This window comes from Amaricoccus macauensis, assembly GCF_014201905.1.
GTDB classification, from domain to species: Bacteria; Pseudomonadota; Alphaproteobacteria; order Rhodobacterales; family Rhodobacteraceae; genus Amaricoccus; species Amaricoccus macauensis.
Genome location: NZ_JACHFM010000004.1, coordinates 280,852 through 338,053 on the forward strand (window position 1 = coordinate 280,852; position 57,202 = coordinate 338,053).

50 protein-coding genes and 1 pseudogene (2 of these 51 running past the window's edge) are annotated in these 57,202 nt (G+C 69.6%); 20 read left to right on the forward strand and 31 right to left on the reverse strand.

The features are described 5' to 3' along the window. From HNP73_RS18715 to HNP73_RS18790, 16 genes are all read right to left on the reverse strand, one after another. Positions 1–555 carry the 5' portion of a quinone oxidoreductase family protein gene (locus tag HNP73_RS18715; protein WP_184153518.1) on the reverse strand. Its footprint begins 423 nt before the window's first position, so 555 of the gene's 978 nt are visible here — the first part of the coding sequence; its start codon is at positions 553–555; its stop codon lies off the left edge, out of view. A 61-nt stretch (positions 556–616) separates the two neighbouring features. Then, complete coding sequence (locus tag HNP73_RS18720) at positions 617–958, reverse strand: hypothetical protein (protein ID WP_184153521.1); 342 nt, start codon at positions 956–958, stop codon at positions 617–619. Continuing rightward, a complete protein-coding gene (locus tag HNP73_RS18725; protein ID WP_184153524.1) occupies positions 955–1,965 on the reverse strand; it encodes a phosphotransferase in 1,011 nt (336 codons plus the stop codon). The genes HNP73_RS18720 and HNP73_RS18725 overlap by 4 nt, the downstream gene beginning before the upstream one ends. Next, positions 1,962–3,200 carry an acyl-CoA dehydrogenase family protein gene (locus tag HNP73_RS18730; RefSeq protein ID WP_184153527.1) on the reverse strand — a complete coding sequence of 413 codons (1,239 nt, stop codon included), beginning with the start codon at positions 3,198–3,200 and terminating at the stop codon, positions 1,962–1,964. The genes HNP73_RS18725 and HNP73_RS18730 overlap by 4 nt, the downstream gene beginning before the upstream one ends. A 108-nt stretch (positions 3,201–3,308) precedes the next feature. Further along, on the reverse strand, positions 3,309–3,908 hold the full coding sequence (locus HNP73_RS18735) for a UbiX family flavin prenyltransferase (protein WP_184153531.1): 600 nt from the start codon (positions 3,906–3,908) through the stop codon (positions 3,309–3,311). Between the two features lie 11 nt (positions 3,909–3,919). Next, positions 3,920–5,305, reverse strand: coding sequence for a UbiD family decarboxylase (locus HNP73_RS18740; protein ID WP_184153534.1), 1,386 nt, complete (start codon positions 5,303–5,305; stop codon positions 3,920–3,922). 105 nt (positions 5,306–5,410) lie between these two features. Next, on the reverse strand, positions 5,411–6,355 hold the full coding sequence (locus HNP73_RS18745; protein WP_184153537.1) for an amidohydrolase family protein: 945 nt from the start codon (positions 6,353–6,355) through the stop codon (positions 5,411–5,413). A 21-nt stretch (positions 6,356–6,376) separates the two neighbouring features. Next, complete coding sequence (locus tag HNP73_RS18750; protein ID WP_184153540.1) at positions 6,377–7,303, reverse strand: amidohydrolase family protein; 927 nt, start codon at positions 7,301–7,303, stop codon at positions 6,377–6,379. Positions 7,304–7,534: 231 nt separating this feature from the next. Continuing rightward, on the reverse strand, positions 7,535–8,455 hold the full coding sequence (locus HNP73_RS18755; protein WP_184153543.1) for a LysR substrate-binding domain-containing protein: 921 nt from the start codon (positions 8,453–8,455) through the stop codon (positions 7,535–7,537). Between the two features lie 532 nt (positions 8,456–8,987). Further along, the gene (locus HNP73_RS18760) at positions 8,988–10,523 is read right to left on the reverse strand and encodes an ABC transporter ATP-binding protein (RefSeq protein ID WP_184153546.1); all 1,536 of its coding nucleotides are present in this window, start codon (positions 10,521–10,523) and stop codon (positions 8,988–8,990) included. Positions 10,524–10,533: 10 nt separating this feature from the next. Next, a complete protein-coding gene (locus tag HNP73_RS18765) occupies positions 10,534–11,463 on the reverse strand; it encodes an ABC transporter permease (RefSeq protein WP_184153549.1) in 930 nt (309 codons plus the stop codon). Positions 11,464–11,479: 16 nt separating this feature from the next. Continuing rightward, entirely contained in the window at positions 11,480–12,562 is a 1,083-nt protein-coding gene (locus HNP73_RS18770) for an ABC transporter permease (RefSeq protein WP_184153552.1), read from the reverse strand. A gap of 67 nt (positions 12,563–12,629) precedes the next feature. Continuing rightward, on the reverse strand, positions 12,630–13,601 hold the full coding sequence (locus HNP73_RS18775) for a BMP family protein (protein ID WP_184153555.1): 972 nt from the start codon (positions 13,599–13,601) through the stop codon (positions 12,630–12,632). Between the two features lie 152 nt (positions 13,602–13,753). Then, entirely contained in the window at positions 13,754–14,734 is a 981-nt protein-coding gene (locus HNP73_RS18780; RefSeq protein ID WP_221288832.1) for a BMP family protein, read from the reverse strand. Positions 14,735–14,772: 38 nt separating this feature from the next. Beyond that, the gene (locus HNP73_RS18785; RefSeq protein ID WP_184153561.1) at positions 14,773–16,023 is read right to left on the reverse strand and encodes an amidohydrolase family protein; all 1,251 of its coding nucleotides are present in this window, start codon (positions 16,021–16,023) and stop codon (positions 14,773–14,775) included. 96 nt (positions 16,024–16,119) lie between these two features. Then, positions 16,120–17,022: a LysR family transcriptional regulator gene (locus tag HNP73_RS18790; protein WP_184153564.1), complete on the reverse strand. Its 903-nt coding sequence runs from the start codon at positions 17,020–17,022 to the stop codon at positions 16,120–16,122. Between the two features lie 154 nt (positions 17,023–17,176). Here HNP73_RS18790 and HNP73_RS18795 point away from each other — a divergent pair, with 154 nt between their 5' ends. The 12 genes from HNP73_RS18795 (at position 17,177) to HNP73_RS18850 (ending at position 30,324) form a co-directional block, all read left to right on the forward strand. After that, complete coding sequence (locus HNP73_RS18795) at positions 17,177–18,586, forward strand: nucleobase:cation symporter-2 family protein (protein ID WP_184153567.1); 1,410 nt, start codon at positions 17,177–17,179, stop codon at positions 18,584–18,586. Positions 18,587–18,842: 256 nt separating this feature from the next. Continuing rightward, complete coding sequence (locus HNP73_RS18800; protein WP_184153570.1) at positions 18,843–19,454, forward strand: FCD domain-containing protein; 612 nt, start codon at positions 18,843–18,845, stop codon at positions 19,452–19,454. A gap of 98 nt (positions 19,455–19,552) precedes the next feature. Further along, a complete protein-coding gene (locus tag HNP73_RS18805) occupies positions 19,553–20,413 on the forward strand; it encodes an FAD binding domain-containing protein (RefSeq protein ID WP_184153573.1) in 861 nt (286 codons plus the stop codon). After that, complete coding sequence (locus tag HNP73_RS18810) at positions 20,410–20,919, forward strand: (2Fe-2S)-binding protein (RefSeq protein WP_184153576.1); 510 nt, start codon at positions 20,410–20,412, stop codon at positions 20,917–20,919. Before HNP73_RS18805 ends, HNP73_RS18810 begins: the two co-directional genes overlap by 4 nt. After that, positions 20,916–23,219, forward strand: coding sequence for a xanthine dehydrogenase family protein molybdopterin-binding subunit (locus tag HNP73_RS18815; protein ID WP_184153579.1), 2,304 nt, complete (start codon positions 20,916–20,918; stop codon positions 23,217–23,219). The genes HNP73_RS18810 and HNP73_RS18815 overlap by 4 nt, the downstream gene beginning before the upstream one ends. Then, positions 23,206–24,261: a CobW family GTP-binding protein gene (locus HNP73_RS18820; RefSeq protein ID WP_184153582.1), complete on the forward strand. Its 1,056-nt coding sequence runs from the start codon at positions 23,206–23,208 to the stop codon at positions 24,259–24,261. The genes HNP73_RS18815 and HNP73_RS18820 overlap by 14 nt, the downstream gene beginning before the upstream one ends. Positions 24,262–24,422: 161 nt before the next feature. Further along, a complete protein-coding gene (locus HNP73_RS18825) occupies positions 24,423–25,133 on the forward strand; it encodes a GntR family transcriptional regulator (protein WP_184153586.1) in 711 nt (236 codons plus the stop codon). After that, on the forward strand, positions 25,130–26,041 hold the full coding sequence (locus tag HNP73_RS18830) for a dihydrodipicolinate synthase family protein (protein ID WP_184153590.1): 912 nt from the start codon (positions 25,130–25,132) through the stop codon (positions 26,039–26,041). Before HNP73_RS18825 ends, HNP73_RS18830 begins: the two co-directional genes overlap by 4 nt. After that, positions 26,034–27,533 carry an aldehyde dehydrogenase gene (locus HNP73_RS18835; protein ID WP_184153593.1) on the forward strand — a complete coding sequence of 500 codons (1,500 nt, stop codon included), beginning with the start codon at positions 26,034–26,036 and terminating at the stop codon, positions 27,531–27,533. Before HNP73_RS18830 ends, HNP73_RS18835 begins: the two co-directional genes overlap by 8 nt. Next, positions 27,530–28,858, forward strand: coding sequence for an NAD(P)/FAD-dependent oxidoreductase (locus HNP73_RS18840; protein WP_184153596.1), 1,329 nt, complete (start codon positions 27,530–27,532; stop codon positions 28,856–28,858). The genes HNP73_RS18835 and HNP73_RS18840 overlap by 4 nt, the downstream gene beginning before the upstream one ends. A gap of 76 nt (positions 28,859–28,934) precedes the next feature. Next, positions 28,935–29,735 carry a pyrroline-5-carboxylate reductase family protein gene (locus HNP73_RS18845; protein ID WP_184153599.1) on the forward strand — a complete coding sequence of 267 codons (801 nt, stop codon included), beginning with the start codon at positions 28,935–28,937 and terminating at the stop codon, positions 29,733–29,735. Next, on the forward strand, positions 29,725–30,324 hold the full coding sequence (locus HNP73_RS18850; RefSeq protein WP_184153603.1) for a dimethylsulfoniopropionate lyase: 600 nt from the start codon (positions 29,725–29,727) through the stop codon (positions 30,322–30,324). Before HNP73_RS18845 ends, HNP73_RS18850 begins: the two co-directional genes overlap by 11 nt. Before the next feature lie 216 nt (positions 30,325–30,540). Here the strand turns inward: HNP73_RS18850 and HNP73_RS18855 are convergent, their stop codons facing one another. The 6 genes from HNP73_RS18855 to HNP73_RS18880 all read right to left on the reverse strand — a co-directional run bounded on the left by HNP73_RS18855 (position 30,541) and on the right by HNP73_RS18880 (position 38,403). Then, the gene (locus HNP73_RS18855; RefSeq protein ID WP_184153607.1) at positions 30,541–31,779 is read right to left on the reverse strand and encodes an SRPBCC family protein; all 1,239 of its coding nucleotides are present in this window, start codon (positions 31,777–31,779) and stop codon (positions 30,541–30,543) included. Between the two features lie 133 nt (positions 31,780–31,912). Continuing rightward, a complete protein-coding gene (locus HNP73_RS18860; protein WP_184153610.1) occupies positions 31,913–32,818 on the reverse strand; it encodes a LysR substrate-binding domain-containing protein in 906 nt (301 codons plus the stop codon). Between the two features lie 100 nt (positions 32,819–32,918). Beyond that, positions 32,919–34,055, reverse strand: coding sequence for an extracellular solute-binding protein (locus tag HNP73_RS18865; RefSeq protein WP_184153613.1), 1,137 nt, complete (start codon positions 34,053–34,055; stop codon positions 32,919–32,921). Between the two features lie 342 nt (positions 34,056–34,397). Continuing rightward, complete coding sequence (locus HNP73_RS18870; RefSeq protein ID WP_184153615.1) at positions 34,398–35,297, reverse strand: dihydrodipicolinate synthase family protein; 900 nt, start codon at positions 35,295–35,297, stop codon at positions 34,398–34,400. A 41-nt stretch (positions 35,298–35,338) separates the two neighbouring features. Continuing rightward, positions 35,339–36,367, reverse strand: a complete 1,029-nt coding sequence (locus HNP73_RS18875; RefSeq protein WP_184153618.1) for a trans-3-hydroxy-L-proline dehydratase — start codon at positions 36,365–36,367, stop codon at positions 35,339–35,341. After that, positions 36,367–38,403, reverse strand: coding sequence for an NADH:flavin oxidoreductase (locus HNP73_RS18880; protein WP_184153620.1), 2,037 nt, complete (start codon positions 38,401–38,403; stop codon positions 36,367–36,369). Before HNP73_RS18880 ends, HNP73_RS18875 begins: the two co-directional genes overlap by 1 nt. A 116-nt stretch (positions 38,404–38,519) precedes the next feature. Between HNP73_RS18880 and HNP73_RS18885 the strand changes: the two genes are divergently transcribed. Both HNP73_RS18885 and HNP73_RS18890 read left to right on the forward strand, forming a co-directional pair. Beyond that, a complete protein-coding gene (locus tag HNP73_RS18885; protein WP_184153623.1) occupies positions 38,520–39,176 on the forward strand; it encodes a TetR/AcrR family transcriptional regulator in 657 nt (218 codons plus the stop codon). Further along, positions 39,173–40,105, forward strand: coding sequence for an ornithine cyclodeaminase family protein (locus HNP73_RS18890; RefSeq protein ID WP_184153625.1), 933 nt, complete (start codon positions 39,173–39,175; stop codon positions 40,103–40,105). Before HNP73_RS18885 ends, HNP73_RS18890 begins: the two co-directional genes overlap by 4 nt. A 64-nt stretch (positions 40,106–40,169) precedes the next feature. On the opposite strand, the gene trxA is transcribed toward HNP73_RS18890, so the two are convergent. The 6 genes from trxA to tsaE all read right to left on the reverse strand — a co-directional run bounded on the left by trxA (position 40,170) and on the right by tsaE (position 49,052). Then, entirely contained in the window at positions 40,170–40,490 is a 321-nt protein-coding gene (gene trxA, locus HNP73_RS18895; RefSeq protein ID WP_184153628.1) for a thioredoxin, read from the reverse strand. 61 nt (positions 40,491–40,551) lie between these two features. Continuing rightward, complete coding sequence (addA, locus tag HNP73_RS18900; RefSeq protein ID WP_184153630.1) at positions 40,552–43,902, reverse strand: double-strand break repair helicase AddA; 3,351 nt, start codon at positions 43,900–43,902, stop codon at positions 40,552–40,554. Further along, positions 43,899–46,844, reverse strand: coding sequence for a double-strand break repair protein AddB (addB, locus tag HNP73_RS18905; protein WP_184153631.1), 2,946 nt, complete (start codon positions 46,842–46,844; stop codon positions 43,899–43,901). The genes addA and addB overlap by 4 nt, the downstream gene beginning before the upstream one ends. After that, positions 46,841–47,533: a nucleotidyltransferase family protein gene (locus tag HNP73_RS18910; protein WP_184153633.1), complete on the reverse strand. Its 693-nt coding sequence runs from the start codon at positions 47,531–47,533 to the stop codon at positions 46,841–46,843. Before HNP73_RS18910 ends, addB begins: the two co-directional genes overlap by 4 nt. Further along, positions 47,530–48,552 (reverse strand): aminoglycoside phosphotransferase family protein, encoded by a 1,023-nt coding sequence (locus tag HNP73_RS18915; protein ID WP_184153635.1) that lies wholly within the window; start codon positions 48,550–48,552, stop codon positions 47,530–47,532. The genes HNP73_RS18910 and HNP73_RS18915 overlap by 4 nt, the downstream gene beginning before the upstream one ends. Beyond that, on the reverse strand, positions 48,549–49,052 hold the full coding sequence (gene tsaE, locus HNP73_RS18920) for a tRNA (adenosine(37)-N6)-threonylcarbamoyltransferase complex ATPase subunit type 1 TsaE (protein WP_184153650.1): 504 nt from the start codon (positions 49,050–49,052) through the stop codon (positions 48,549–48,551). The genes HNP73_RS18915 and tsaE overlap by 4 nt, the downstream gene beginning before the upstream one ends. Positions 49,053–49,251: 199 nt before the next feature. Between tsaE and HNP73_RS18925 the strand changes: the two are divergent. Both HNP73_RS18925 and HNP73_RS23745 read left to right on the forward strand, forming a co-directional pair. Next, positions 49,252–49,514: pseudogene (locus tag HNP73_RS18925) on the forward strand (HAD-IC family P-type ATPase); the annotation flags it as partial. Beyond that, positions 49,514–49,645 (forward strand): hypothetical protein, encoded by a 132-nt coding sequence (locus tag HNP73_RS23745; RefSeq protein WP_281379289.1) that lies wholly within the window; start codon positions 49,514–49,516, stop codon positions 49,643–49,645. The pseudogene HNP73_RS18925 and the gene HNP73_RS23745, both read left to right, overlap by 1 nt. 4 nt (positions 49,646–49,649) lie before the next feature. Here the strand turns inward: HNP73_RS23745 and HNP73_RS18930 are convergent, their stop codons facing one another. Continuing rightward, positions 49,650–51,842: a PAS-domain containing protein gene (locus tag HNP73_RS18930; RefSeq protein ID WP_184153653.1), complete on the reverse strand. Its 2,193-nt coding sequence runs from the start codon at positions 51,840–51,842 to the stop codon at positions 49,650–49,652. Positions 51,843–51,890: 48 nt separating this feature from the next. Beyond that, a complete protein-coding gene (regB, locus tag HNP73_RS18935) occupies positions 51,891–53,261 on the reverse strand; it encodes a sensor histidine kinase RegB (protein WP_184153657.1) in 1,371 nt (456 codons plus the stop codon). A 122-nt stretch (positions 53,262–53,383) separates the two neighbouring features. Between regB and HNP73_RS18940 the strand changes: the two genes are divergently transcribed. From HNP73_RS18940 to HNP73_RS18950, 3 genes are all read left to right on the forward strand, one after another. Next, the gene (locus HNP73_RS18940) at positions 53,384–54,004 is read left to right on the forward strand and encodes an SCO family protein (RefSeq protein ID WP_184153661.1); all 621 of its coding nucleotides are present in this window, start codon (positions 53,384–53,386) and stop codon (positions 54,002–54,004) included. A 17-nt stretch (positions 54,005–54,021) separates the two neighbouring features. Continuing rightward, positions 54,022–54,603 carry an ActR/PrrA/RegA family redox response regulator transcription factor gene (locus HNP73_RS18945; RefSeq protein ID WP_184153895.1) on the forward strand — a complete coding sequence of 194 codons (582 nt, stop codon included), beginning with the start codon at positions 54,022–54,024 and terminating at the stop codon, positions 54,601–54,603. Between the two features lie 163 nt (positions 54,604–54,766). Further along, a complete protein-coding gene (locus HNP73_RS18950; RefSeq protein WP_184153664.1) occupies positions 54,767–55,513 on the forward strand; it encodes an FkbM family methyltransferase in 747 nt (248 codons plus the stop codon). Positions 55,514–55,574: 61 nt separating this feature from the next. On the opposite strand, the gene HNP73_RS18955 is transcribed toward HNP73_RS18950, so the two are convergent. Next, complete coding sequence (locus HNP73_RS18955) at positions 55,575–56,672, reverse strand: acyltransferase family protein (protein ID WP_184153667.1); 1,098 nt, start codon at positions 56,670–56,672, stop codon at positions 55,575–55,577. A 409-nt stretch (positions 56,673–57,081) separates the two neighbouring features. Between HNP73_RS18955 and rimP the strand changes: the two genes are divergently transcribed. Next, positions 57,082–57,202: the start of a ribosome maturation factor RimP gene (gene rimP, locus HNP73_RS18960; RefSeq protein WP_246399973.1), read on the forward strand. Its footprint extends 446 nt past the window's final position; the window shows 121 of its 567 coding nt (coding positions 1–121); it begins with the start codon at positions 57,082–57,084; its stop codon lies beyond the right edge, outside the window.

Consider the following 57,202-nt stretch of genomic DNA (forward strand, 5'->3'; position numbering starts at 1 on the left):
ATGGGCCTCGGCGAGCGCGACCTTCTCGGGGCCGCCGGCGGTGCCGATGGCGGTAACGCCCTTCGCCGCCAGCCACTGGCCGAGAATGAGCCCGACGCCGCCGGCCGCCGCTTGCACCAGCACCGTCATCCCCGGCTCGACGCGGAAGGTCGAGTGGATGAGGTAGTGCGCGGTCAGCCCCTTCAGCATCAGGCTCGCGGCCGCCTCGTCGGTGACCGCATCCGGCAGCCGGACGAGGCGGTCCGCGGGAATGCTGCGGACGGTGGCATAGGCGTTGAGCGGCAGGGTGTAGGCGACGCGGTCACCGGGAGCGACGGACCGGACTCCCTCCCCGATCGCCTCGACGACACCCGCCGCCTCCGAGCCCGGCACGAGATCGTGCTCGACCGCCCACGGGTAGAGGCCGCTCCGGTGATAGACATCGAGGAAGTTGAGCCCGATGGCTGTGTGGCGGACGATCGCCTCTCCCGGACCGGGCGTCGGTGCGGCGATCTCGCGCTTCGCGAAGTTCTCGGGTCCGCCGGGGGCGGTCACGATCATGGCGTAGTCGGTCATGGCAGGCTCACCGGATGGTTGACGTGGGCGACAGGCATTGCGCTGGCGGGAAGCTCGCAGGTCACTCGGCAACGTCATCGAGCACTGCGCGTTCCCAAGGCGTCAGCGCATCCGGGTCCGCGACCCACGCGCGGAGCGCCGCCCATGCGAGCAGGCGGGCGTGGAGATCGGCGTCCCCGTCATGGGCACCGGCACGGATGGCGTCACGAACGTCGCCCACGGCGGCGCCAAGGCCCTCCGACCGGGCGGCCGTCGCCGCATCGCGGCGGGCGGTCGCGATGGCACTCGCGCAGAGCAGCGTGGCGTAGCGCGCGTCAGGGGCAAGGCCCGGCGCGGTGGCGCGGAGCACCTCGGCGGCGCCGTCGAGCAGCGCGAGGGCTCCCTCGCTCACGGCGCCGCTCAAGCCACTGCTCCCGGCGCGGTCATGCGGAGGAGGTTGAGCTCGACCGGATCGGCGATGCGGGCGGTCAGCGCCAGACTCAGAGCCTCAGCGCCGCTTGCCTGCCGCTTGCCCTGCTGGAGCGCGATCACCGCCCAGCGGATGTGCGCCATGACTTCCCACCAGTGGACACGGGCAGGCTCGATGGTCCGCCCGCTCGCCTCCGCGTAGCCGGCGTAGAACGGAGTCCGATCCGAGATGCCGCCGGCTTCGAGATCCGGCCGCGAGAAGCGCCAGCACCGGGCGCAGAACCAACCGAGATCGGCCATCGGGTCGGACCACCCGGCGAACTCCCAGTCGAGGATGGCGGTCAGTCCGCTGGCGTCAACGAGGAAGTTGCCGGTGCGAAAGTCCTGATGGGACAGCACCACCTCGCCCGGGGCGGGCGCGTTCACCTCCGCCCAGCGGAGACCCCATTCGAGGCCGGGACGCTCGATGCCCATGTCGTCGAGCCGGGCGCGCATCAGCGCGACCTCCGCCCGGGCGGGATCGGCGGGCTTCGGGCCGAGTACCCCTGCGAGGCGAGCGTCCGGCTCGATCGCGTGAATGCGGGCCAGTTGTCGCCCGAGGTCGCGTCCGAGCGCCGCGCGATCACCGCCAAGCGTCACATCGCGAACGATCTTCGGCCCGTAGCCCACCCCCGCCACCCGCTCGACCACCGCGAAGGGGCGCCCCGCGACGGCCGGGTCGCGGCAGAACCCGACCGGTTTCGGCACGGCGACACCCGCGCGCCATGCCGCGGACACCAGTTCGTGCTCCTCCTCGCGGCTCCGGCTCGCCTCGATCGTCCCCTCGGCGTCACGGCGCAGGACCAGCGCCAGCGCGGCGCCGTCGGCCCGGACATCGAGGCCCCAGCTTTCCTGTATCGCGCCGCCCGAGAGCTTTCCCGCGCCCTCGACGCTGACCGCTTCGGCCTTCAGCGCGTCCCCGAGCCATGCCTCGAGCGCGGCGTTCCCGACAAACGAGGTCACGCGCCCCACCGCCAGAAGTCGTCCCGCTCCCGGGCATAGGCGTCGGCCAGCACCATGCCGTGCACTTCGGACGCGCCATCGACGAGGCGGGCCTGCCGGGCATAGCGGTAAATCCACTCGAGGATCGTGTCCTTCGAGTACCCCCTTGCGCCGCAAAGCTGGATCGCGGTGTCCGCGGCCTTGTGCAGGGTGTCCGCGACGTGCAGCTTGGCCATCGACACCTCTTTCCGGGCGAAATCCCCCTGATCGAGCTTCCATGCCGCGTGCATCGTCAGAAGCCGGCCGATCTCGATGTCATGGGCGAGGCCGCCGAGCATGAGCTTCACCGACTCGCGGTCGGCGAGCCGCACGCCGAAACCGGTGCGCGAGTCGATGTAGTCCTGCGCGATGCCCATCGCCCGCTTCGCGAGCCCGAGCCAGCGCATGCAGTGGGTCAGCCGCGCGGTGCCGAGGCGGACCTGCGTGACCTTCAAGCCGTCGCCGATGCCGAGGAGCCGGTTCGCTTCCGGGATCTCCAGACCGTCAAAGCGCAGCTCGCAGTGGCCGCCATGCTCCTCCGGCCCCATGATCGGGATGCGCCGGACGATCTCCCAGCCGGGCTGGTCCTTGTGAAAGAGGAACGCGGTCAGGTGTTTGCGACTCTCGTCCGGGTTCGGATCGGTTCGGGCGATCAGGATGAAGTGCGCCGCCTCCCCTGCCCCGGTGATGAACCACTTGTGGCCGGAGACGCGCCAGACGTCGCCGTGGCGCTCGGCCAGCGTGCGGATCATCCCGGGATCCGAGCCGCCGCCCGGCGCGGGCTCGGTCATGACGAAGGCGGAGCGGACGCGGCCCTCGACGATTGGCGCAAGCCATTCGTCCTGCTGCGCCGGGCTCGCGAGGCGGGCGAGCACGTCCATGTTGCCGTCGTCGGGGGCGGCGCAGTTGAAGACGACCGGCCCGAAGATCGAGCGGTTCGCTTCCTCGTACATCACCGCGCGGGCGACGACGGAGAGACCCATCCCGCCCAGCGCGACGGGGGTTTGCGGCGCCCACAGGCCGTCGGTCCGCGCTTTCGCCCGCAACGGCTCCAGCACGTCGAGCCGGATGTTGTCATGCTCGTCCCAGGTCGTGCGGTCGGCCTCGACCGGCAGGACGTGCGCATCCACGAAGGCCCGCACGCGGCGTCGCAGACCCTCGACCTCCGGTGGGAGGGCGAAGCCGAAGCCTGTCTCGGAGGGTCGGCTGTTCTTCAAGATACCCGCGTCCGCTCTTGTCCCGGACTGCCGCAATCGAAGCAGTCCGGGACGAAACCTAGCGCGGTTTGGCGTGGCCCGCGAGACCGTTGGGCGAAGCGTGCGGGCTCAGGCGCCGGTCTCGGCCCGAACGCCCGCCCAGCGGTGCGAAAGGCCGACGTCGAGGTCGAAAAGATCGAGGACGCGGCCGACCGTGTGGTCGACCATTTCGGCCAGCGTCGTCGGCCGGGCGTAGAAGGCCGGGACCGGCGGATAGACGATCGCGCCCATCTCGGTCACCGCCGCCATCGAGCGGATGTGGCCGAGATGCAGCGGCGTCTCGCGCAGCATCAGGACGAGGCGGCGGCGTTCCTTCAGGGTGACGTCGGCGGCGCGCGTGAGCAGGCTCGCAGTGGTGCCGCAGGCAATTTCCGACAGCGTGCGCACGGAGCACGGGGCGACGACCATGCCGAGGGTGCGGAAGGATCCGCTGGCGCAGGCCGCGCCGATGTCCTTCGGCGCGTAGGTGACGGTCGCGAGCGCCTCGACGTCGCGGGGCGTGAAGTCGGCTTCGGCGGCGATCGCGACGCGGGCCGCCTGCGACAGCATCAGATGGCTGTCTATGCCGACGTCGCGCAGCACTTCGAGGATGCGCTTGCCGTAGATCGCGCCGGAGGCGCCGCTGATGCCGACGATGAGGCAGGGCCGCTCGGGGCGGTGGATCATCATGGCGGCTCCGATCACGCCAGCCCGGCGGCGGTGAGCACCGCCTCGGCCCGGGCGCGGGCGTCGGCTCCGACCTCGGCACGCACTCCGTGGAAGTCCGGGCCGCGGGTGGCGTCGAGACCCATCCGCGAGGTGGTGCCGATGCCCGAGGCCGACGGATCGAGCGCGTTCCCCGGCAGGTTGTCGAGGATCATCACGTCCCGGTGCGGCTGGAAGTGGGTGGAGAGCGCCCAGAGCACTTCGGAGTCGCGGGTCACGTCGACGTCCGCGTCGACCGCGATCACGGTCTTCAGATACTGGTCCCAGCCGAGAAGCCCGAGCATCACCTGACGGGCCTCGCCGACCCGGCTCTGGTTCAGCGCCACGTAGGCGTGGAAGTGCGTGCCCGACGCCGGGTAGTGCACCGCCGTCACCGCCGGGAACCGGGCTTTCAGCTTCTCCACCATCTCCGCCTCGCGCGGCACGCGGCCAAGGTTCAGATGCTCTGCGGAGGCGCCCCCGGTGACGCTGACGAGGATCGGCTGCCGCCGGCGCAGGATCGCCTCGACCTTGAAGAGGTTGTTGGTGGAGCGGTCCGAGGAATAGCCGGTGAACTCGCCGAACGGCCCCTCCTCGACGTGCGCGGAGGGATCGAGGATGCCCTCCAGCACGATCTCGGCGTGGGCGGGCACGCGGATGCCGTGCTTCGGCGTGCGCACGACTTCGAGCGGCGCGCCGAGCAGCCCGCCGGCCACCACGCGCTCGTCCTCGCCGAACGCAAGACGTGCAGACGCGGCGATCATGAAGAGCGGGTGTGCCCCGATCACCATCGCGACCGGCATCGGCCGCCCGGCCTCCTTCGCCATGTTGAGCAGCCGCCACAGATGGCCGCGGGAATGCAGGCTGGTGGCGAGCGTGTCCGGCGAATTGATCATTGCCCGGTGATAGCTGAGGTTGCCGGCACCGGTCTCGGGGTGCTCGCCGATGATGATGCCGCTGGTGATGTACTTCGCCCGATCAGTGGCGAAGTGCTTGATCATCGGCAGGGTCGAGAGGTCGATGTTGTCGGTGATGACCTCTTCCAGCACCGGCGCGTTCGCAACCTCGACCGGCTCGGTCCCGCGCCGGGCGGCGGCCTGGTAGGCGGCGTGCAGGCCGGGCTCGTCCGTGCCGAACATGCGCGCGATGCGCTGCCTTGAGCCGAAGATGTTCGTCACCACCTCGGTACCGATACCGGAGACGGATTTCAGTTCGACGATCGGAGCCCGGCCGCGCTCGGCGAGGGCGAAGACGAGGGCAGTGGCGTCCTGATCGTCGCTCACCGGCCCCGCGACGCTCAGCACGTCCTCGGGATGCGCCGCGCGGTAGGCGGCAAGGTAGCTGCGAACGTCCTGCGGGTGAAACACGGCATCCTGGCGCATCGGTCTGGCTCTCGGATCGGGCTCGGGCTGGGATCGGCCTCGGCGCGGTGAAGAGGAAAACGGGGGTGCGGCGCCGGGGGGGAGGTTCCCGGCGCCGCGGGCTTGTCAGGCGGTCGCGAGATGACGGCCGGTGGCCCGGTCAACGCCTGCGTACGTGTCAGTCAGGCGAGCCTTGGCGTCCTCGAGATTCGCCGGCGGCGGCGTGGGATCGATGCCCACGAGCTTCGCGACGTTGTTGCCGAGATAGCCCTCGAGGTCGTCCTCCGACAGGTTCATGCCCTGCGGTGCGTCGTGACAGAGCACCTCGAGCTCGCGCAGCCACATGCCCGGATCGTTCGGCGGCGAGTCGGTGCCGAAAACGATCTTGTGTTTCTCGAGCTGCTTGGCGAACTCGACGATGCGCGACTGGAAGCACCAGCCGGACTCGCAGTAGACGTTGGGCGTGTCGTGCGCCATCCAGAACGACTCGAACGAGTAGTTGCCGCCGGTCTGGATGCCGAAGTGACCGATGATGAAGTTGACCATCGGGAATTCCCGGATGATCGGATAGAACATCGTCGGGATGGTGTACGGGCCGTCACCGGTGTGGATGAGCACGACGACGTTGTACTTCGCGCACATCTTCATGGCTGGCCGCAGCCACTCCAGCGCCCGGTCAGGCCGGTAGCCGTGCATGTTGGCGTGCAGCTTCAGCATCTTGAAGCCGTACTCCTTGACGTGGAATTCCAGCTCCAGCGCGCCGTTCTCCGGGCCCCAGCGCGGGTTGAACGTGAAGTTGCCGATGAACCGGTCGGGGTAGTTCTGGCAGAGCTCGGCGATGTAGGACATGTAGTCGCGGATGCCGTCGCGGCCCATGCGGTTGCCGTCACGGTAGCCGGTGTTGCCCGGGGGCGGCTGGATGAAGCCCATGTCGATCCGGCGCGGCTTGCCGTTGATCATGTAGGGGCCGTCCATCAGCTTGAGCATCCGCTCGCCGGTGAACGGCGTGCCGGTATGCCGCCAGGCCTCGTCCACCAGGTTCGTGGGGTGGAGGTGGGTGTCGATGATCATTCGTGTCTCCTGTCGGTCGGCTCAGGCGGTCTCGAGAGCGATGCCGTGGTTGCGCAGGTAGGCCTCCGCCTCCTCGACGGAGCGCGGCGGAGCGGTCGGCTCGAGGCCGATCATCCGGGCGACGTTGTTGCCGAGGTAATCCTCGAGCGTGTCCTCATCGAGATTCAGGCCCTGCGGCGGCTCGTGGCAGAGCACCTCAAGCAGGTTGATCCACATGCCGGGCTCGTTCGGCGGCGTGTCGGAGCCGAAGAGGATCTTGTGCTTCGGCAGTTCCTTGGCGAACTCGACGATGCGCGACTGCAGGCACCAGCCGGACTCGGCGTAGACGTTCGGCGCATCGAGAGCCATCTGGAACGGCTCGAAGACATAGACGCCGCCGGTCTGCACGCCGAAGTGCGCGAGGATGAAGTTGACCGAGGGGAACTCCCGGATGATCGGGTAGAACTCGGTCGGGATCGAATACGGCCCGTCGCCGGTGTGGAGCTTCACCATCAGCCCGAGATCGGCGCAGACCCGCATTGCCGGGCGCAGCCAGTCGAGGGCACGGTCCGGCCGGTAGGCGTGCATGTTCGCCTGCAACTGGACCATCTTGAAGTCGAATTCCTTGGCGTAACGGGCGATCTCTTCCGCACCGTTCTGCGTGCCGTAGCGCGGGTTGTAGACAAAGCAGCCGAGGAAGCGGTCCGGGTGCTCGGTGACCATCTTCTCGGTGTAGGCCATGTACTCGCGAATGGCCGCCTTGCCTTCCTTCTCGTGCACGCCATGGGTGTAGATGGTGTTCCCCTGCGGCGGCTGGATGAAGGCCTTGTCGATCCGGCGCGGCTTGCCGCGGATCGTCCAGGGGCCGTCCATCATCTTCAGGAGCCGCTCGCCGGTGAACGGGTCGCCGTCGTGGCGCCAGGCCAGGTCGACGAGATCCGTCGGATAGCAGCTAAGGTCGATGATCATGCGATCCTCCTCTCGGGCTTGGAATCGAATGGGGACCGGCCAGCGGTGGACCGCGGCGCGGGTCGGGCACGCGCCGCGCCGGCCATGGGCCGGGACGGACGGTGCGTTCGAGGAATTCGGCTGGAAGCCATTGCTCACCCAATCGTGGACTGGTGAGCAATTATCGCCGCGTCGGAGCGCGACCTTTTGCTTCTACTCGAAGCTGATCACATCATGCCGGACGGCAGATTGTCAACAATCTTCTGGGCGGCGGGAGGCGATTCTGGTCCGTGGCGCGGCAAGGATCGCGCTCCGCATCGCGGCGGCGGCTGTCGACAGGGTGCGATGCCGGTGGGAGAGGAGCGAGGCGTCGCGGCTGACCACCGGATCGGTGAGGGGAACCGCCGTTACGCGCACTTGCGGGGCCAGTTGGCTGGTATTTTCCGGCAGCACGGCGACGCCGAGGCCAGCACCGACCATGCTGATCGCAGTCGTGGAGAATCGCACCGCGAAGGTCGCCGTCGCGGTGGGGGCCGCGACCGCAAGGGTGCGGTCGACGATGCTGCGAAGCGGATTGCCCTTGGCGAGCCCGATCAGCGGCTCACCCGCCAGTTCGGCCCATCGAATCGACGGTTGGACGGCAAACCGGTGATCGGACCGGCAGATGACGACGAGGCGGTCGGTGAGAAGCGGCGTCGCCGCGATGTCCGGCTCGTCGCCCGAGATGGTGCCAATGGCGAGGTCGACCGCATGGCTGGTGATCGCCGGGCGGATTTCTTCCTCGGGCATGTCACGCACCCGGACTTCGATCGCGGGCCACCGCGCCCGGAACGCGGCCACGACCGGCGGGAGATAGGTCGCCGCAAGCACGATCGACGCCGCCACCGTCACGCTGCCGCGACGAAGCGAGGCCTTGGCGCGCATCCCGGAGACGGCGGCTTCGAGTTCCTCGACGATCCGCTGGGCCTGCGGGAGAAACTCCTGGCCCGCGGCAGTGAGTGTGACCATCCGGTTGTGCCGGTCGAAAAGGCGCTGGCCGACCTCCGCCTCCAGCGTGCTGACCAGCATCGAGACCGCCGACTGGCTGAGAGAGAGCCGGTCGGCAGCGCGGCGGAAATGTCTGAGATCGGCGACCGCGAGGAAGGCCCGAAGCTGTCGGACGGTCACGTTCACGCTCGGCCCCCCTGCTTTGCCCGATCAGCGGACGGTGATCATATGCTCCCGGACACGGGCGCGCATCCCTTGCGGGGGAGAATCGCCGTCATTCGTTCACATATCCGAGCACTCCACGATCCTGCCACCACGCATACCCCTGATCTTGCCCCCGCAGCGGATCAGCCGGAGCCGCCGCCGGGCCCGGATCGCCTTGCCGCGAGCGCCGGCCCGTGGCGCAAGCGACGCATTTCCGGATTTCGAGGCAGGTCACGCCCATCAGCGGCGGTCCGCGGCACACCGGCAGGTGTCGGGGGATTTCGGCCTCGCCTGCATGGAGGCACGGCATCCGCCCGGGCGAGACGCCGTCTCTGCGCTCCGCGCGCGCATCATCACGCCCGCCATCCCGGACGGCTGTGGCGGGCGGCCGGCCGGGCGATCACCGCCTCGCTGCTTGCCGCGTCTGCCGGAGACCGCCCGTGTCGGCGATCTCCCGGGGTCCCCGCCTCGTGGGCAAGGGGCGCTCGACCGGCTGCTCAGCCGGAGGTGGGTGTCACGCCGCTGGCTCGATCGCGTCGAGACGCTTGCCGCCCATCATCAGGCCGATCTCCTCGATCCGCCCGCGCTCCGGAGGCACCTCGCCGATGAGCTCGCCGCCGCACATCACGAGAATCCGGTCGGCGACGGAGAAGAGCTCCTCGAGCTCCGTGGAGACGAGCAGGATCGCGGCCCCGGCATCGCGTGCCTTCAGGACCTCCTGCATGACGATCTCCATGGCGCCGATGTCGATGCCGCGGGTGAGCTGGTTGATCAGCATGAACCCCGGATTGCGCGCCAGTTCGCGCCCGACCACGAGCTTCTGCTGGTTTCCGCCCGAGAGCGAGCCGATCACCGCGTCAGGGTCGAGTGGTTTCACCCGGAACCGGCGGAGGATCTCCGCGGTCGCCTCGGTGATCGCGCCTCGGCGCAGCAGGCCACCGCGACTGAACGCGGGATCGCCGGAGCGTTGCAGGATCACGTTCTCGGCCAGAGTGAAGGGCAGGACGATGCCCATGCGGTGCCGGTCCTCGGGCACGTTGGCAACCCCGAGCCGCGACATCTCGGCCGGCGAGAAGCCGGTCACGTCGCGGCCGTCGAGCACCACCCGCCCCGCGTCGACCGGCAGCAGGCCGGCAAGCGCCAGCGAAAGCTCGGTCTGGCCATTGCCGGAGACGCCCGCCACCCCGACGATTTCTCCGGCACGGACTTCGAAGGAGACGTCGCGGACCGCCGGCAGGCCGCCCTCGTCGCGGCAGGTGAGCCCCTCGACGGCGAGGACCACCCGGCCCTCGTGGCTCGGGCGGCGCGGCAGTTCCATGAGCACGTCGCGGCCGACCATCTTGCGGGCGAGTTCCCGCGGCGTGGTGTCGGCGGCGCGGACGGTGTCGACAACGCGGGCATCGCGCATGACGCTGATCCGGTCGCTGACCGCCATCACCTCGTCGAGCTTGTGCGAGATGAAGACGATGGTCTTTCCGTCCGCCACGAGGCCGCGCATCAGGACGAGCAGGCGCTCGGTCTCCTGCGGCGTCAGGACCGCGGTCGGCTCATCGAGGATCAGAAGCTCGACACCGTGATAGAGCGCCTTCAGGATCTCCACCCGCTGCTGCTGGCCGACGGTCAGCGTCTCGACGATCGCATCAGGGCGCACGTCGAGGCCGTAGCGGGCGCTCAGTGCCTCGATGCGGCGATGGACCTCGCCCATGTCGCGGATCAGGCGGGCCGGCGTGCCCTGGCCGAGGATGTAGTTCTCGGCCACGGTCAGGTTCGGCACCAGCATGAAGTGCTGGTGCACCATGCCGATGCCGTGCCGGATGGCATCGCGTGGCGAGCCGAGCCGGATCGGCTCGCCACGGATCAGGATCCGCCCCTCGCTCGGCGAAAGAACACCGGCAAGGATGTTCATCGCGACACTCTTGCCCGCGCCGTTCTCGCCGAGCAGGGCGTGGATCTCGCCCTGCTCCACGTCGAGGGTGACGCCGGCGTTGGCGACGACCGCGCCAAAGCGCTTGTGGATGTTGTCGAGCCGCAGGAAGGTCGGGCCGGTCATGGGTGTCTCCTCAGCCATCGTAGGCGACGCCAAGCATCTTCGGTGCGCCGCGGCGGCTCCTCACCAGCACGAGCACGATGATCGTCATCACGTAGGGCAGCGCCTGGAAGAGCTGGTAGGGCACACCGAGCTGGGGCTGCGCCTGAAGCTGGAGCTGCACCGCGTAGAAGAGCCCGAAGAGCAGCGCCACGAAGAACGCGCCGACCGGCGACCAGCGGGCGAAGACCACCACCGCGAGCGCGATGAAGCCACGTCCCGAGGTGATGTTCTCCACGAACTGGTTCGAGTGCCCGAGGGTGAGGAAGGCGCCGCCAAGCCCCGCGAAGGCCGCGCCTATCAGGATCGCGCCGTAGCGGTAGGCGGCGACGCTGCGCCCGACCACCGCGACCGACTTCGGATGCTCGCCCACCGCCCGCAGCGTCAGGCCGAACGAGGTACGGAACAGCACCACCCAGACGAGGAACGTGAGCGGGATCGTGGCGTAGACGATGGCATTCTGCCGGAACAGCGCGGCGCCGATCACCGGCAGGTCGGACAGGAACGGGATGGCGATCGGCTGCGCGATCTCCACGCCGAGCCCGGTCGAGACGTAGAAGGTGCGGAAGAGGAACGCGGTCAGCCCCATGCCCAGAAGGTTGATCGCGGCGCCGACGACGATCTGGTTCGCCTTCACCGTGACCGTGAAGACCGCGAAGACAAGCCCGATCGCCATGCCGCCGAGGATGCCCGCGAGCAGGCCGAGCGGCACGCTGCCACTGGCGAAGGCGGCCGCGAAGCCGGTGAAGGCGCCCGTCAGCATCATGCCCTCGATGCCGATGTTGAGCACGCCCGCCCGTTCGGCAAAGACCTCGCCGAGTGCCGCGAAGATCAGCGGCGTGGCGAGACGCCAGCTCGCCCCGAGGGTGGCGGCGACAAGGCCGAGGTTCAGAATATCGTCCATCCGGGTCTCCTTCCCCTCAGCGCCGAAGCCGCAGTCGCGCGCCAAGCACGCCGAAGGCCACGACCAGCAGGATCACGATCCCCTGGATCACCTGGACGAGCACCTGCGGCACCTGTTCGTTGATCTGAAGCAGCTCCGAGCCGGACCGGAGCGCGGCGAAGAGCCCGCCCGAGGCGATGGCGCCGAGCGGGTTGTTGCCCGCGAGCAGCGCGACCGCGATGCCCTCGAAACCGTAGCCCGGCGAGATCGACTGATAGAGCCGCCGGGTGACGCCAGCGACCTCGAAGGCACCGGCAAGCCCGGCCATCGCCCCGCTGATGCAGATCGCGAGCAGCATGTTGCGCCCGACGTTCATGCCGGCATAGCGGGCCGCGTCCGCGCTGGTGCCGACCACGCGCACCCGGTAGCCCGCGCCCATGCGGAAGAGAAAGACATAGAGCAGACCCGCGAGGGCGAGCGCCACGAGGATGCCGAGGTGAAGCCGCGTCTCCGGGATGATCCGCGGCATCCACGCCTCGCGGGCGAGACGGGCGGATTGCGGATAGGCCGCGCCCGCGTCCTTCATCGGCCCGGTGACGAGCCAGCTCGTCAGGAACAGCGCGACGTAGTTCAGCATGATCGTCGTCACGATCTCGCTCGCCCCGAAGGCGACGCGAAGCGCCCCCGCGATGCCGGCCCAGAACGCGCCGGCGAGCGCCCCCGCGATGATCACCAGCGTGATGTGCAGCGCGGGCGGCAGGCCATGCAGGCTGGTGCCGACCAGCGTGGCGGCAATGGCCCCGGCATAGAGCTGGCCCTCCGCGCCGATGTTCCAGATACCACAGCGAAAGGCGACGCAGAGCCCCGCCCCGATCAGGATGAGCGGGATCGCCTTCAGGAGCGTCTCGCCGATCGAGCGGGTGTCGGCGAAGGAATCGACCAGCATCACGCGAAACAGCGCGGCGCCGTCGAAGCCGGTCGCGTAAAGCAGCAGCGCGCCGCACGCGAGCGCGATCACGACCGCGGCGGCGGGAAGGACGATGGCGCGGACGAGGGAGGCGAGCCGTCGCGAATTGCGGGCTGCGAGGCCGTCAGCGCCTGCGAGAGGTACGGCGGTCATGTCGGGATGGCTTCCTACTCGGTGGCGGGAAGGGTGGCGGCCCGTTGCCCCGGGCCGCCGCGGACGCTCAGTTGCCGCGGGTCACGATCTCGCCCGCCGCGATGCGGTCGGAGATGGCCGCAACCTCGGCCCGGACATCCGCCGGCACCGGATGTGCCGCCTCGTCACGGAAGGTGAACTGCATGACGTCCTTGTCCTTCAGGCCGAAGACCACGTTGGTTTCGGGAACGTCGCCGCCCTGGATGGCCCGCACCACCTTGGTGACACCGGCGGCGTAGTCGGTGACGTACATGCCGAGCACGTTCTGCGGCGCCACCTCGGTGTAGTCGCTGAAGATGCTGAACGTGCCGATGCCCGGCCCGGATTCCGCCACCGCCTGATAGCCGCCGACGGTGGCGCCGGATGCGTTCGGGATCAGGAAGTCGACGCCCTGCGAGATCATGCTGAGTGCCGCTTCCTTCGCCGCCGTCGTGTCGGTGAAGTTGCCGATGTAGGTCTCGGAGATCGGGAAGTCGGCGTTCACACTCTTCGCGCCGTTGATGAAGCCCTCGAACGCCTCCTGAATCGGCGGGATCTCCATGCCGCCAACCAGCCCCGCCTTCTTGCCGAGCTTCGCCGCGACGACGCCCATCAGGTAGAAGGCCTGGCTGGTATCGGTGTTGAGACCGATGACGTTGCCCTCGTGGATGTCGCTCGATGAAATCAGGAACACCGTGTCGGGGAAATCATAGGCGACGTCGATCGCGCTGTCCTGAAACTCGAAGCCATGGCCGAGGATGACGTTGTAGCCCTGGGCCGCGTAGTCCCGGAACGCCTTCTCGAACGCCGCAGGATTCTGCTGGAGCTCCACATAGCTCACCTTGGCGCCGAGATCGCTCTCGACCCGCTTCAGGGCGTTGAAGCCGATGCGGTTCCAGCCTTCCTCCGAAACGCTGCCGGGAACGAGGAGCGCCATCTTCAGTTCATCGGCCGTGGCGGCCGTGGCGAAGAGGAGCGTGGCGGCGGTGGTGGCCAGGACTGCTCGTCTGGTGAAAGTCATCTCTTGATCCTCCCGGAAAGTTTTTCTGTTGTGGCTGGCGCCAGCCAGCCGGATCCGAACCCGCTCCGGCGGAGCCGGCTGGTTCCCTTCGAGACTATTGGAATTCCACGATATCTCTTCCGTCGGGCGCTTCCGCCCGATCGGATCTCGGGCTAGTTGTCGCGGCTGCGGGTACGGATGTCCCCGGCGATGATCTGCGTCCGCGCCGCGTCGATCGCCGCCCTGACGTTCTCGGCGACGGCCGGCTCGGCCTCGGGGTTCAGCTCGAAGTGCATGACGTCGGTATCCCTCAGGCCGAACACGATGTTCGAGGCGGGCGCGAAGCTGCCCTTCTTCACCTCCGAGGCGATGCGGACGATCCCCTGGCCGTAGTCGGCGACATAGACGCCGAGGATGTTCTTCCGCGCCACCGCACGGTGATCGCTGTAGACGCTGAAGGTCCCGACGTTCGATTCCTTGGCCGCCTGGATGACGCCGAGGCCGGCTGCGTTCGCATTCGGCACGAGGAAGTCCGCGCCCTGGGCCACGAGACTCAGCGCCGCCTCCTTGGCCGCGGAAATGTCCGTGAAGCTGCCGATGTAGATCTCGGACATCCTGAAGTCCGGGGAGACGCTCGCCGCGCCGAGACGGAAGCCCTCGAATGCGTCATGGATCGGCGGGATCTCCATGCCTCCCACCAGACCGGCAGCGTCGCCGGTCATCGCGGCGAGGATGCCCATCAGGTAGAACGGCTGGCTCGAGTCGGTGTCGAGGCCCACCACGTTGCCGTCGTGAATGTGGCTCGATGAAATGAGGAAGGTGGTGTCCGGGTAGTCCGGCGCGACGGTGAGCGCCGCGTCCTCGAACTGGAAGCCGTGGCCGAGCACGACGTCATAGCCCTGACTGGCGTAGTTGCGGAACGCCGTCTCGAACGTCGCGGGGTTGTCGTGAAGCTCGACATAGCTGACCCCGGCATCGAGCTCTGTCTCGACACGTTTCAGCGCGTCATAGGCGATGCGGTTCCAGCCCTCTTCCGAGACGCTGCCCGGAACGAGCAGTCCCATGCGAAAGCCGTCCTCCGCGTTGGCGGCGCTGACAAAACCCAAGGCTGCTGCGATCGCCATCCCGGCGAGGGCAGCGGTGAAGCGGAACATGATGTGATCCTTCCTCATCGGCGGCCGGAGGCGCGCTGTCAGGTTACGGAATGCTCGGAGACCACCCGGCCGCGCGCCAGGACGCACAGGTTGTCCGGTCCGCCGGCGACCAGCGTGTCAATGTCAGGGCAGTCAGTGATGAGTAAATTTGCCCATGCCCCGGTGCGGAGGCCATAGTCGTCACCAAGCCCCATCAGCTGCGCCGGAACCTCCGTGGCCATGCGGTGGGCGAGTCCGAGTTCGTCGCCGCGCAAGTGGCCGGCGAGAAGCGTCCATCGGGCGATCTCGAGCATGTCGCCGGAGCCCGTCGGGACGAACGGATCCTGAATGTTGTCGGAGGCGGTGGCGACGGGGATCCCGGCGCGCGCCAGATCCGCGACACGGGTCAGACCGCGCGGCGGCAGCATGTCGGCATCGCGACCCTGAAGGTAGAGGTTCGCCGCCGGCAGGGTGATGACGCCGCAGCGCGCGGCGGCGATGCGCTCCCGGATGCGCTCGTACTCGGCGCGCGGCAAGGCGGAGAGGACGGAGCAATGACCGAGGACCGTGCGGCCCTGCATTCCGAAGCGCTCCACCCGGTCGAGCACCGCGTCGAAGAGCGGACGCGCGGGGTTGAGATGTTCGTCGAGGTGCAGGTCGACGGGTTTGCCGTGCCGCACCGCCGCCTCGAAGATCACGTCGAGATAGCGCTCGGGGTCTTCGCTCACTGCGGGAGTTCCGCCCACCGCGTCGGCAAGGCCCACCGCGGCGTCGATGTTCGCTGCAAGCCAGTCGAAGTCCTGCCCCGGGTGCGGCGTCATGAAGGCGACGAGCTGCAAGGTCACGCGGTCCGCCCATTCGGCGCGCAACGCCGCAAGCGCCTCGATGCCGCGGAAGCCTGCGTCCTTGTCGACGTTTATGTGGCTGCGGATCGCCGTCGTCCCGCGCGAAAGGCAACGTCCGAGCGTGCGGCCGGCGCGACGCGTGATGTCATCCGGCGGCGCCGTCCGGGCATACTTCGCGAAGGCATCCCGGGCGCCCTGCAGCGTGCCGGACGGGTTGGGCGTGAAGCGCAGCACTCCGGTCTTGTCGAGATGCTGATGCGCGTCGACAAGGCCCGGCGAGACGAGTTTTCCGCTGATATCAACGCGCTCGACTCCGGGACCTGAAGCGAGCCCGAGGCCCAGCGCCTGGATGCGACCCTCCGGCGAAATCAGAAGATCGCCCTGCACCGTGCCGCCGTCGATGGCGAGCATACCACCGGCGAGCAGCCGTGGTCCGAGCCTCACTGCGCTCTGCTGGTCCAGCATGACGACTTCCCCCCTCGTCGTTTGATTGTTGACAATAGGAGGGTGGAGTTCGATCAGGCAAACTAATTATAATTATTAAATGATCAGATAATCAGATCAATCCCCCTGCGCCGAGCGCAACACGAAATCGCGGAACTGCCTTGCCGCCGGAGACAGCGAGCGATCGCGTTTCAGGATCACTGAAACCGCCCGCGACAGCACCGGCTGGCCGGGCGTCACGGTGACGAGGCCCATGGCCCGCACAAGCCGTTCAACCGCACAGGTCAGCACCGCGATCCCGAGTCCACCCTCCACCATGCCGACGATGGTGAGTGGCAGGGTGACGTCCTGCACGGCACGGTGAAACTTGAGCACGATCCCCTCGCGGGCCAGCTCTGCCTCGAGCCGCTCGCGGATCGGGTTCCCGGTCTGCGGCCCGATCAGCGGAATCCCTTCAAGATCGGCCCAGGAGAGGTTCTTGCGGCGCGCCAGCGGATGTTCGGGACGCAGCACCAGCAGGAAGACGTCGTTCGAAAGGCGGGTGCCGACGATCTCGCTGTCGTCATCGGGCACAGTGCCGATGCCGATGTCCACGGTCCCGCTTTTCACCATGTCGATGACGGCCCGCTCCGAAACGTCGTACATCCGCACCTCGATGGTGGGGAAACGCTCGTTGAAGGCGCCGATGACCCGCGGCAGGGTCAGGGCGGCCTGCAGCGTGCCCGCGGCGACGGCGACCCGGCCGCGGCGCAGCAGCCCGAGTTCCTGCGAGTTCTCGACGATGATGTCGACATCGGAGACCGCGTGCCGCGCCACCGGCAGAATGTCTTCGCCTGCTTCCGTCAGACGCAGCACCCGGGTGTGACGGTCGAAAAGGCGAAGGCCGAGGCTCCGCTCGAGCTGCCGGATCAGCGTGCTGACAGCGGATTGCGAGAGGTCGAGCCGCTCTGCCGCCCGGGTGAACTGGCCCGTGTCGGCGACGACGACGAACGCCCTGAGCTGCTTGAGGGTCGGCTCCATGGCCAATCATAGGCTTACTAGATGAATATAGATAGTTGGGGCCGTTGCTTCATGGAACCCTTCGCCGCAGCATGGCGGCACTCCGGCGAACCCAACGGCGAATCCAAGCCCTGTTCGTGCCGGCAAATCCATGAATATCAGGGGGGAGGGACATATGGCGCTCACTGCGGCCGCACATCCCATTGAAGACCCGATCGAACAAATGTTCCCGCTGCCGAAGCTCCTCGCGCTCGGCCTTCAGCATGTGCTCGTCATGTACGCGGGTGCCGTCGCGGTCCCGCTGATCATTGGCAATGCCATGCACCTCGACAAGCATCAGATTGCGATGCTGGTCAGCGCCGATCTGTTCTGCTGCGGCGTGGTGACGATTATTCAGTGTCTTGGTGTCTGGAAGTTCGGCGCTCGCCTGCCAATCATGATGGGCATCAGCTTCACGGCAATTCCGGTGATCATCGCCACCGGCTCCGACCCGGCATCCGGGATGCAGGGCGTCTTCGGCGCCGTCATCGCATCGGGTGTCTTCACCGTTCTCGCCGCGCCGTTCTTCGGGCGCTGGGTCCGGTTCTTCCCGCACGTCGTCACCGGGTCGGTCATGCTGGTGATCGGCCTGTCGCTGATGCGGGTCGGGGTCAACTGGGCTGCGGGCGGCCAGCCGATGATCCGCGGACCGGAGGGCGCCATGGTGGCGAACCCGGCCTATGGCGAGCCGTTCGCGCTGGCGGTTGCGGCAATCGTCCTGCTGACGATTCTCCTCCTCACCCGGTATCTCAAGGGCTTCCTCGCCAACATCGCCGTGCTCATGGGCATCGGAATCGGCTTTGCGATCGCCATCGCCTTCGGCCGCGTCGACTTTCACGGTGTTGCGGACACGGGCTGGGTCACGATCGTCCGGCCCCTGGCATTCGGTGTGCCGGTCTTCCATCTCTGGGGCACGCTGGCGCTCTGCGCCGTGATGACGGTGATGATGATCGAGGCGACCGGCCAGATCATTGCGATCGGCGACATTGCAGGACAGAAGATCAGCGAGGACCGGCTGGCGCGCGGACTTCGCACCGACGGTATCGGCAACATCATCGGCGGCCTGTTCAACACCTTCACCTACACCACCTACGCCCAGAACGTCGGGCTTCTGCAGGTAACCGGCGTGCTCAGCCGCTGGGTGGTTGCGGCCGGTGGCGCGATGCTGATCCTGCTCGGCTGCCTGCCGAAGGTCGCCTTCGTCAGCGCGTCGATCCCGAGCTACGTCGTCGGCGGCGCCGCGATCCTGATGTTCGGCATGGTGTCGGCGACCGGCGTGAAGATCCTCGCCAAGGTCGACTTCGTCCACAACCGCCGCAACCTCTACATCGTGGCGGTCAGCGTCGGCCTCGCCATGGTGCCGGTGGTCGCTGACGGGGTCTTCGATCAGCTGCCGGAAGCGGTCAGCCGGTTCTTCCACAGCGGTGTTCTGGTCGGCACGTTTACCGCGGTACTCCTGAACCTGCTCTTCAACGGTGTGCCGAAACGGGAGACCACCGGTTCCACCCCGGTGGTCCCGCAGACTCCGGCCGAGGTCAACGCCTGACCTCTGCCGGGCAGAAGGGAGCTGGATGGCGCGGGGGGCGTCGTCCAGCCCCCTTCACTTTCCACGCGGCACGCGCCACCTTCGCACCCGGGGTCTCGCATTTGATTGTTGACAATATTTCGGCTGACTGCCACGCTTTGATTGTCAACAATCTCCGCAGGCGGGCACCGTGGAACGCAGCGCAGCCGAATCGCATCAGCCGGACTCCGAAGAAGATGCGCTCCCAAAGAGCGGGCCGGAGGCGGAAGAGCGTGTCGTGCGCGTTGTCAGCCAGGCACTGCACCGACGCCGGCTTCGCCCCGGGGACCGACTGGTCGAGCGCGAACTCTCGGAAGCCGCGGGGGCCAGCCGTCTCGCGGTCCGAAACGCGCTCCTGCGCCTCGCTCAGGCCGGCCTCGTCGATCTGCACCGCAACAAGGGGGCGAGCGTGATCGAGTGTTCGCCCGATCTCGCGCACCAGATCATGACGGCGCGCATCGTCAATGAACGGGCGGCGCTCACCAGCCTCGCCGGACGGCTCGACGATGCCGGCCGCAGCCGCCTCGAGGCCATCCTGCGCGCCGAGTCCGCCGCCTATGACGACGGCCGGCGCGAGGAGGCGAGCCACCGTGCGCGGGAGTTCCACATCGCCTTCACCGAACTCGCCGGCAACGCGATGATCGCCCGCTTCGTGCGCGAGCTCATCGACTGCCAGCCGCTTCTCGCCGGGCGCTCGGCTCATGTCCCGGTGCTCTCCGGTGTCCCTGCGCACACCAAGACGCTCGCCGCGCTGCTGCGTGGCGATGGCGAGGGCGCCGCGGAAATCAACACCGCGCTGCTGACCGAGATCGAGAAGACCCTGACCAGCGCCGGCGGCCCTCAGGACTAGGCCGCCCGCCCCCGAAGAAGCGACGACCCGGCGTAGCCCCCAACGGATCAGCGGCCAGGCAAGAGAATGCTTGAGACCAGCAACCAGGGGAGGCCGAATTGCGACGATTCGAATACCATGAGCCGGGAACCCTCGCGGAGGCATCAGACCTCCTGACCGGTCTCGGCGAGGGCACGTTCCTGCTCGCCGGTGGCACTGACCTGCTCGTGGAGATCCGCGAGCGGCTGCGCCGGGTGCACCATCTCGTCAACATCAAGCGCATCACCGACCTCGACGCCGTGACGCTCGACGGCGAGGGCCTGCGGTTCGGGGCGCTCGTCACCGCCGGCACGCTGGAGCGGCATCCGGAAGTGGCGCGGCTCTATCCGAACCTCTGGGCCGGCCTGCGCTCGCTGGGGTCGATCCAGGTCCGCAACCGCGCGACGGTGGTCGGCAACATCTGCCGGGCCTCGCCGTCCGCCGACACAATCCCGCCTCTGGTGGCGGACGGAGCCGAGATCGAGACCTGGGCACCGAACGGTGGCCGTCGCATCGCGCTCGCGGACTTCTTCACCGGCCCCGGCCGCAGCGTGCTCGCCCCGGGCGAGATCGCGACCGGCATCCGCGTTCCGCCCCCCGCCACGGGCAGCGGCCGAGCCTACATCAAGCACGGCCGCCGCAGGGCGATGGAGCTCGCGACCGTCGGCGTCGCGGTCAGCCTCGAGACCGCGGACGGACGCTGCACGGCCGCGCGCATCGCGCTCGGCGCCGTCGGGCCGACGGTGCTGCGCGCACCCGGGGCAGAAGCCATCCTGACCGGCTCGCGCCTCGAGGCGGGCATCGTGGCCGCTGCCGCCGAACAGGCGATGCTGGAGTGCACGCCGATCAGCAACGTCCGCAGTTCCGCCAACTATCGCCGCGACATGGTGGGGGTGCTCACCCGCCGCGCCGTCACGCTCGCCCTGGAGGCCGCCGCATGAAGACGCTCGTCACGCTCACCGTCAACGGCGAGGAAAGGAGCCTCGCCGTCGAGGGCTACCGCTCGCTTCTCGACACGCTCCGCGAGGAGGCCGGCCTCACCGGTACCAAGAAGGGCTGCGACGTCGGCGACTGCGGCGCCTGCACCGTCATCGTCGATGGCGAGCCGGTCAACGCCTGCCTGATGCTTGCCGTCGAGGCAGCGGGCCGCGACGTGCGGACCGTCGAGGGTATGCAGGCCGGGCCGGACGCGCTCCATCCGTTGCAGGAAGCCTTTATGGAGCACGGCGCCTCGCAGTGCGGCTTCTGCACGCCGGGGATCCTCCTGATGGCGCAAAGCCTGCTGGAGCGGAACCCGGACCCCAGCGACGAGGAGATCCGCTTCGGTCTCTCGGGCAATATCTGCCGCTGCACCGGCTACACCAAGATTTTCGACGCCATCCGCACCGCGGCGCGGCGCATGGCCGCGCCCCCCGCCGACGCGTCCGGGCTGGAGGCCGCCGAATGACCAGGCAGGATTTCCGCATCGTGGGACAGAGCGTGAAGCGCGCCGACGTCCTCGAGAAAGTGACAGGCGAAGGCCTCTACACCGGCGACTATGCGCCGGCCGGCCTGCTCCACGGCAAGATCAAGCGATCCGAGATCGCCCACGCCCGGATCGTGCGCATCGACGCCTCGAAGGCGCTGGCGCTGCCCGGGGTCAAGGCGGTGCTGACCCACGCCGACGTGCCGCGCGTGCTCCACTACGGCTCGCCGCATCCGCGGTCAGCCTCCTGCACGCGGGACCAGTACATCCTCGACGACAAGGTCCGGTTCTGGGGCGAGGGCGTCGCCGCCGTCGCCGCCATCTCCGAGGAGATCGCCGACGAGGCGCTAGACCTCATCGAGGTCGAGTACGAGCCGCTGCCGGCGGTCTGCGACATCGACGCGGCGCAGGTACCGGGCGCGCCGCTGATCCACGGTGTTGGCCCGGGCGGCAATCTCGTCATCCCGCCGGTGCACGTGGAGCGCGGCAACGTCGAGAAGGGCTTCGCCGAGGCCGACCTGATCCTTGAGGGCACTTTCGAGGGCGGCCGTCCGGTTCCGACCTACATGGAGCCGAACGTCTGCATCGCCGACTGGGACGGCTCGAACAAGCTCACCTTCTGGACCTCGACCCAGTCGTCCTTCATGGTCCGAGGCGCGCTTGCCGAGGTACTCGGGCTGCCGCTCAACAAGGTGCGCGTCCTCGTCGACCACATGGGCGGCGGGTTCGGCGCAAAACAGGATCTCTTCCAGCACGAATTCCTCTGCGCCCTTCTCGCGAAGCAGACCCGGCGCCCGGTGAAGATGGAGTTCACCCGCCGCGAGACCTTCGTCGCCGGCCGCTCCCGCCATCCCTTCCGGCTCTGGCTGCGTCAGGGCTTCCGCAAGGACGGCACCCTCGTTGCCCGCGACATGAAGCTCGTCTTCGAGTCCGGCGCCTACGGCTCGCACAGCCCCGGCGTCACCAATGTCGGCACCGCGTCGGCGACCTCGCTCTATGCTTGCGAGAACGTCCGGCTGAACGGCCGCGCGGTCTACACCAACACCCCGATCGCCGGCGCCTATCGCGGCTATGGCGTGGTGCAGACCTACTTCGCCATCGACATCCAGATGGACGAGGCCGCCGAGCGCCTTGGGGTCGACCCGGCCGAGCTGAAGCTCAAGAACGCGGTCCGGGACGGTGACATCGCGCCCTCCGGTCACCCGATCATCGGCGACGGCCTGCCCGCCTGCATCCGCGAGGGCATCACCCGCTTCGACTGGGCGGCGAAACGCGCCCAGCCGCGCGAGCACCCGACGAACCCGGCGATCCGTCGCGGCTGGGGCATCGGCTGCGAGATGCACGGCTCCAGCGCCTATCCCGGCATCAAGGAGCAGGGCAACGCCACGGTGAAGATGAACGAGGACGGCAGCGTCACGCTGCTGACCGGCGCCGCCGGCCTCGGCACCGGCGCGCACACCGCGCTGGCGCAGATCGTCGCCGAGGAACTGGGCGTGGCGTTCGAGAGCGTCTCGGTCGTCCACGGCGACACCGACGTGGTGCCCTGGGACATCGGCGCCTTCGCGAGCCACACCACCTATCTTGTCGGGTCCGCGGCAAAGATGGCGGCGGCGAAGGTGCGGGCCTCCGTGCTGCGCCGTGGCGCGGAGAGACTTCAGGCGCGGGTCGAGGACGTCGATCTCGTCGACGGCCGGGTGTTCCTCACGGCCAACCCGGAGCAGGGCATCACCGTCCACGAGGCGATGGGGCCGAGCCGGGGCATCCCGGCGGAGCACCTGATCGAGACCGCGAGCTACATGCCGACGAAGTCCTATTCCTTCGCCGCGCATTTCGTCGAGGTGGCCGTCGATACCGAGACCGGCCTCGTCGAGGTGAAGCATGTCCTGCCGGTTCATGACATCGGCAAGGTGATCCACCCCATCGCCGCGCAGGGCCAGATCGAGGGCGGGATCCAGCAGGGCATCGGCCACACACTGACCGAGGACTACGTGATCGACCGGACCAACGGCCGCTCGCTCAACGCCGGGCTCGTTGACTACAAGATGCCGCTCTCCATGGACATGCCGCATATCGAGACGGTGATCCTCGAGGCCGCGCCCGATCCCGGTGGCCCGTGGGGCGCGAAGGGCGTGGGCGAGGATCCGATCATCGCCATCGGCCCGGCGATCGCCAACGCCATCCACGACGCCATCGGCGTCCGGTTCCACCACTATCCCATCACGCCGGAAGACGTCCTGAAGGGTCTCCGCGCCAAGGAGGAGACGACCAATGCAGGTCTATGAGCCGCAGGACACCAACAAGATCCCCGTGACGATCCTCACCGGCTTTCTCGGGGCGGGCAAGACGACGCTGCTCAACTACATCCTGACCGAACGGCACGGCCACCGCATCGCGGTGATCGAGAACGAGTTCGGTGAGATCGACGTCGATTCCGATCTGGTGCTCGCCTCCGAGGAGGAGATCTTCCAGATGAAGAACGGCTGCATCTGCTGCTTCGTGGACGTGCGCAACGACCTCGTGGAGGTGATGAAGAAGCTCATCGCCCAGCGCGACCGCTTCGACCACGTCATCGTCGAGACCAGCGGCCTCGCCGACCCGACGCCGGTCGCCACCAGCTTCTTCATCGACCCGGACGTGATGAACGCCACCGAGCTCGACGCCATCGTGACGCTGGTCGACGCCAAGCACATCGGCCAGCACCTGCATGACACGGTGCTCGACGGCAAGCCGAACCAGGCGGTGGATCAGATCGTCGCCGCCGACCGGATCGTCATCAACAAGACCGATCTTGCGAGCGAGGCGGCCCTTGCCGATCTCGAGCACGAGATCCGTGGCCTGAACCAGACGGCGGGCATCCTGCGCTCGCAGTACGGCGTGGTCGATCTCGGCTCGATCCTCGGGATCAGCGGCTTTACCCCCTCCTACGTCGCCGAGCGGGCCAAGCTTCTCGACCTCGACGGCGAGCATGGCCACGGACACGGGCACGGACACGGGCACCAGCACAACCACGCCAGCCACGACGCCACCGTGACCTCCGAGTCGTTCACCTTCGATCAGCCGTTCAACCTCCCTCGACTGCGGAGCTTCCTCGAACAGCATCTCGGCGAACAGGGAGAAACCGCTTTTCGCACCAAGGGCATCCTCTGGATCGCCGGCGACGACCGGTTCCATGTGCTGCAGGCCGTCCACGAGCTGATCGACCTCCGGCCGGATCACGCGTGGGGCGACGAGAAGCGCGAGAACCGGCTCGTCTTCATCGGTCGCGGGCTCGATCGCGGCGAACTGGAAGCGGGCCTGGGCGCCTGCCTTTCCGAAGTGATGTGACCTGATGCGAGCGCCCCGGCCACGGCCGGGGCGTTCCGAAGCCACCCACACTCGAAGTGAATACATGGTGGATACATTTAGGTTGACTCAGAGTATCCAATCCGGCATCTATCCTCCCATCGACTCGGGCAGCCCATTGGCTCGCGTCACGGGAGGGTCTGATGGTGAAGGCCGGGAAAGACAGTCTCTATGAGGATCTGAAGCGCCAGATCCTCACGATGGAGCTCGACCCCGACGCGGACCTCGACGAGGCCGCGCTCTGCGAGAGCTACGGCCTGTCGCGGACGCCGGTGCGGGAGACCTTCCGCCGGCTGGCGGGCGAGGGCTACGTGGAAATCCGCGAGAACCGCGGCACTCGTGTCTCGCCCATGAGCCACGCCACGCTCCGACAGTTCTTCCTCGTCGCTCCCATGGTCTACGCCGCCATCGGCCGGCTCGCGGTACAGAACTTCCGTCCGAAGCAACTTGCCGAGTTGGAGGAGACCCAGGCGCGGTTCCGCGCCGCGACCGACGCCCGCGACCCGCTCGCCATGGTGCTCGAGAACAACCGCTTCCACGAGATCATCGGCGAGATGTCCGGCAACGCCTACCTCCAGCCGAGCCTCGGCCGGCTGCTCATCGACCACGCGCGGATCGGCCACACCTTCTTCCGGCCGCGCGACGCCGGGATGGAGCGGCGGTTGCAGCTCGCCGCCGATCACCACGACAGCTTCATCGCCGCCATCACCGCCCGTGACGAGGAGGCCGTGGTCGATCTCGTCTTCGACCACTGGGAACTCTCCCGGGAGAACATGGAGCTGTTCATCGCCCCGCAGGGACTGAAAGCCGACGCCCTCGTCGAGGCCGGCGGCAGATCGGAGAGGACGCCGTGAAGTTCGAAGGCATCTACACGCCCGCCATCACGCCGCACGCCGCCGACGGCGCCATCGACCGCAAGGCCTTCGCCGACGTGCTCGAATGGCTGGTATCGGCGGGCGTGCACGGCATCATCATCGGCGGCTCGACCGGCGAGTATTATGCGCACACCATGGAAGAGCGGATCGACTCCGCGACCTTCGCGAAGGAAGTGATCGGCACGCGGGTGCCGCTCATCGTCGGCACCGGCGCCATCCGCACCGAGGACTCGGTCGCCTATGCCATGGCGGCGAAGGCGATCAGGGCGGACGCGATCCTCGTGACCTCGCCGCCCTACGCGGTGCCGACCGAGCGGGAGAACGCCATCCATGCGCTCACCATCGACCGCGCCGCCGACCTGCCGATCATGCTCTACAACTATCCCGGCCGCATGGGCATCTCCATGGGCGAGGAGTACTTCTCCCGCGTCAGCCGCTCGCGGAACGTCGTCGCGATCAAGGAAAGCTCCGGCGACATGGGCCAGGTCCACATGCTGGCGCGCAGATTCCCGCAGATTGCCCTCAGCTGCGGCTGGGACGATCAGGCGCTGGAATTCTTCGCATGGGGCGCGCGGAGCTGGGTCTGTGCCGGATCGAACTTCATCCCGGCCGAACACATCGCGCTCTATGAGGCCTGCGTCGTCGAGAAGAACTTCGACAAGGGCCGGGCGATCATGATGGCGATGATGCCGCTGATGAACTTTCTCGACGGTGGCAAGTTCGTGCAGTCGATCAAGCACGGCTGCGAGATCGCCGGCCTGAAGGCGGGCGGCCTGCGGGCGCCCTTGCGCGGCCTCGACCCGGACGAGAAGCGCGAGCTTGAGACCGTCATAGCCACCCTGAAGCGTACCGTCGCGAAGATCACCTCGGGAGCGAACCATGTCTGATCTCCTGACCGCCGCCGAGTACGCCGCGATCGCCGATGGACTCGGCTTCTCCGGCAACGCCTTCATCGACGGCGCCTTCCGCCCCGCCGCCTCGGGCAAGACCTTCCCGACGGTGAACCCGGCCACCGGCAAGGTGCTGGCCGAGCTTGCCGCCTGCGGTGCCGAGGACGTGGATTTCGCAGTCGGCAAGGCGAAGGAAGCCTTCGATGATGGCCGCTGGCGCAAGCGCGCGCCCTCCGAGCGCAAGGAAACCCTGCTCCGCCTCGCGAAGCTCATGGAGCGCAACCGCCACGAACTCGCGGTGCTCGAAAGCCTCGACAGCGGCAAGCCGGTCGCCGAGTGCGAGACGGTCGACGTGCCCGACACCATCCACACGATCCGCTGGCACGCCGAACTGATCGACAAGATCTACGACTCCACTGCTCCCGCCGCCGCCTCGGCGCTGGCGCTCGTCGTCCGCGAACCGATCGGCGTCGTCGGACTGGTGCTGCCATGGAACTTCCCGCTGCTGATGCTCGCGTGGAAGATCGGCCCGGCGCTCGCCGCCGGCTGCTCGGTGGTGGTGAAACCGGCGGAGCTGACCTCGCTCACCACGCTCCGGGTCGCGGAACTCGCCGTCGAGGCGGGCGTGCCGGCGGGCGTCTTCAACGTCGTCACCGGCACCGGCAAGGACGCGGGCGAGCCGCTCGGCCTGCACATGGACGTGGCCATGGTGAGCTTCACCGGCTCGACCGCCACCGGCCGGCGCTTCCTGCGTTATGCGGCAGACTCGAACCTCAAGCGCGTGGTGCTCGAATGCGGCGGCAAGAACCCCGCCGTTGTGCTGGCCGACGCGGAGGATCTCGACCTCGTGGCGAGCCATGTGGTGAACGGCGCCTTCTGGAACATGGGCGAGAACTGCTCGGCCACCTCGCGGCTGATCGTCGAGGCGAGCGTCAAGGACGCGCTTCTCGAGCGCATCGCCGCCCACATGCGCGAGTGGCGGATGGGCGACCCCCTCGATCCGGCCAACCGCGTCGGCGCGCTGGTGAGCCGCGAGCATTTCGACAAGGTGACGTCCTTCCTCGACGGCGTGGCGCCAACGCTCGGCGGCGCGACCGAGGGCGGCATCTTCGTCGAGCCGACAGTCGTCGACGGCGTGGCGCCCGATGCAAGGCTCTTCCGCGAGGAGGTGTTCGGCCCGGTGCTCGCGGTCACCACCTTCGAGACGCTGGCCGAGGCGGTCGCGCTTGCCAACGACACGCCCTACGGGCTCGCGGCATCAGTCCATACCGGCAGCCTGCGGAACGCGATCCGGCTCGCGCGCGAGATCCGCGCCGGGATCGTCACGGTGAACTGCTTCGGAGAGGGCGACGCCACCACGCCCTTCGGCGGCTACAAGGAGTCGGGCTTCGGCGGGCGGGACAAGTCGATCTTCGCTCACGACCAGTACACCGAGCTCAAGACCATCTGGATCGACGTCTCCGACCGCCCGGATGAGACTGTCCGATGACGACGATCGCGGTCACGCGCCTGCCGGTCGATACCGGCCGCTCGGGATGGGAGGCGATCTCGCGCCGCCCGTTCCCGGCGCGGACCCTCGACACTGACCTGAGGGCCGACTGGCTGATCATCGGCGCCGGGTTCGCCGGCCTCTCCGCCGCCCGTCGGCTGACGCAGCTTCGTCCGGGCGAGCGAATTGTTGTCCTCGACGCCCGCGAGCTGGCCGAAGGGCCAGCGGGGCGGAACTCCGGCTTCATGATCGACGTGCCGCACAACCTGTCGGCCGGCGATTATTCCTCGGGTGACGCCGCGGGAACGCGGCTCGAAATGGCGCAGAACCGCCTCGGGATCGCCTTCGCGACGGAAGCCGCGGCCGAGTACCGGATGCCGCGCGAGATCTTCGACCCCTGCGGCAAGATCAACGCGGCGGCGTCCGAGCGCGGCGAGACGCAGAACCGGAACTTCGCGGCGTCGCTCGCCGCGATCGGCGAGCCGCTCCGGCAGATCGACGCCGCCGGGATGCGCGAGATCACCGGCAGCGACTACTATCGCGGCGGGCTCTACACCCCGGGCGCGGTGCTGATCGAGCCGGCGGCCTACATCCGCGCGTTCGCCGCCGGGCTTGGGGAGCGGATCGACGTCTACGAGAACTCGCCGGTCACGGCACTGACCCGGGAGGACGGCACCTGGACCGCCGCCACGCCGAAGGGCCGGGTGACGGCGCCAAGGGTGATCCTCGCGGTCAACGGCCTCGTGCAGGCGTTCGGTCACTTCGAGCGGCGCCTGATGCACGTCTTCACCTACGCCTCGATGACGGTGCCGTTCGCGGACAAGGCAGGCCAGGACCGCTGGGCACTGCTGCCCGCCGATCCGATGGGCGCGACGGTGCGCAAGGTGACGCACGGGACGCAGTCGCGCATCGTGATCCGCACCCGCTTTACCTATGATCCGTCGCTCGAGGTTTCCGAGGCGCGCGTCGCCGCTACCGCCGCGAAGCAGCGCCGCTCGTTTGACGCGCGCTTTCCCGATCTCGCCGGCCTCGGCTTCGAATACAGCTGGGCCGGGCGCCTCTGCCTCAGCCTGAACAGCGTGCCGGCGTTCGGCGAGGTGGACGAGGGCCTCTTCTCCGCCTGCTGCTGCAACGGCCTCGGGTCGGTCAAGAGCACGCTCGCCGGAAAGATGGCGGCTGAACTCGCGACAGGGACCAGGTCGGTGGATCTCGACACGTACAAGGATCGGCCAGCGCCGCGCCGCCTGCCGCCCGAGCCGATCGCGACGATCGGTGCCCGCGCGCGCATTCGCTGGCAGGAGATGCAGGCCGGACGGGAGGGCTGACCCCGGACGCGGTGCGGGACGCTTGCGATCGGGCGGAAGCGGTGCATCCTGCCGTTTCACCGAAGGGAACAGGCTCATGCGGATCGGCATCATCGGCGGCAACGGCTGGATCGGCGGCGCGGTCGCGCGCGCCCTCGTGGCGGCGGAGGTCGTGCCTGCCGGCGATCTCACCCTCTCCTGCCGCAGCGAACCGCCCGGCTGGCTTCCCACGGCCCACTGGACGCGCGACAATCAGGCGCTGGCGGACCGCTCCGACGTCGTGATCCTGTCGGTGCGGCCGCAGGACTGGCCGGCGGTCGCGGTCGCAGCGCCGGGCAAGCTCGTCGTTTCGGTGATGGCGGGCGTGACGCTTGCCGACATCGCCGGGCGCGTCGGGACCGACCGCGTGGTTCGCGCGATGCCGAACGCGGCGGCCGATGTGGGGCGCTCGTACACGCCGTGGACGGCCACGGCCGGCGTGACGGACGACGATCGCGTGACCGTCGCGCGGCTCGTCGGGAGCATCGGCAGTGGCGACGAGGTCGCGGGGGAGGCGGTGATCGACTATATGACCGGGCTTTCCGGCACCGGGCCCGCCTACCCTGCCCTGCTCGCTGCCGCGCTGATACGCGACGCCGTCACCCACGGCGTTTCCCCGGAGGTTGCCCGGCGGTCGGTGGTGGCGATGCTGGTGGGCACCGGGCGGCTGCTGGAGAAGACTGACGAGGACCCGGAGGAGACTGTCGCGGAGTTCGTGGAGTATCGCGGGGTCACTGCGGCCGGGATCGAGGCGATGCGGGCGGCGGGGTTCGATACGGCGGTCTCGAAGGGACTTGCCGCTGCACTCGGGAAATCGCTCGCCCTTGGCACCGCGAAGGGGCCTTCCGATGCGGCGTGACCCTGCGCTCCAGAGCTTCGTCGATGCCCTGCTGGCCGCATATGCCGAGGTCATCCCCGGAGCGGAGGCGGCGGATTCGCTCGAACGGATCACTGCGGCGCTTGCCTCGCCGGGGACGCGGCGGGAGCGGGCGGGCGGCCGGCTGCCGGTCTGTGCCCACCTCGATGCCGCGCTTGGCGTCGAGCCGGGGCGGCCGTCGCTCCGGCGGCTGGTCGAGGCGTTCCGGGGGATCGAACCTGATCTCGAATGGGTCCGGCGGGCGAGCCATGACGAGACCGCGAGCGAGAACTTCGCGGACGGGCACGCCAACGCGATGATCCTTGGGCCGGCCGGTCTGGAGAACCGCCGGGACATCTGGATCGGGGTGTCGCTGCTGGCGCCGCATGTCCGCTACACCGACCACTCCCACGCGCCGGAGGAGACGTATCTGGTGCTCTCGCCGGGGGAGTTCCGGCAGGGCGGCGGGGACTGGTTCGAGCCGGGCGTCGGGGGATCGTTCCACAATACGCCCCACATCGTCCACGCCATGCGCTCGGGCGAGGCGCCGCTTTTCGCGTTCTGGTCGCTCTGGGTGGACCCGGCCGCCTGAGCCTGCGCCAGACGGTCCTCCTGCAACGTGCATACGATGGATATGATATTGATTTGTATCACAAATCATCCACGCACCAACCAGAGCACAACCCTGGTCAACGGGGCCGGCAGCGGGCGAGGATGGAGCCCGCCCCCCGATGTCGTCGGCCGAGCTGCCGGACCCGGCAGATGCCTGCCGTCGCCAGGGCGAAGACGGCACTCACCGGCGGCGGCGTCACTCCGCCGCGATGAGCGTGCGGTCGGCGAGCGAGGCGCCGAGCGTGTCGAGGTACCAGTCGACGAACTGGATGACGCCGCTCTCCTGCGCCGCCGAGTACGGGCCTGGGCGGTAGCCGGGCGAGAGGATACCCTGCTGGTTGTTCTCGACCACCACGCGGTCCTCGTCGTTGGTGTTGACCCAGACTTCCGTCAGGCGCTTCAGGTCGTAGTCGACGCCTTCGACCGCGTCCTTGTGCACGAGCCACCTGGTCTCGACCTCGGTCTCGGTCGCGCTGACCGGGGTCACGCGGAAGGTGATCGCGTGATCGCCGAGAAAGTGACACCACGTGCTCGGATAGTTGAAGCAGAGGAGCGCGCCGGCGTCCCGGAACGGGAAGGAGGAGTTCGGCTTCGCGACGGCCGCCTTGCCGTCCATGGTGTAGCTCTCGGCGGTCCCGAGCAACGGCATCCGCACGAAGCGCCAGCGCCCCGCAGGGTCGATCCGGAACGCCGAGGGCGCGCCGATCCGCTCGCAGCGGGCGACGTGCTGGTCGAGCACGTCCGAGAGCCCCGCGCCGCCGACGCCGCCCGAGAGCTTCGGATCCTCCGGGAAGGTCCGGGTGAGCGAGGGATGGTTGCCCGCGCAGTGATAGCACTCGCGGTTATTCTCCCAGACGAGCTTCCAGTTGCCCTTTTCGACGATGGTCGACCCGTAGGCGACCTTCGAGTTCGCCAGATCGTGCGGCGCGAGGTAGCGCGCCGCCTCGGACGCGAAGGCCTCGAAGTCGGGCGCGTTGTCGGCGAGGCAGATGTAGACGAGGCCCGCCACGTCGCGGCAGTGGACGGGATTGAGCCCGTGCTGCGAGGGATCGAAGTCCGCGCCCATGTCGCGCGCCCAGAGCAGGCGGCCGTCGAGCTCATAGGTCCACTGGTGGTAGGGACAAACGATCTTCGGGCTGGTGCCCTTGTGCTGGCGGCAGAGGGCCGAGCCACGGTGGCGACAGCTGTTGTGGAACGCCCTGATCTGGCCGTCGGCGCCGCGGACGATGATGATGGAATGGAGCCCGACCTTGTGCGTGACGTAGTTGCCGGCCTTCGGGATGTCGCAGGCCGGAACGGCAAAGAGCCAGCTCCTGTAGAATATGCGATCGAGGTCGGCCTGAAGGATATCCGGATCGGTGTAGAAGGCACGGGGCAGCGAGTGGCCGGGCTTGCGGCTGGCGATGAGCGACTGGACGTCGATGTCCTGGAGCACGGTGCTTCCTCCTTCGTTTCAGCGGCGCCCGCGGTCGGCGCTGCCCGACTCTTTGCGCTTTCCGGTATAGCAGGCCGCACACGCCGGCCGGCGGGCGAAAAAATCGCCGGCGGATGGCCGGAAACTCAACGGGTCAGATATCTTCCGCCGCCGCGCCGAGGAGCCAGTCGCGCAGTGTCGCGACCGCGCCCGAGACCGGGGCGTGCGCCGACCAGCTCAGGTAGTAGGAGCCCGGCGCCGGCATCTCGAGATCGGTGAACCGGACGAGCCGGCCGTCGGCGACGAGGGGGCGCACGAGGCGATCCCAGCCGAGCGCCAGGCCCTGATCGTCCATGCAGGCCTGAAGCACCACGCCGAGGGTGCTGAAGCGGCGTCCGGGCAACGCGCCGTGCGGGATCGCCGCCCGCCGCAGAACCTCGTCCCATCCGGTCCACTCGGTGTCGGCCCAGTCCACGTGCAGGAGTGGCAGCTCGGGGATGTCCGCGACCGTCGCACCGGCGTGCTCACGGGCGAAGCCCGGTCCCGCGACCAGATAGATCCGGTCGGTCATCAGGAGGACCGCGGTCTCGTCCGGCCATGCGCCGAGCCCGTAGCGGATGCGCAGGTCGACCTCGGCGCGGCGGAACTCGCGGGCGTCGTCGGAGATCAGGTGATCGACGGTGATCTCCGGGTAGCCGCGCCAGAAGACGCCGATCCGGGGCATCAGCCATTCCGAGGCGAAGGCGTGGGTGCAGGCGAGCGTCACCCGGCGAGTGCGGGTGCCGCTGCGGATCACCTGCACCGCCTCGGCGGTGCGGCTGAACATCTGCGAGAGCACGGCATGGAGCGCCTCGGCGTCGGGGGAGAGGACGAGGCCGGTCGTGGTGCGGGTGAAGAGCGGGACGCCGAGGTCCTCCTCCAGCGCCTTGATCTGGCGGCTGACCGCGCCCGGGGTGACGTTCAGCTCGGCGGCCGCGCGGTGCATGCTGCGGTGCCGCGCCGACGCCTCGAAGGCGGCGAGCGAGGTGAGCGAGGGCAGGCGGTAGTGGCGGTAGACCATTGCGGTGCCTGCGGGAAGCAGTGCCCTGGGGAGGCGTGGCGTTGGGAGGTGGTGGCGGGGCCTTGCGGCTCCGCCACGCGTGTCGATCCCCGTGGGGGGGTTACTGTCCGAGCCAGCCCTGGAAGCGGCCGTCGAGTTCGTCGCGGTGATCGGCCCACCAGGTGTAGTTGAAGACGAACGCGGTCTTGGAGTTCTCCGGGGCGGTCGGAAGTTCCGGCCCCATCTCGATGCCGAGATCCACGTGCTTGCCGACGAGCGGCTGCGACGAGGCGCGCGACGGGCCGTAGGAGATGTACTTCGACTGATCGGCGAGGTGCTGGGTGTCGGTCGCGAAGCGCAGGAAGTGCTTCACCCGGTTCAGCCGCTCCTCGGGGAGATCGACCGGCACGACGAGGCCGTCGATGTCGAGCACCTCGTAGTCCCAGAGCATTGCCACCGGCTGGTGCTGTTCGGCGATGAGCGAGAAGAGCCGGCCATTGTAGGTCGATCCGATCACCACCTCGCCGTCGGCCAGCAGCTGCGGCGTCTCGGCGCCGGCCGACCACCAGACGGTCTGGTCCTTGATCGTGCCGAGCTTGGCGAGCGCCTTGTCCACACCCTCGTCGGTCTCGAGCGCGTCATAGACCTGGTCGGCGGGAACGCCGGAGCAGATGAGCGCCCATTCGAGGTTGCCGATCGGCCGCTTCTCGAGCGCCCGCTTGCCGGGGAAGGTCTCGAGATCGAAGATCGCGCAGATGTCCTCCGGCGTCTTGCCGTTCCACGCGGCGACGTCCGTACGGTAGCCGAAGGTGGTCGAATAGAGGTTGGTCGGGATGTGGCAGTCGGAGACGATGTTCTTGCCGAGATCCTCGGATGCCGGGGTGCCATCCGGCGCCGGGGCCAGCCACTCGTCGAACGGCACCTCCTCGATCAGACCCTCGTCGCAGAGCCGGATGCCGTCGGCCGCCAGCAGGTCGATGACGTCCCAGGTGACGTTGCCCGCCTCGTTCATCGCGCGAAGCTTCGCGACGCCCTCGCTCGCGCTCTCGTCCCAGACGACCTTCACGCCCGTCGCGTCGATGTAGGGCTTCACGTAGGCGTTCTGCTGCATCGCCTGATAGGCGCCGCCCCACGAGACGAGCGTCATGGTGTCGGAGCAGTTCTCGCAGGGCGGCACTTCGGCTGCGTCCTGCGCGAGGAGCGCCGCCGCCGGCATGGTCGCGAGAGCGGTGGCGCCGAGAAGTTGGATGAGCTTCATTCTTGTTCCCCCTGAATGCCCGGGTTTGTCGCGGTCCGGCTTCGGGCAGGTCCGGTCCGCCGTTTTCCACCGGCGTGGGCCGGCGGCGGATTTGTCTTGAAGGTCAGTTCACCAGGTCGTTCCTCTTGTCCCGCGCCGCCCCGCCACGCCTTGTGCCGGAGGCCAGCGCTGCCCGCACGCCGGCCAGCGATCGGCAGCGCCTGCGGCGCGGCGAAACTACGGTAGATACGCATGAGATCGCTCTCGGCTCCGACAGGAGTCTCTGCCGGCGAGGCGTGAGGCGGTGGCGTTCGTCGCACGGGGGCCGCTGCGGTCGCGAGGCGGCGAAGACGCGGGAGGTGCTCACGCCGGAACGGCTTCCCGCTCGCGGGCGACGAGATCGCCGAGGGCGGCGCGGAGAAGATCGAGCTTGCCGGCGTCGAGCGCGCGCAGCGGACGGCGCGGCACGCCGGAGCCGTAGCCGGTGATGTCGGCGGCGGCATAGACCGACGCCACGTAGTCCCCCTGCCAGATCAGGTTCATCGCGGGCTCCAGCAGCCGCCAGATCGCGCGCGCCTCGTCCCAGCGGTGATCGCGGGCAGCCTGTACAAGTTCTACGCAGGTGCGCGGCGCGAAGTTCGCCCCGCCCCAGATCACGCCGGCGGCGCCGGCGAGGAGAGCGTAGGGCATCAGCGGATCGGCACCGTTCATCACCGGCAGGCCGGTGCGGATCAGATCGGCCTGCTGTGCGAGATCGCCGCTCGAGTCCTTGACGGTGCAGAAGTTCGGGATCGCACAAAGTTCGCGCAGGAGGCCGGGCGAAATGCCGACGCCCACCGCCTGCGGCACGTTGTAGCCGATGACCGGCAGCCCGCCCCCGGCGACGGCGGTGTAGAATGCGAGGATGCCCTCGTCGTCGGTCGGCCCCTCGAAGAACGGCGGCAGCACCATGACGCCGTCGGCGCCGCAGTCGGCCGCATGCCGGGTGCGGGCGAGCACGTCCTCGACGAGCAGCGCCGAGGTCTGCACGATGAGCCGGACGCGGCCGGAGATCACCCGCGCGCCGCGCGCGACGAGCGCGTCGGATTCCTCGCGGGAGAGGTAGACGTGCATCCCCGTGCCGGAACTCAGGACGATGCCGTCGACGCCCGCGGCAATGTAGCGGTCGAGATGCGCGTCGAGCTGGTTGAGATCGACCCGACCGCTGGCGTCGAAGGGCGTGGTGACGGCGAGGTTGAGGCCCGGAAACGGAAACTTGGTCATCGTCGCAGGGTGTCCTTCGGATATTCGGAAGGGAGACGAGATCAGCGGGCGCCCCAGGTGTCCGAGAGGCGATAGCCACCCGGCCAGGGGTCGGAGGGGTCGAGCATGTGCTGGTGGATGCCGGTGATCCAGCCGCGCCCGGAGATCTCGGGCAGGATCGCCGGCTGGCCGCCGACGGTGGTCTGACCGACGATGCGCCCCGTGAAGGTCGAGCCGATGAGCGAGACGGCGGTCAGCCGGTCGTCCTCGCCCATCTCGCCCCGCGCGTGCAGGACGGCCATGCGCGCGGAAAGGGCGGTGCCGGTCGGCGAGCGATCGACCTTCCCCGGCCGGATCGCCACCGCCGCCTTCGCCCGAAGGCCGTCCGCATCGCGGGTGAGCGCCCCGGCGAAGAGGCAGAACGAGATGTGCCGCCAGACAGGGTTGTCCGGGTGGTGAAAGCCGAGCGCCTCGTTGGCCGCCGCGGTGATCCTGACACCGAGCGACGCGATGTCGTGCGCCTCGTCCGGGGTGAGGGAGAGGCCGAGGGCGGCGGGATCGACGAAGACGAAGCTGTCGCCGCCATAAGCGGTATCGACGGTCAGCGTCCCCAGCCCTTCCACTTCCAGCGGGACGCCGAGGCGCGCGGCAAAGCTCGGCAGGTTGCGTACGAAGATCCGCTCGGCCTTGCCGTCCCGGCACTCGGCGCGGACGTGAACGAGACCGCCGGGCGCTTCGAGCACGAGTTCCGTCACGGGCTCCTGCATCGGGACGAGGCCGCCGTCGAGCAGCACCGTCGCGACGCAGATCGAGTTGGAGCCGGACATCGGCGGGGTATCCTCGGGCTCCATGATGATGAAGGCCGCGTCCGCGCGCGGATCCTTTGGTGGCACCAGCAGGTTCACGTGGCAAAAGACCCCGCCGCGCGGCTCGTTCAGGACGAAGTTGCGCAAGGACTGGTCCTCGGCGATCCAGCGGCTCTGCGCCCAGACCGTGTCGCCGGGCGGCGGCAGGACGCCGCCGACGATGACGTCGCCGACCTCGCCCTCCGCGTGGGCCGAGATCACGTGGATGGTGCGGGACGAGCGCATCAGAGCGTCCGCGCCAGACGCAGCGCGTCGTAGATCGCGGCGTGGGTGTTGCGGGCCGCGACCGCGTCGCCGACCCTGAAGAGCTGGTAGCTGCCGGCGTCGTTGCGGCGCACCGCCTGCGGGCGGCCCTCGACGAGCGTCTCGTAGTCGACTTCGCCGAGGTTGGTGGAGCCGGGCCGAAGCTCGAAGTAGATGTCATCGAGCGGCCGGGTGCCGTGGTTCACCACCACCTGATCCACGCGGCGCTCGCGGGTGACGCCGCCGTAGTCGCTGCCGACGGTCGCGAGGATCTGGTTGCCATCACGGCGCACGGCGTCGAGCTTCCACGTCACGGTGAAGGTGACGTCGTGCTTTTGCAGGGCGCGCATCGCGGGGGTGAGCGACATTGCCATCACCTCGGGCGCGAAGCTGCGATCGCGGGTCATGATCTCGACCCGGCCGCCGGCTTCGGCGATCTTCTCGGCGGCCTGCAGCGCAGGATAGTCGCCGGCGTCATCATAGATCAGCACGTTCGAGCCCGGCCGGGCATCGCCGGAGAGGATATCCCAAGCGGAGACAACGAGGTCGTCACCCTCGTCCAGCACCTCGGTGTGCGGCAGGCCGCCGGTGGCGACCACCACCACGTCGGGCTGCTCGGCCAGCACCGTGTCGGCGTCGGCGAAGCTGTTGAAGCGGAAGGTGACGCCGAGACGGGTGCATTCGGCGAAGCGCCAGTCGATGAGCGAGATCATCTCGGCGCGGCGCGGCGTCTGGGCGGTCAGGCGGACCTGACCGCCGGGATCGTTCGCGGCCTCATGGACGATGACCTCGTGGCCGCGCTCGGCGGCGACCCGCGCCGCCTCCAGCCCGGCCGGGCCGGCGCCGATGATCACGACGCGCCGGGGGGCTTCCGCCTTCGCGATCGCGTGCGGCTGTTCCAGCTCGCGGCCCGTGGAGGGGTTGTGCAGGCAGAGCGCCATGCCGCCCTGATAGATCCGGTCGAGGCAGTAGTTCGCGCCGACGCAGGGGCGGATGCGATCCTCCTCGCCGCGCAGGATCTTCGCGACGATGTGCGGGTCGGCCATGTGGGCGCGGGTCATGCCCACCATGTCGAGCTTGCCGCTGGCGATCGCGTGGCGCGCGGTGGCCACGTCCTGGATCTTTGCCGCGTGGAACGTCGGGAAGCCGGTGGCCGCGCGGATCTCGCCGGCGAAGTCGAGGTGCGGCGCGGAGCGCATCCCCTGCACCGGGATGACGTCGGTCAGGCCCGCGTCGGTGTCGATGTGCCCCTTCACCACGTTCAGGAAGTCGACCATGCCGCAGTCTTTCAGCAGGCGCGAAATCTCCAGTCCGTCGGCCTTGCTGAGCCCGCCCGGCAGATCCTCGTCGCCGGTGTAGCGGACGCCGACGATGAAGTCGTCGCCGACCCGGGCGCGAATGGCGCGGAGGGTGTCGAAGGTGAAGCGCAGGCGGTTGTCGAGGCTGCCGCCGTAGGGGCCTTCGAGGTCATTGGTGAGCGGCGACCAGAACTGGTCCATCAGGTGGCCGTAGGCCTGGAGCTCGATGCCATCGAGGCCGGCGACCTGCATCCGCTCGGCGGCGTCGGCGTAGTCCTCGATGATCCGGGCGATGTCCCAGTCCTCGGCCTTCTTCGGGAAGGCGCGGTGGGCGGGCTCGCGCTCGTGGCTCGTCGAGACGACCGGCAGCCAGTCGGCCTTGTCCCAGCGGGTGCGGCGGCCGAGGTGGGTGAGCTGGATCATCACCGCGCAACCCTCGTCGTGGCACGCGTCGGTGAGCTCTTTCATCCAGCCGACGACCTCGTCCTTCCAGGCGAGGATGTTGTTGAAGACCGGCGGGCTGTCGCGGGCGACCGAGGCAGAACCGGCGGTCATGGTGAGCGCGACACCGGCCCGCGCCCGCTCCACGTGATAGGCGCGGTAGCGCTCCTTCGGCATCCCATCCTCGGGATAGGCCGGTTCGTGGCTGGTGATCATCAGCCGGTTGCGCAGGTCGAGGTGCTTGAGCCGGTAGGGCTGGAGGAGCGGATCGCTGGACATGAATCACTTCCCGTTGGCTGACGGGACAAATTCCAGAAATGTTCACTACTGTCAAGATATGGATCATACGTGTTCATTCTTGCAGGCGCCCGGCCCGGTCGGTAAGGTCCGATCCCATGACCGTGCAGAGCGACATCGACAGCGGGACCGAGAAGACGTCCGGCTGGCGCGGGTCGCGGGAGGTGTGGCTCGCCGCGGCGAAGCAGGCGCTGATCGAGACCGGCCTCGACGCGGTGAAGATCCAGCCGCTGGCGAGCCGTCTCGGCATCGCGCGCACGAGCTTCTACTGGTTCTTCAAGGACCGCACCGCGCTTCTCGACGCCCTGATCGAAGACTGGGAGGCGAAGAACACCGGCGCCTTCGTCGATGCCTGCGACGCCTATGCCGAGACGATCGCGGAGGGGATCCTCAATCTGCTCTCGATGTTCATGGACGAGACACTGTTCGAGCCGCGCCTCGATTTCGCGGTTCGCGGCTGGGCGCATCAGTCCGAGGCAGTCAACGCACGGATCAACGCGGCCGACGAGCGCCGGCTCGCGGCCATTCGCGAGATGTTCCTCCGCTTCGGCTACCCTGCCGACGAGGCTGACGTGCGCGCGCGGACGGTCTATCTGGTGCAGATCGGCTACATCTCCATGCAGGTCGAGGAGACCCGCGAACTGCGCATGACGCGGATCACGCGCTACGTGGAGATCTTCTCCGGCCGCACGCCGACGCCGAGCGAGATCGCGCGCTTCCACGCCCGCCTGAAGTTTCACCCGGAGGCAGCATGACCGGACCGCAGCTCATCACCTACGACGACGCCGCCGCCCGGCTCACATGGCGCGGGGCCGTCGAGGCCCTGCGGGCGGGGCATCGCCTGCCCAGGGCCGAGGTCGCGGACATGTTCCTCGGCCCGGCGGACGCGACGCTGCTCAGCCGTGGCGCGTGGATCGACGGCCTCGGCTACGGGGTGAAGTCGGTGACGGTGCTCGACGGCAACGCCGCGCGCGGGCTGCCAACGGTGCAGGGGGCGATGCTGGTGTTCGAGCCGGACCACGGGCAGCTCGACGCCGTGGTGGAGAGCCGTCTGGTCACCGAGTTCAAGACGGCGGCCGATTCCGTGCTCGGCGCCCTCTGCCTCGCGCGGCCTGACAGCGCGCGGCTGCTGGTCGTTGGTGCGGGCACCGTGGCGGCGAGCCTCGTGCGGGCCTACGCCGCGCTTTTCCCGAAGCTCGAAAGCGCGGCGATCTGGGCACGCCGGCCGGAGCAGGCGGAGGCTCTGGCGCGCACGCTCGGGGACGTCGGCATCCCGGTGACGGCCGCCCCGGATCTGCCCGCAGCCCTCGGCGAGACCGACATCGTCACCAGCGCCACCATGGCGCGCGAACCGGTGCTGAAGGCCGAATGGGTCCGCCCCGGCACCCACGTCGACCTGATCGGCGCCTACAAGGCGGACATGCGCGAGGCGGACGACGCGCTGATCTCGCAGGCCGCGCTCTTCGTCGACAGCCGCGCGACGACGCTGCACCACATCGGCGAGCTGCTGATCCCGATCTCGAACGGCGTCATCACCGCCGACGCGGTGCGCGGCGATCTCTACGATCTGGTCCCGGGCCGGGCCGGGCGCCAGTCGGAGAGCGAGATCACGCTCTTCAAGAACGGCGGCGGAGCGCATCTCGACCTGATGATCGCCCGCTACATCGCGGGCGAGGTCGGCTGACCCATTGCCGATGAAGAAGGGCGCGCCCGCCGGGCACGCCCCCGATGCCTCCCGGCGATGCGGGTCAGACGGTCTCTTCGATCCAGCCCTTGAGCGAAGCCTTCGGCGCGGCGCCGGTGCGGTTCGAGACCACTTCGCCGCCCTTGAACATGAAGAGCGCCGGGATGCCGCGCACGCCGTACTGGGCGGCGACGGACGGGTGGTCGTCGACGTTCACCTTGGCGACCTTGAGGCGGCCGTCATATTCGGTGGCGAGCTCTTCGAGGGCCGGGCCGATCATCTTGCAGGGGCCGCACCACTCCGCCCAGAAGTCGACGAGGACGGGGACGTCCGCATCGAGCACTTCGTTCTTGAAGCTGGTCTCGGTGACCTTGACGGTCGACATGGCTGAGTTCTCCTGAAGGGTGCGTGGCTTGGGAGGAACGTAAGATTGCCCCCCCGGCTGGTCAAGGGAACGTCGCGCCGGACGTGCTTCGGGCGAGGGCCGCGTCGACCAGCGCGTCGGGCAGCGGCATGAGGCGGGCGGCGTCGGTCCAGAGGATCGCGGTTCCGACCGCGCGACCGGGGAAGATCTGCCGGAGCGCGGCGCGATAGGCGCCCATCTGGCGCAGGATGCCCTCGGGCACCGCGTCGGTCGTCGCAGGGATCGCGCGGTTGCTCTTGAAGTCGACCGCGAGGACACGCTCCGGACTGACGATGAGCCGGTCGAGCCGGCCGAGGATCCGGCGCCCGCCGAGTTCGGGCAAGGTGGCGGTGATCGGCACCTCGCTCAGCCCCTCGGCGAAGATTGCCGCGAGGTCCGGCGCGTCGAGCACGGCCGACGCCTCGGCCAGCCGCTCGGCCACGTCCGGAGCACCCGGCAGGAGACGCGCCGCGAGGTCGGCGCGCTCGGCGGCCGGGCGGCCGTGCAGGTGTTCGAGCAGGCGATGCACCGCCGTGCCGCGCGCCTTGGCCTCGGCTTCCGGCAGGGCCCCCGCCGCATCGCCCGGCAGGACATGCGCCCCGCCGAGACCGGAGGGCGAGACCGGCCGCGGCGCATCGAGCGGCGCGCGCGCGGGCGCGCGCGTCCAGCCCGGCAGCGGTGCCGGGGGCACGGGCGGCGCGGCCCGGCGCGCGGTGCCGTCCGTCCAGTTGCGGGCGTAGAGGAGCACGTCCCCCTCGGGCGAAGATTGCCGGGTCGAGGGGAGGCGCGTCATCGCCTCGGTGACGAGGGCGTGCCAGCCCTCGCCGGCGGCCTTCGGATCGCCCGCCCCCGCCACCACCAGCCACGACTTCGCCCGCGTCAGCGCCACGTAGAGCAGCCGGCGGTTCTCCGCCCGTACAAGCGCGCAGCGCGCGGCCTCGGCGGCTGCCACGGCGTCCGGCGCCTCCTCCGATCGCGCGCGCCAGACCGCCCGGCCGTCGCCAAGCGGCAGGATCAGTGGCGGGTTGGCGGATTCGGCGCGCGGCGCGGTGTCGGGCAGGATGACGATCGGCGCCTCGAGTCCCTTGGCGCCGTGCACGGTCATCACCCGCACCTGATCCTGGCCCTCGTCCATGCGGCGCTTTACCGCCACCTCGTCGCGGTCGAGCCATTCGAGGAACCCGGTGAGGCTCGGCGCCTCGACACTCTCGTAGGCGACCGCCTGATCGAGGAGCGCGTCGATCCCCTCTTCCGCCTCCGGCCCGAGCCGCGCGACGAGCTGTTGCCGTCCGCCATGGCGGATGAGGATCCGCGAGAGCAGTTCGAACGGGCGCAGGTAGTCGGCGTTGTCGAGCAGGTCGTCGAGCAGCGCGCGCACCCCCGGCCAGCGCTCCGGCGGCTGGCGCCTGAGCGCGCCGCCGAGGTTGCCCTGCCGGCCATGGGCGATCTCGAAGAGTTCGTCCTCGCTCAGGCCACCGAGCGGGCTCCTGAGCAGCGCCGCGAGGGAGAGGTCATCGGTCGGCGTCGCGGCGAAGCGCAGCGCCGCGAGCAGATCCCTGACCGCAAGCTCGCCCCCGATGCGCAGCAGGTCGGCGCCCGCGACCGGGACGCCCGCCCGCTTCAGCTCGCGGATGATCGCGTCGAAGATCAGGTTTCGCCGCTGCACGAGGATCATGACGTCGCCGGCGCGGATCGCCCGGCCCTCGCCCGGCAGCTCGCGGGCGGCGTCGAGCCAGCCGCGGATCTCTTCGGCGATGCGCCGCGCGAGGACGAGCACCGGGTCCTGCGGCGCGGGCTTGTCCACCGGATCGTCCCACGGCGTTTCCTCGGGCTTCTCCGGCTTCGGCAGGAACGGCCAGACCTCGACCCGCCCGGCCTTCTCCGCGTTGAAGGCGTAGTGGGTGATCTGCGACAGCCCCTCGCCCGCCGGGCCATCGAAGACCCGGTCCACGAGTTCGAGGATCGGTCCGGCCGAGCGGAAGGAATAGAGCAGGTCGCAGCGTTGCAGCACCGAGCCGATGGCGTCGAGGCGGCGTGTGTAGTGCCGGGCCTTCGCGGCGAACTCGCCCGGCTCGGCGCCCTGGAAGCTGTAGATCGACTGCTTCTCGTCGCCGACGACGAAGATCGTGCGATCCACGTCGTCGCGCGCACCGCGCCCGGCAAAGAACTCCTCGGAGATCGCCTCGATGACGCGCCACTGCGCCGGACTCGTGTCCTGCGCCTCGTCGACCAGAATGTGGTCGATGCCGCCATCAAGCCGCCAGAGCACCCAGGCGGCGGTGCCGGGCTGCGCGAGCAGCGTCTCGGCCCGGTTGATCATGTCGTCGAAATCGAGGACGCCGAGCGCGGCCTTGCGGCCGTTCCAGACGTCGAGCCAGGCGCGGCCGAAGCGGTTCAGCGCCGCCGACTTCGTGAAGGCGGCGTTGGCGAGGCGCAGCGGCCGGGCGTCGGCCAGCCGGTCCATGAGGTCGTCGAGTTCCGTCATCAGCGCCGGGTGCGCCGCCCGCACGTCCTTGGTCGGGAACTTGCCGGCCTTGGAGCCGAACGGCGCCTTCGCGCCCTTGCCGTAGAGCAGGACGCCCTCGAGGTCGGTCAGGATCTCGGTCGGATCGCTGGCGCCGAGCGCGAGGGCGAGCTTCGCGCCCGCCTTGCTGTCGTTCTTCCCGCTGGCTGCGAGGAGCGGCACGAGCGTGGTCAGGACATCGCGGGCCGGCGGCGTCAGCACCTCCGCCGCGAGGTCGGCCATGGTGATCTCCGGCCGCGCACCAAGCGTCGCGGCGAGTGCCGCGTCGTCGAACCGGCCGGAAAACGCCGCGCGGTGGCGGGAGATTTCCAGCAGCAGCGCGTCCACGTCCTCGCGGCCGAAGTGGTGGGCGAGTTCGGCGAAGTCCTGCGGCGCGGCACAGGCGAAGGCGTCGAGCACCTCCTCGCGCAGGACGCGCGCCTGCCGGTCGTCGAGCACGGCGAACTGTGGCGCCACGCCCGCCTCGATCGGGAAGCGCCGCAAAAGCGCCTCGCAGAAGGCGTGGATCGTCTGGATCTTGAGCCCGCCCGGGGTTTCGAGCGCGCGGGCAAAGAGCGTCCGGGCGCGGGCCAGGTCACGGTCCGGGATGTCGTTGCCGGGCTCGCCCAGCGCTGTCAGCGCCGCGCGGAGCGGCGCGTCATCGAGCATCGCCCATTCGCCGAGCGTGCGGAAGAGCCGGGTCTGCATCTCCGCCGCCGCCGCCTTGGTGTAGGTAAGGCAGAGCACCCGGGCCGGGTCGGTGCCGGCGAGGAGCAGGCGCGCCACGCGGTCGGTCAGCACGCGGGTCTTGCCGGAGCCGGCGTTCGCCGAGACCCAGCTTGACCTTCCCGGCTGCGCCGCCTGCTTCTGCGCGTCGCCTGCCGCGGTCATGGCTCGTCTCCGTCCGTCCACTCGCCCTTGCGCGAAAGGTGGTCGTAGTCGCCGGCCCAGGAGATCTTCTGCGGGCGCAGGCGGGCGATGAACGGGGTCTCGGCCGACTGGTAGTGCGCGGCGAGCGCGGCGAAGCGCTCCCACGTCCGGGCGAGCGTCTCCGGGTCGATCGCGCGGGACTCGCGGTTGCCGAAGTAGAGGAGTTCGAGGTGTACCACCTCGGCCGGCGCCAGCCCCTCGAAGCCGCCCGCCGCCGCGATCGCCGCTTCCAGCGGCAGTTGCAGGTGAAAGGCGGCGATCTCGGCGTCGCTTTTCGCGTTGCCGGACTTGTAGTCGTAGATCGCGACACGGCCGTCCGGGGTCACGTCGAGCCGGTCCGCCCGCGCCGTCACGGCGAAGGGATGTTCGAGCCCCGGGACTTCTCGCCGGCCGGAAACCTCGCGATGCTCCGGCAGGGCGCGCCGCCGCCGGGCGGCCTCGCCGCCGAGGAACCAGCGGCTGGCGCGGGCGAGCCGCGCGGTCCAGATCGCCCGCACCGCCGGCCAGGGCGCGTTGCGGACAAGGGCGCGCTCGATCGTCTCGCGGTAGATCGCTTCGGCGTCCTCGGGCAGGGCGTCGAGGGTCGCGGTCACGAAGTCGTCGAGCGCGGCGTGGATGACGATGCCGCGGGAGATCGCGTCGGGTTCGCGACCGGGCCGGTCAAGCGGCCGGAGCCGCAGCACCTTGCGGGCGTAGATCGCGTAAGGGTCGCGGATCAGCGTCTCGACCTGCGTCACCGACAGTTCGCGCGGGCGTGCGGCACTCGGCGGGCGCGGCGCGGGGCGGCGGGCCGGGGATACGCGCTCGGTGGGCTCGTCGAGCCGCTGGGCGATCGCCACGAGCCGCTGGCCGCGCGCGCGCGCCGCCTTGAGCGCCTCGGCCCCTTCGGTCCCGAGCCCGAGCAGCAGGTTTTCGAGCCGCAGCAGCCAGCGCGAGGCGACGGTTGGCGCCTCCACATCGCGGATCGCGCGGGAGACGATGACGCTCGGCGCGCCCATCGCCTGCTGGAAGTCGTGCGCCGAGAGGCCGATGCGGTCCTCCGGGCTCGGCAGGCCGATGGTGCGCCGGAGTCCGCGCCCGAGCCATGGGTCGGCACCGGGCAGGCGCGGCCAGATGCCTTCGTTGAGCCCGCCGAGCACCACGAGATCGGCGGACTGGATGCGCGCCTCGAGGGTGCCCCAGATCGCGAGGCCGGGATGCGTGACGGCCGCCGCCTCCGGCACGTCGCGGCCGACGAGAAGCGACTGGAAGAGGCCGCGGTAGTCCGCCGGCGAGAGCTCGCCTCCCGCTTCGGCCTCGGCCTCGGCGAGGGTGAAGAGCGCTGCCGCCTCGACGCCGGGCGCCTCCTCCCAGAGACCGTGGGCGGGGTCGCCGGCCGGCCCCGCCGCGAGGGCCTCGGCCGTGCTCCGGTGCAGGGCGAGGTGATGGGCGAGCGGCATCGCGCCCCCGGCGGCGAGCGGGGCGAGCGCCTCATGGAGCCAGACGATCCAGCCCGGCGCCTCGCCGCCTTCCGCATCGGCCCAGAGGCCAAGGTCGGGCCAGTCGATCCACGGCGCGCCGCCGCGCAGCTTCGCCCGTTCGAGCCGCGCCGTCAGGCGCAGGTGCGGCGCCCGCGCGCCGCTGCCGCTGGCGACGAGCGGATGCTTCAGGATCGACAGCAGGTCGGCGGGGGTGAGGGCGCGGCCGATCAGCACGGCGAGCCGGCGCAGGAGCGTGCCGGGCGGCGTCAGCCCGAGCGGCCGGCCGGCGCTGTCGTCGGGGATGACGCCCCAGCGGTCGAGCTCGGCGGCGACCCGGCGGGCGAGCGTGCGGTCGGGCGTGATGAGCGCGGCGCGCTGGCCGGTCTCGGCGGCCTCGCGCAGGGCGAGCGCGATCGCGAGCGCCTCGCGGCGCGGGTCCGGCGCCTCGATCCAGGAGAGCCGCTCGCTGGCGGCTCCGAGCGCGCCGAGAAGCGCCGCGCCTTCCTCGCGCCACTGGTCGGTGACCGGCGCGGGCCGCAGGGCGAGTGAGACGAGGGCGTTGCGCTCCGGCGCGGGTGGCGGCGCGGGCCGCCAGAGCGGCACCGTCGCCGGGTCGAAACCGATGGCGTCGGCGAGGCGGCGGAAGCCGTGCTGCGGATGGTCGGACGCGCCGGCGTCGTCGCGGCCGAGGCGGCTCCAGACAGCGGGCGGCAGCGACGGATCGAGGCCCGGCAGCACCAGCGCGCCCTGCGGCAGGCTGGCGACGGCAGTCATGAACACCCGCATCGCCCCGCGCGAGCCGGTGGAGCCCGCGACGATCACCGGATGGGTCGGCGGCGCGACGGCCCAGCGCGCCGCGAGTGCTGTCGCCGCCGCGCGCAGCCGGCCGGGGCCGCCGCCGGGGCCGGCCGCTTCGAGATAGCCGGAGATGAGTTGCAGGAAGGCGAGGCTCTTCTGCCAGTGCGCGGCGTGCTCCGCCGCATCGACGCGGGCGAGGGCAGACGGCGAGAGGCCCTCGTCCTGCAGCTCGTCGAGCAGCTCGGCGAGGCTGTCGGCGAGATCGAAGACCGCATTGCCGGGCGCGAGCTCCGGCGCGGCGGAGACGAGGCCGCGCACGAGCCGCGCCAGTTCGAGCTTGCGCCGGAGCGGGGGCACGGGCACGGGCAGGTCGACCGGCGCCAGCGCCGCGTCGGCGAGTTCGGTCACGACGCGGATGCGCGGCAGGAGACGCGGGCCGCCCATCGCCATGCGCTCTTCCAGCGCGCGCGCGGCGCGGCGGGTGTTCACCCAGATCTCCACCTCGGCAAGCGCGAGAGGGTCCGGGCCGAAGAGGTCGCCGGCGGGAAGGCGGGCCTCGATGCCGGCGACGAGCGCGCCGAGGAAGTCGGCGCCCGGCGGCAGCGCGAAGACCCGTGGTCCGGGGGCGGGGGCGAAGAACGTCACCGGGCGAGCTCCGCCTCGGCGAGGGCGATGCCCTCGGGCCGGCCGACGTCGACCCAGCCGCCGGGATAGACGACGCCTCGCAGGCGCCCTTCCGCCCGGAGCCCGTCCCAGACCGGGTTGAGCGAGAAGACTTCCCCCGGAAAGGCGGCAACGGCGGCGGTGTCGGTGATGCTGACGCCGGGATAGACGAAATCCGCCGCCGCCGCCGTGCCACGCCGCTCCGGCGCGCCGTCGTCGTTCAGGAAGAAGTCGCCCGGGCCAGTGTGCCCGGTCGCCGCTTCGCGCGGCAGGAGTGCGAGCAGCGCGCCGTCACCCTCGTGCCAGTTGGCGGCGAGGAGCGTGAGCGGGTTCGGGCCGCGCCAGACCATGTCGGCGTTCAGCGTCAGGACTGGCCCCGGCCCGAGCAGCGGCAGCGCGCGCTTCAGCCCGCCCCCGGTCTCCAGCCGCTCGGGCTCGTGCGACACGAGCACGTCCGGCGCCACCTGCGCCAGATGCGCCGCGAGCTGGTCGGCGTGCGCGTGGGTGTTGACGACGATGCGCGCGATCCCGGCGTCACGGGCGAGCGCGAGCGCGTGGTCGATGAGCGGCCGGCCGGCCACCTCGATGAGCGGCTTCGGCCGGGTCCGGGTGAGCTCGCCCATCCGCGTGCCAAGCCCCGCGGCGAAGATCATCACGGCCTCTGGCATCATGCGGCGATCCGGGCGCGGACGGCGGCCTCGGGCGCAGGCAGGTGCGCCGCGACGAACGCCGCGAGCGGTGCCAGCGACGGGTGCGCGAGATCGGCGCTGAGGTAGCCCCAGACACGGGGCAGGAGATCCACGTAGCGCGCCTTGCCATCGCGGCGGCAGAGGCGGGTGAAAAGCCCCATGATCTTCATGTTGCGCTGCGCCGAGAGGATGCGGGCGGCCGCGCCGAACGCCTCCGGCTCGACGCCGGTGCGCGCGACGTAGCGCGCCGCCATGGCGTGGCTGAGGTCGGGCGCGACGTCGCGCCGGGCGTCGGCGAGAAGCGAGACCAGATCATAGGCCGGGTGGCCGATCAGCATGTCCTGAAAGTCGAGAAGGCCGATCCGCGCATGGCCGGCCCGCTCGGGCAGCCAGAGCAGGTTCTCGGCGTGATAGTCGCGATAGACCGCCACTTCTTCCACGGCGACGGGCGCGAGGACGGCCCCGGTCAGCGCGTGGAACTCTGCCGCGAGGTCGGGTGGCAGGTCCGCGCCGGTGGTGGCGGGATAGTACCATTCGAGCATCAGCGCCGCCTCGCGTTGCAGGAAGGCGAGATCGTAGGGCGGCGGCGTCCAGTCGCCGGCGGGCGGCGGCAGCGCCTGCATGTGGGCGAGCAGATCGACGGCGGCGGCATAGAGCCCGCCTTCGCGCTCGGGGTGCCCGGCGCAGATCCGCGCGAAGAGGTCGTCGCCCAGATCCTCGAGCAGGGCGAGCCCCCTGCCCTCGTCGGCGGCGATCACCTCGGGCGCACTGAGGCGCGCGGCGCGCAACCAGCGGTCGACGGCGAGGAACGGCCCGACCACGAGCCCCGAGGCCGGCGGCACGTCCATGAGGATCGCGTTCGCGCCCCCGAACCGCACGCGCTCGTAGCGCCGGGCCGAGGCGTCCCCGGCGAGCGGCGCCCGTTCGGCCGCGCCCCAGCCGGAGGCGGCGAGGAAGTCGCGGATCTCGGTGTCGCGGGCGCGGGTGTCGGGGATGCTCATTCCAGGGCCTCGAGTGCAGGCGCAAGCCAGTCCCAGCCCGGTCCGTGCGCGGTGATCCGGGCGTGTCGGGCGTCGTCGGCGTCGGGCACGAAGTCGAGGTCGCGCACGAAGTCGAGGTCGATCGCGAGGCGGCGGGCGGGCAGCGCCGGCCCGAGGCGGTCGGGCCACTCCACCACGACGATCGCCCGGCCAAACGCCTCGTCGAGGCCGAGTTCAGTGATCTCGCCCGGATCGCCGAGGCGGTAGAGGTCGGCGTGCCAGAGCTCGACGTCACCGAGGTCGTAGGACTGCACCAGCGTGTAGCTTGGCGAGGGGATGTCCTCGCGGCGGCCGAGGGCGGCGAGGCGGGCGGTGATGAGCGCGCGGGCGAAATGGCTCTTGCCGGCGCCGAGATCCCCCGAGAGCGCCAGCGTGTCGCCGGCCGCGAGGTGCGGAGCGAGCGCGCGGGCGAGGCCGTCGGTCGCCGCAGGGGTCGCGAGCGTCAGTAGCAGTGACTCCAAGGCCGTCCGTCTCCCCAAGGCTGCCTCGTTCTATCGCCGGGGCCGGCGGACGCAAGCCTTGCCCGGGAAGTGCCGGTCAACCTTGCGCCCGCTTCACCTTGCGCGCCCCTTGCGCCGCATCAAGCTTGCAGGCCGCCAATCCCGGGACGCGCCATCCCAATCGGTATCCGACCTAAGAACGGACCGGGGGGAGGCCGATGGGGCGATCGTCGCGATGACCGGCGACGGGGTGAACGACGCGCCAGCGCTGAAGCAGGCGGACGTCGGGACGGCGATGGGGCTGAAGAGAACCGACGCGGCGCGGGAAGCCGCGCAGACGGTGCTGCTCGACGACACCTTCGCCTCGATCGTCGCGGCGGTGAGCGAGGGGCGGAGGGTCTGCGACAACATCCGCAAGGTGATCGCCTGGACGCTCCCGAAAACGGCGGCGAGACCGTTGCGGTGATCGTGGCAATCGCCGCGTGGTCGCGGGGCAGATCGCCTTCACCGATGGCGCGCGCGTCATCGCGATCGGGATCGGCCTCATGCCGCTGCTCGAGGCGGAAAAGCTCGCGATGCGGCGGACGGGCTGGTCCGGCGAGCTCCCGGCCTGACGCTTCAGGCCCGGCGGCGGACGGCGGGCTCTTCCGCGGCAGGCAGCGTCACGGCGAGCGTGACCCCGCCGCCCGACCGGTTGACCGAGAGCGCCCCGCCGCCCGCTTCGGCGAGACGTCGTGCCAGCGCGACCCCCGGACCATCGCTGCGCCCGGACGTGACCACGGCCACGGAGGCCGAGAGCGCGCGGCCATCAGCCGCGAGGGCGAGTTCCACGGTGCCACCGGGCTCGGCGAGATCGGCCGCCGCGAGACTGAGCGAGAACGCGGCGCGGCGAAGCTCGGCCGGCCAGTCCGCCGCGTCAGGCGGCACGGCGAGCGAAAGACTCCGGCGGCCCAGCGCCGCGGTGAGGCCGGGAAACGGACCGGCCGGCGACTCGGCGAGCCCGGCACGCGCGGCGCGCAGGTCGTCGGCACGGGCGAGCCCTTCGCGCAGACCCTGCGCCGCGCTGCTGAGCGCCTGAAAGGCACCCGCCGATGGCGCGCCCGGGATCGCGGACATGAGCTTCTGGAGCGCCACCTCGGCCGGCAGGCGCAGCAGGTCGAGCGCGAGGTCGGCCAGCCCGTCGTCCATGAGGGCAACCGGCCGATCGGCCGGGCGGGCGGCCGCTGGCCGGTCTTCGAACACCACGAGGGCGGAGGTGTCCGGCAACGGCGCCACGAGGACGCCAATCCGTCGTCCGTCGCCGGTCACCACCTCGTCGGTCCAGCTCGCCCGCGCGCCCCCGGCGGTCGCGAACTCGGCGATCCGCGCCCAGACCGGGCTGGGGCCCGACCGCTCGGCCCAGAGCGTCACCATCTCGGCGATGCCGGGCGCGTGGAGGCGCGTCATCGGGTCCAGTTGCCACAGCCGCTCGAAGGCGGAGTTCACGAACGCGAGCGTCCCCGAGGCGTCGAAGACGACGACCGCCTCGGTCAGCCGGTCGAGGGTCGCCTGGCTGAGTTCCAGCTCGCAGCGGTACTTTCGTTCGAGCATGATCGTCGTCGAGATGTCCTCGAACAGGAAGGCGAGCGCGCCCTGCGGGTGCGGCCGCCCGGTGACGCGGAAGATCTTGCCCGAGGGCAGCACCCAGTTTTCTTCGTAGGTGCCCTCGCGCGCGCCCTTCTCAAGTTCGGAGAGCTTGCGGCGCCACGAGGCGAAGTCCTTCTGTTCCGGCATCTGCCGCGTCTCGCGCAGCCGCTCGAGGAAGTCGCGCAAGGACGGGCGCCCGGCGAGCCAGACCGCGTCGATCTTCACGAGATCGGTCAGGGCGGGGTTGAAGAGGCCGAGCCGGCGGTTCTTGTCGAAGACCGCGAGGCCGATCGGCAGATGCGCGAAGGTTTCGGTCAGGGTCTCGACGAAGCGGCGCAGCGTCGCCTCGGCGGCGACGATCTCGCCCGCTTCGAGTGCGAATCCGAGGGACTCGCCGCCCGGGCCGCCGGCTCGGGAGACCTCGAACCAGGCCGGCGCGGCCTCGTCGTGGCCGGGCACCGCCACGCGCCGCCGGCTGCCACTGCCGATCCCGCGCGCGGTGAGCGGCACCTCCTCGATCGTGTGGCCGAAGGCGTCGGGAATGCGCTCGTCCGGCAGGCCGGTGGCGACTGAGCCGAAACGGTCGCGATAGGGCGCGTTCGTCCAGGCAACCTGTCCGTCGGGTCCATGGCTCCAGGCGAGGAGCGGCGCCCGGTCGAGCACGCCGCGCAGGAACTCCGCCTCTTCGTTCGCCCGGGTCAGCGCGACGCGAACCTCGCGGAGCGCCTGAGCGTCCTCGCTCGCCGGACGGATCGACAGCCGGGCCGCCCCGCCGCGCGGCTCGCCGGCGAATTCGAGGGCGCTGCCATCGCCGCGCAGGCAGTGGTGCCGGAACGGGGTGCCATGAAGCACGAGCGTCTCGAGATCTCCGGCCAGATTCGGGCAGTCAGTCGTGAAGTGTCGGCCGAGGGCGGCAAGCCGCGTGCTGCCGGGCGCCAGCGCCTCCATGACACGCCGTGCTCCCGACGTGAGCGGCTTCACGCTCGCCCCGTCGATCAGGAACTCGAGCGCCGCGGTCTCCTCGTCCGCAGCCGCGGCCGGCCGGGAGCGGAGCCGCCCGGAAAAGCCGGCGATGAGGCCGATGGTGGCGACAGCGCTCACGAGCGCCGCGGTGATCGTCTCCGGCAGCGCATTGAGAAAGTGGAGCGAGGCGAGGTCGGGCAAGGGAAGCGAGGGGAGATCCATGGGCTTGTCCAGGCGGCGAGTGGCCCGGGACATCAGAGACGGCGGGGCTTAATGAAGACTTAAGCCGGTCTCCGGCGCCGCACGCGGCCACACGACTGTCACAACGGCGCCGGTCGGCCGGGAGAACTCCGGCGGCGCGGCTTCGTCCTCCGGGACCGGATCGGCGTTGCGGAAGTCGAGCCGGGCGCCGGACCGCTCGAGCAGGGTCTTGGCGATGAAGAGGCCAAGGCCCATGCCCTCGTAGGCCGGCCGTTCGGCGGCGAGCCGCGACCGGCGGCGCACGAAGGGATCACCGATCCGGCCGATGAGATCGGGCGGATAGCCCGGACCATCGTCGCCGATCACCACGCGGATGTCCCGATCCGTCCACTCGAGGTCGATCCAGACCGTCGAGCCGGCGAAGTCGACTGCGTTCTGCACCAGATTGCGCAGTCCCTGCACGATTTCCGGCCGGCGCTGCATCTGCGGCTGGTCATCCGGCGGATCGTCGGCGAGGCCGCCCTCGACGCGGGTGATGACGCGGATACCCCGGCCGGTGTGCGGAGCCGCCGCCTCCTCGACCACGCTGAGGAGCGGCGCCGAGCGGACCATGATATCCTGCTTGCCGCGCGGCCCCATGGCCCGCAGGATTTCCGTGCAGCGGATCGCCTGCGCCCGCACCAGCGCCGCATCCTCCTGCAGGTGCGGCATGTGGCCGAGTTCCTCGACAAGCTCCGTCGAGGCGAGCTTGATCGTGGCGAGGGGCGTGCCGAGTTCGTGGGCCGCCGCCGCCACCACGCCGCCGAGCGTGCTCAGCTGCTGCTCGCGGGCGAGCGCGAGCTGGGTCGCGGCCAGCGCCTCCGACATCGACAGCGTCTCGCCGGTCACCCGCCGCGCGCCGATCGCGAGAAAGATCATCCCGGTGATCAGCGCCGTCCACGTCCCCCCCACCACCACCGGCGAAAGCGCAAGGTGCTCGCCGCTGACCAGTTCGAGCGGCACATAGAACTTGACCAGCAGCGTGATGATGACGCCCGCCACCGCGCCGAGCAGCAGCGTCGCCCGGAGCGACAGGACGGATGCGCTGATCGTCACCGGGACCATGAGGAGCAACGCGAACGGATTGCCGAGGCCGCCGGTCAGGTAGAGCAGCGCCCCGAGCTGGAAGAGGTCGAAGAGCAGCGTGTAAAGCGCCTCGCGCTCGCGCAACTGCCGGGTGCTGGCCGCCACTCCCATGCCGACCGCGTTGAAGACCGCCGAGGAGAGGACGACGAGGGCGCACGGCAGCTGTGGGACCTGAATGCCGAGAGCCAGTGTGGCGATGAGCAAGGTTACCGTCTGGCCGACCACCGCGAACCAGCGCAGCAGGACCAGCGTGCGCAACCGGACCCATGTGCGGCGCGTCCCGATCGGAAACGAAGCGTATGAAGGTTCGGCCATAACCGCGACATAGCAGCGCCCGGATCGGTCCTTCAAACGGATTTGACCGCCCCCCGATCTTGTGATGGCGCAGGGGGCATGCGAGATATCCCGCAGGAATTTGCGATGGAGGACGCAGCCAGATGACCCGAAATTTCGCCATCATGGCTGCGGTGGTCGCCGTCGCTGGACTTGCCGCCACCGGCTACATTGCCTTGCGGCCGACGGGGGGCGATCCGTTCGCCGATTGCCGGCGCAGCACGGTGGCGGGCGGTACGGCGACGATCGGCGGCCCGTTCACCCTGATCGACAGCGACGGGCGGCAGGTTACCGATGCGGACGTCATCAAGGGCCCGACGCTGGTCTATTTCGGCTACACGTTCTGCCCGGACATCTGCCCGACCGACGTGTCGCGCAACGCCCTCGTGGCCGCCGACCTGAAGGAGCAGGGCATCGATGCGGGTCAGATTTTCGTCTCCATCGACCCCGAGCGCGACACGCCCGAGGCGATGAAGGCGTTCACCGAGTCGATCGACCCGGCGATCACCGGCCTGACCGGGTCCGCCGAGCAGATTTCGACCGCTGCGAAGGCCTACAAGGTGTATTATCGCAAGGCTGGCGGTGATCCGGAATACTACCTGATGGACCACTCAACGTTTACCTATCTCATGGCGCCGGGCGTCGGGTTTCTCGACTTCTTTCCGTCGGACGCTACACCTGAAGATATGGCAAAGACGGCAGCCTGCTTCGCGGAGAAACTCTGATGCTGGAGCATTCAGACATGTCGGCAGCCGGGTTCACCCGCCCGGAACCCGTACCCCAGTCCGCAGCGATCGGTCCCGATCCCTCGCTGCTCATCCTCGATGATGACGAAGCGTTCCGGCGGCGGCTCGCGCGCGCCATGGAGAAGCGGGGCTTCGAGGTGACGGCGGTGGATTCCGTGGCGGCAGGCAAGGCCGCGACCGAGCGACGGGCCGCGGCCTACGCGGTGGTGGATCTGCGGCTCGAGGACGGGAACGGCCTGGAAGTCGTGCGCTATCTCCGGGCAAGGCGTCCTGACGCGCGCATTGTGGTCCTGACCGGCTACGGCGCCATCGCCTCCGCGGTCGCCGCGGTGAAGATCGGCGCGACCGACTACCTCGCAAAGCCCGCGGATGCGAACGACGTCCTTGGCGCACTGCTCGCGTCCGACACGGGCCGGCCGGCCCCGCCGGAAAACCCCATGAGCCCCGACCGCGTCCGGTGGGAGCACATCCAGCGGATCTACGAGCTTTGCGACCACAACGTCTCCGAGACCGCGCGTCGGCTCAACATGCACCGGCGCACGCTCCAGCGTATCCTGAGCAAGCGAAGCCCGCGCTGATAAGGCCATGAACGATCGCTGGCTGACCGATCCATGAACGATCCGTTAATCGTTCCGCGAGAGGCTGGGACGACCCACTTCCGTGAGGCTTGGGTCATTGTCGCAGAACGAGCAGGCGGGCGCGGCGACTCCGGCCGGCCGCAGCAGCAACGGGAAAACGTGCATGTCGGGTCCTTCTGCCGAGAGAACCGCGGCGCTTCGCGGGCCAGCCGATGATGAACTGGTCCTTGCGGGGGTGATCGTGCCCGGGGACGAGCAGGTGCTCACCCCGGTGATCCGGCAGGCGATGCTCGCCGGGCGGTTCGAGACCGAGGAAGCGGCACAGATCCCGCATATCGTCCGCGACGGCGACCGGGTGCTCGAGATCGGCGCGGGCATCGGATTCATCTCGACGCTCCTCGCCCGGCAGCCGCAGGTCGCCCGCGTGATCGCGGTCGAGGCCAATCCGCATCTGCTCGACTACATGGGCCGGCTGCATGCCCGCAACGGTGTCGACAAGGTGCACCGGCTGAATGCCATTCTCGGCAATTCCGCCGCCGCGAACGTCACCTTCTATCTGCGCCGGGATTTCTGGATGGGCTCGATTTCGGCCGAGCCCAACCCCTGGATCGGGACGGTCGAGGTGCCGACGATGTCCCTCGACGGACTGCTGCGGGACGAGGCGATCGACCTCATCGTCTGCGACGTGGAAGGCGCCGAGGCCGATCTCTTCGAGGGAGCGGATCTCTCCGGCGTCGATCGGATCTTCGTCGAGACCCACGATCACGTCACCGGCCTCTCCGGCGTGCGACGGCTGTTTGTGACCATGCACGACCACGGGTTCGTCTATGACCCCCGGCATTCGACCGGCAGCGTCGTGCTGTTCCGGCGTCTCGGCGAGACCGACATCGTGCGGCCCTATTCCGGCTGAGCGACGACGGCGCTCCGCTGCGCAAAAGCAGCGGACGCACCGGCCGCGCCGAATAGGCCCCCTAGCGACCCGCGTCGTAGGCGTAGGCGTAGGCCGCGGAGACGCCGGAGCTGACTGCGACGATGCCACCGGACGCAACGGTGGCGGCAAGGGCGGCTGCCGAGGCGAAACCGGCGAGCGATGCCGCGAACACGGCGACACGGCTGCGGATCGGCCCTGTCCGGTAGCGAAACGGCTGCTCGACGAAGTACCAGGACACGATCGCGACCACGACTGTCGCCGCCAGCCAGACGAGAGCCCCCCAGACCCCAAACTCGCCCCAGAGCCGCCGGGCAAAAATCAGCATCGGCCAGTGCCAGATGTAGAGGGAGTAGGAAATCACGCCGAGAAAAACCACGGGCGAGGATTCGAGAAGGGCACGCGCCGGAGTCTCGCGCCGGTTCGCCCAGATGACGAGCGCGGTGCCCAGCACGGTCGGCACCGCCCCCATGCCGCTCAGCGACACGTCCGGTCCGGCGGCGAGCACAGGCACCAGCACCGCCGCGAGGCCGAGGGCCGCGAGGATCCCGGCAATCGGCCGGCGCGGCGGATCGAAGGGCACGAGCGCGACCAGCGCGCCGGCGCCGAACTGCCAGAGCCGGTGGTGGAGTGGCACGGCGCCCATCGCTGCCGTGTCGGTCATGCCAAGCGCGAAGGAGGCCGCCGTGGCCACGACGACGATCGCCACAGTCATCCGCCTTCCGGCCCGCCGCAGCAGCAGCACGGCCAGTGGCAGCGTGAGGAAGAACTGCCCCGCCATCGACAGCGACCAGGTGTGCAACAACGGATCGGTACCGGAATCACCCGGGACGACCATGTTCGAGACCAGCGCGACCGAGGCGAGCGCCTGGCGGAAGAGTCCGTATATCTCGTCGGGCGCGAGCAGCAGCGATCCGGCGACCAGCGTTGCCGTCGTGGCGACGATCAGCGTCGGCAGCATCCGCCGCGCCCGCCTGTCGTAGAATTCACCAATCGAGAACGAGCCACCGGACAGCACCAACGTCTGTGTGGCAAAGTATCCGGCGATCACGAAGAATACGGCGATCGCAGTATCACCACCCGCAAAGGTGCCGAACCCGCCATGCCCCAGCAAGATGGCCAGTACGGCGATCGAACGCATGCCGTCTATATCAGACCTGTAAGGCCTGATTTCGATCCTGTTCCGCATCTGAACCCAACTAGTGCCCGCTCGAGTTTATTATTTTGAGATACTTTTCTCAGCTATCATCCTGAACTTTCCGTGTGCATCTGCACAAGACGCATCTGCGAGCGGCCAGGGCTGTAAGCAGGAAGCCGCTTGGTTTTCGTCGGCCGGGCACCGCGCATCCACACCCGGTACGGTGTTAAAGGGGGTTGCCAAGCGCAAATCGCGGGCCTATATCGCAGCCAACAGCGGCGGATCGGTCACTAGGCCAATCCCCACCGGTAATCTTGAACGGGCCGCACGGCCCGTTTTTTGTTTTCTGGAGCTTCGCTTGGCAGATCTCATCGCCAAAGCTGCCATTGACCGCCGACTTGCGGCGATCGTCATGCCGACGATCGAGGGGCTTGGATTCGAACTCGTGCGCCTGCGGCTGATGAGCGGCAAGCGGAACGTGCTGCAACTCATGGCCGACCGCCCCGATGGCGGCATCGAGGTCGACGACTGCG

What these genes read in the sequence shown, in the direction of transcription:
- HNP73_RS18735 (WP_184153531.1), bottom strand. Translation starts at nt 3,908, where the DNA reads ATGATGATCCACCGCCCCGAGCGGCCCTGCCTCATCGTCGGCATCAGC.
- HNP73_RS18740 (WP_184153534.1), bottom strand. Translation starts at nt 5,305, where the DNA reads ATGCGCCAGGATGCCGTGTTTCACCCGCAGGACGTTCGCAGCTACCTT.
- HNP73_RS18745 (WP_184153537.1), bottom strand. Translation starts at nt 6,355, where the DNA reads ATGATCATCGACACCCACCTCCACCCCACGAACCTGGTGGACGAGGCC.
- HNP73_RS18750 (WP_184153540.1), bottom strand. Translation starts at nt 7,303, where the DNA reads ATGATCATCGACCTTAGCTGCTATCCGACGGATCTCGTCGACCTGGCC.
- HNP73_RS18760 (WP_184153546.1), bottom strand. Translation starts at nt 10,523, where the DNA reads ATGACCGGCCCGACCTTCCTGCGGCTCGACAACATCCACAAGCGCTTT.
- HNP73_RS18765 (WP_184153549.1), bottom strand. Translation starts at nt 11,463, where the DNA reads ATGGACGATATTCTGAACCTCGGCCTTGTCGCCGCCACCCTCGGGGCG.
- HNP73_RS18770 (WP_184153552.1), bottom strand. Translation starts at nt 12,562, where the DNA reads ATGACCGCCGTACCTCTCGCAGGCGCTGACGGCCTCGCAGCCCGCAAT.
- HNP73_RS18775 (WP_184153555.1), bottom strand. Translation starts at nt 13,601, where the DNA reads ATGACTTTCACCAGACGAGCAGTCCTGGCCACCACCGCCGCCACGCTC.
- HNP73_RS18780 (WP_221288832.1), bottom strand. Translation starts at nt 14,734, where the DNA reads ATGTTCCGCTTCACCGCTGCCCTCGCCGGGATGGCGATCGCAGCAGCC.
- HNP73_RS18785 (WP_184153561.1), bottom strand. Translation starts at nt 16,023, where the DNA reads ATGCTGGACCAGCAGAGCGCAGTGAGGCTCGGACCACGGCTGCTCGCC.
- HNP73_RS18790 (WP_184153564.1), bottom strand. Translation starts at nt 17,022, where the DNA reads ATGGAGCCGACCCTCAAGCAGCTCAGGGCGTTCGTCGTCGTCGCCGAC.
- HNP73_RS18795 (WP_184153567.1), top strand. Translation starts at nt 17,177, where the DNA reads ATGGCGCTCACTGCGGCCGCACATCCCATTGAAGACCCGATCGAACAA.
- HNP73_RS18810 (WP_184153576.1), top strand. Translation starts at nt 20,410, where the DNA reads ATGAAGACGCTCGTCACGCTCACCGTCAACGGCGAGGAAAGGAGCCTC.
- HNP73_RS18815 (WP_184153579.1), top strand. Translation starts at nt 20,916, where the DNA reads ATGACCAGGCAGGATTTCCGCATCGTGGGACAGAGCGTGAAGCGCGCC.
- HNP73_RS18820 (WP_184153582.1), top strand. Translation starts at nt 23,206, where the DNA reads ATGCAGGTCTATGAGCCGCAGGACACCAACAAGATCCCCGTGACGATC.
- HNP73_RS18825 (WP_184153586.1), top strand. Translation starts at nt 24,423, where the DNA reads ATGGTGAAGGCCGGGAAAGACAGTCTCTATGAGGATCTGAAGCGCCAG.
- HNP73_RS18835 (WP_184153593.1), top strand. Translation starts at nt 26,034, where the DNA reads ATGTCTGATCTCCTGACCGCCGCCGAGTACGCCGCGATCGCCGATGGA.
- HNP73_RS18840 (WP_184153596.1), top strand. Translation starts at nt 27,530, where the DNA reads ATGACGACGATCGCGGTCACGCGCCTGCCGGTCGATACCGGCCGCTCG.
- HNP73_RS18845 (WP_184153599.1), top strand. Translation starts at nt 28,935, where the DNA reads ATGCGGATCGGCATCATCGGCGGCAACGGCTGGATCGGCGGCGCGGTC.
- HNP73_RS18850 (WP_184153603.1), top strand. Translation starts at nt 29,725, where the DNA reads ATGCGGCGTGACCCTGCGCTCCAGAGCTTCGTCGATGCCCTGCTGGCC.
- HNP73_RS18860 (WP_184153610.1), bottom strand. Translation starts at nt 32,818, where the DNA reads ATGGTCTACCGCCACTACCGCCTGCCCTCGCTCACCTCGCTCGCCGCC.
- HNP73_RS18865 (WP_184153613.1), bottom strand. Translation starts at nt 34,055, where the DNA reads ATGAAGCTCATCCAACTTCTCGGCGCCACCGCTCTCGCGACCATGCCG.
- HNP73_RS18870 (WP_184153615.1), bottom strand. Translation starts at nt 35,297, where the DNA reads ATGACCAAGTTTCCGTTTCCGGGCCTCAACCTCGCCGTCACCACGCCC.
- HNP73_RS18875 (WP_184153618.1), bottom strand. Translation starts at nt 36,367, where the DNA reads ATGCGCTCGTCCCGCACCATCCACGTGATCTCGGCCCACGCGGAGGGC.
- HNP73_RS18880 (WP_184153620.1), bottom strand. Translation starts at nt 38,403, where the DNA reads ATGTCCAGCGATCCGCTCCTCCAGCCCTACCGGCTCAAGCACCTCGAC.
- HNP73_RS18885 (WP_184153623.1), top strand. Translation starts at nt 38,520, where the DNA reads ATGACCGTGCAGAGCGACATCGACAGCGGGACCGAGAAGACGTCCGGC.
- HNP73_RS18890 (WP_184153625.1), top strand. Translation starts at nt 39,173, where the DNA reads ATGACCGGACCGCAGCTCATCACCTACGACGACGCCGCCGCCCGGCTC.
- trxA (WP_184153628.1), bottom strand. Translation starts at nt 40,490, where the DNA reads ATGTCGACCGTCAAGGTCACCGAGACCAGCTTCAAGAACGAAGTGCTC.
- addA (WP_184153630.1), bottom strand. Translation starts at nt 43,902, where the DNA reads ATGACCGCGGCAGGCGACGCGCAGAAGCAGGCGGCGCAGCCGGGAAGG.
- HNP73_RS18910 (WP_184153633.1), bottom strand. Translation starts at nt 47,533, where the DNA reads ATGATGCCAGAGGCCGTGATGATCTTCGCCGCGGGGCTTGGCACGCGG.
- HNP73_RS18915 (WP_184153635.1), bottom strand. Translation starts at nt 48,552, where the DNA reads ATGAGCATCCCCGACACCCGCGCCCGCGACACCGAGATCCGCGACTTC.
- HNP73_RS18930 (WP_184153653.1), bottom strand. Translation starts at nt 51,842, where the DNA reads ATGGATCTCCCCTCGCTTCCCTTGCCCGACCTCGCCTCGCTCCACTTT.
- regB (WP_184153657.1), bottom strand. Translation starts at nt 53,261, where the DNA reads ATGGCCGAACCTTCATACGCTTCGTTTCCGATCGGGACGCGCCGCACA.
- HNP73_RS18940 (WP_184153661.1), top strand. Translation starts at nt 53,384, where the DNA reads ATGACCCGAAATTTCGCCATCATGGCTGCGGTGGTCGCCGTCGCTGGA.
- HNP73_RS18945 (WP_184153895.1), top strand. Translation starts at nt 54,022, where the DNA reads ATGTCGGCAGCCGGGTTCACCCGCCCGGAACCCGTACCCCAGTCCGCA.
- HNP73_RS18950 (WP_184153664.1), top strand. Translation starts at nt 54,767, where the DNA reads ATGTCGGGTCCTTCTGCCGAGAGAACCGCGGCGCTTCGCGGGCCAGCC.
- HNP73_RS18955 (WP_184153667.1), bottom strand. Translation starts at nt 56,672, where the DNA reads ATGCGTTCGATCGCCGTACTGGCCATCTTGCTGGGGCATGGCGGGTTC.